This window comes from Streptomyces sp. NPDC056503 (assembly GCF_042794995.1).
GTDB lineage: Bacteria > Actinomycetota > Actinomycetes > Streptomycetales > Streptomycetaceae > Streptomyces.
Map to the genome: position 1 here is coordinate 1 of NZ_JBHTST010000027.1, position 56,676 is coordinate 56,676.

Here is a 56,676-nt window from a genome sequence, read left to right on the forward strand (position 1 = left end):
CTTTCGGGGACCGCCCGGCCTCGTCGTACGCGGAGCCCCTCGCGCGGGGCGGGCTGTTATTCGAGCAGCTCCGCGTACGAGCCCATGGCCAGGGCGATGTCCGCCTGGGCCCAGAACCGGTGGTAGGTGAAGACGGGGGCGGCGCCGCCCGCCAGGTAGGCCTCGATCTTCGGCCAGGCCGGGTCGTCCTGGTAGAAGGAGCGGATCGAGGCGAAGGTGGAGGTGTTGTTCACCGTGTCGCCGTTCGGCATCACGCCGGTCCAGCCGCTCGGCACGTAGACCGGGTCGTCGAAGCGGTTGTAGTCGGCGCGGGTCTCCTCGACGGCGATGCCCAGCGGGTCCTGGTGGTGGTCCCACATGCCGTCGAGCAGGGCCTTGGCGACCCGCTTGGCCTCCGCGTGGCCGGACTTGGCCGCGTAGTAGGTCAGGGTCTTGGCGTACGCGGCGGCGACGCCGACGTCGTTGGTGTAGTCGGCGACGGTGACGTGCAGGCCGGTGTTGGCGCCGGGGTTCGCCGCGTTCCAGGTGTCGGGCGCGCCGGACCACTGGAGGGTGGACGGGATGCGGAAGGTGCCGTCGGGGTTGATGGTCGTCTTGGACAGCGCCCAGGAGACCCACTTGTCGAGGACGGTCTTGGCCGCGGTGTCACCGGTCTGCTGGTAGTACTCGGCGACGCGCTCCATCGACCAGGCCTGGAAGCCGAACCACTGGTTCGACGCCGGGTCGTGGTAGACGGGCTTCTCGTCGTAGTACATGCCGTGGAAGGTGGGGGTGCCGGCCGGCGGGGTGGCGTAGCGGCCCTGCCAGCTGTTGGTGGCACCGCCCGCGATGGCGCCCTCGCTGGACTGGAGCCAGCGGTAGAACTCCAGCTGCCGGTCGAGGCTGGTGGCCCAGTCCGTCTGGCCGGTGGCCGACTTGGGCTTGAGCGGGGCGTACTCGCTGAGCGCGTAGGCGGCCAGCGGGTTCTGGTAGCCGCCGTGGGCGTGGCTGGAGCCGATCCGCCAGGACCAGCCGGCGGAGGTGTCGACGGCGCCGCCCCAGGCGTAGTACCAGGACATCAGGTAGTGGGAGCTGTCCTTGCCGGTGCCGGCCGGGCAGGCGGTCGGGCCGACGCAGTCGCCGACCTTCTTGAAGTACTTGTCGAACATCGCGTACCGCAGGTAGTCGCCCATCTTGGCGGCCTTGCCGACGGTGGTCGAGACCTGGGAGCCCTTGCCCTGCTGCTTGGCCCAGAGGTCGGCCCAGTAGGCGGCCTGGACGGCGCGGGCGTCGGCGTCGGGGGCGTTGGTGTACTTCCACTGCTTGGCGTAGGAGGCGTCCCCGGTGAAGAGGTCCAGGTAGCCGTTCTTCCCGCCGTAGGTGAAGTTGTCGCAGGTCGGGTGGGTGACGGTCTCCCAGACGGACTCCTGCGGGCCGCGCTGGAAGGTGTTGATGTACGAGGGTCCGGTCGCCGTCGGGCCGGCGGAGCACTTGCCGGGCTCGTTGCCGAAGCCGTAGACGTTGTCGACGTCCTGGATCCAGTGCATGCCGTAGATGTCGTCGGTGCCGTAGGCGCTCTTCAGCTCGGCCGCGATCGGGTCGGAGCCGGAGGTGACGCCGGAGTCCAGCTTCGCCGGGTACTGCGAGGGGAGGTCCCACTCGGGGGCGTAGGTGGCCGGCTTGGAGGCGTTGTACGTGGAGTTCGTCGGCTGGTCGGCGTGGGTCGGGATCATGAATTTCTCCATGGTGTCCCACGCGCCGTTGAACTTGGTCCAGTCGCCGGTGATCTTGCCGTACATGGCCTGGAGCCAGATCAGGTAGCTGTACGCCTCCGAGGTCGTCTCGTGCCCGTGGTCGGGGGCCTCGACGATCAGGGTCTCGACGGAGTGGTACGGGATGCCCTCGGGCGAGAAGTAGCCGTTGGCCGGGTTGGTGATCTTCCCGTACAGGTCGAGGAAGCGCGCGTCGTAGGTGGAGTCCGCGGCGAGCTGGGTGGCCTGGATCTCGGCCTTGGCGTGGCCGGGGGCGGTCGCGGTGAAGACGGCGACGCCGGTGCCGGTCGCGGCGGCGGTGACGGTCACCTTCTGGGCGGTGTTCCAGTTCGCCGGGGTGAAGGTGAGCGCGGCCGGGGTGGCGGTGAGGCCGGTGTTGCCGGAGGTACGGGCCACGGTGACGGTGACGTCGGACGCCGGGGCCTTCGACAGCTTGAGGTCGAAGGTGCCGGTGGAGCCCTGGCGGACGGCCAGCTGGGCCGGGGTGGCGACGAGCGCGGGACCCGCGGCGACCGTGATGCCGACGGGGGCGGACTCGGCGGAGGCGCCCTGGCTGTCGTACGCCTTGGCGTAGAGCGAGTGGGCGCCGGTCGTGAGGCCGGCGGCGCTGTGGGTGAAGGGCGCGGTGGTGTCGGTGCCGAGCAGGGTCGTGTCGCTGTAGAACTCGACCTTGTCGACGGTGGCGCCGTCGGCCGCGGCGGCGGTGGCCGCGAGCGGGACGGCGTCGCCCTGGGCGTAGACCGCGCCCGCGGCGGGGCTGGTGAGGACGGCAACCGGCGGCTGGTGGGCGCCGGCGCACAGGGTGCCGTTGACGGCGAAGTTCGTGGGGGCGGCGTTGGTGCCGCTGTACGTGAACTGGCCGCCGGCCGTGACGGCGGCGCCGGCGGCGACGGTGCCGTTCCAGCCGGCGTTGGTGACGGTCACGTTCTTGCCGGACTGGGACCAGACCCCGCTCCAGCCGTTGGTGAGTTTCTGGTCACCGGCGTAGGAGTAGGTGAGGGTCCAGCCGTTCAGGGCGGCAGAGCCCCGGTTGGTCAGGGTGAGTTCGGCGGTGAAGCCCGAACCCCAGTCGTTGGTCTTGTAGTCGACGCTGCACGCGATGGCCGCGGCCTGCGCGGTGCCGGCGCCGGCGCCGGCGGCCAGCAGGCCGAGGGGGAGCGAGAGCGCGGCGGTCAGAGCGGTCAGGTGCCTGCGTGGGCGGCGTGGTCTCAGGCGTTGCATGCGGGTGGATCTCCTCGCGGCTCGGGAGGTCGGGTGGTGCGAAGAGCGGGCCGTACGGAGCGCCGCGGGGTGCGGGGGGCGGGCCGTACGGGGGGTGCGTGAACAAGCCATGAACCAGTGGGAGCGCTCCCACTGTGCAAGCGTGACGCAACCACGTCAAGATGTGTGAAGAGTCGAAGGCAAACGACGAGGAATTTCCTCAACTCCTCTTTTGCTTGGCTTCCGTTGCCGCTACGGTCTGCCCGACCAGTGGGAGCGATTCCATCCAGTCGGCACGCCGTAGGAGGCGTGCCCTCGCTGCGAGGACTCGCTCATGCGACGACCCCCACGTCTCACCGCGCTGCTCGCAGGAGCAGCCGTCACGATGGCGAGCACGGCGCTCGCCCTCGTGGGTACGGCCTCAGGAGCCGCGGCCGCACCCGTCTGTACCGTGGAGTACTCGGTCACCAACCAGTGGACCGGGGGCTTCCAGGGTGCCGTCACCGTCACCAACAACAGCACCGCGCTGAACGGTTGGAGCCTCGGCTTCTCCTTCCCGGCGGGCCAGCAGGTCAGCCAGGGCTGGGGCGGCAAGTGGACCCAGTCCGGCGCCGCCGTGACCGTCGCCAACGAGAGCTGGAACGCCCAGCTCGGCTCCGGCGCGCAGGTGACGGCGGGCTTCATCGCCTCGTGGACGGGGGCCAACACGGCCCCCACCGCGTTCACGCTCGGCGGTGTGCCCTGCAACGTGGACGGACCGACCACTCCGCCCACCACCACGCCCCCGACCGATCCGCCCACGACTCCCCCGACCGATCCCCCGACCACCCCGCCCACCACTCCCCCGACCACCCCGCCCACCTCTCCGCCGCCGACTCCGGCCACCGGCGCACCCGAACTCACCGTCACCGGCAACAAGTTCACCGATCAGAACGGCGCGGTCCGCCGTCTCCTCGGCGTCAACCGCTCCGGCGGCGAGTTCATGTGCGTCCAGGGCTACGGCATCTGGGACGGTCCGGCCGACGACGCCTCCGTCAAGGCGATCGCCGACTGGAAGGCCAACACGGTCCGCATCCCCCTCAACGAGGAGTGCTGGCTCGGCCTGGACAACGTCAAGCCCGAGTACCGGGGCGCCAACTACGTCAACGCCGTCAAGGACCTGGTGACCAAGGTCCTGGCCCACGGCATGACCCCGGTCGTCGAGCTGCACTGGACGCACGGCCAGTACACCGGCAACTCCTCGGGCTGCGCCGACGTGCACGCCACCTGCCAGAAGCCGATGCCGAACGCCCAGTACACCCCGGCGTTCTGGACCTCGGTCGCCGACACCTTCAAGAACGACAAGCGGGTCGTCTTCGACCTCTTCAACGAGCCCTATCCGGACCGGGCCACCTCCACCGCGACCCAGGCATGGACCTGCTGGCGCGACGGCGGCACCTGCCCGGGCATCGGGTACGAGGTCGCCGGCATGCAGGACCTGTTGGACGCCGTCCGCGGCACCGGAGCGAAGAACCTGGTTCTCGTCCCGGGCCTCGCGTACTCCAACGACCTCAGCCAGTGGCTGACGTACCGCCCCACCGACCCGGCGGCGAATCTGGCCGCCGCCTGGCACGTCTACAACTTCAACACCTGCTCCACCGAGACGTGCTGGAACGACACCCTCGCCCCCGTGGCCGCGCAGGTTCCCCTGCTGGCGGGCGAGATCGGTGAGAACACCTGCGGACACGCGTTCATCGACCGCGTCATGAAGTGGTTCGACGACCGCGGCCTCTCGTACCTGGGCTGGACCTGGAACACCTGGAACTGCAACTCCGGTCCCGCGCTGATCAGTTCGTACGACGGCACACCCACCGCGTTCGGGATCGGGCTGCGCGATCACCTGCGCGCACTCGTCCCGTGACCTCCGCCAGTCCCGTACCTCGGAACAATCCCCCGAAAGGAACCACCACCCCCATGAGCCGCACCAGCCGTACCGCCCTTCTGGCGGCCCTCGGCCTCATCACCGCGACCGGAGCGACCGCCACGGTCTTCGGCGCCACCGCCGGCGCAGCCACCCCGGGCTGCAAGGTCGACTACACCATCACCAACCAGTGGAACACCGGCTTCGGCGCCAACGTCGCCATCACCAACACCGGTGACCCGACGTCCTCGTGGACCCTGGAGTGGTCCTACGCCGGCAACCAGCAGGTGACCCAGGGCTGGAACGCCACCATCACCCAGTCCGGCGCCGCCGTCACCGCCAAGAGCCTGTCCTACAACGGCACGCTCGCGACCGGTGCCTCGACCTCCTTCGGCTTCAACGGCTCCTACAGCGGCACCAACGCGGTGCCCGCCACCTTCAAGCTGAACGGCGTCACCTGCAACACCACCACCCAGCCGACGGACCCGCCGACCACGCCGCCGACCACCCCGCCCACGACGCCGCCGACCACCCCGCCGCCGGCCGGCCAGAAGGCGGACAACCCGTACGCGGGCGCCAAGGTGTACGTCAACCCCGAGTGGCGTGCGAAGGCCGCGGCCGAGCCGGGCGGCAGCCGGATCTCGAACCAGCCCACCGGTGTGTGGCTGGACCGCACCGCCGCCATCGCCGGCGTCAACGGCGGCATGGGCCTGCGCGACCACCTCGACGAGGCCCTGGTGCAGAAGGGTTCCGGCGAGCTGGTCGTCCAGCTGGTCATCTACAACCTGCCCGGCCGTGACTGTGCCGCGCTCGCCTCCAACGGCGAGCTGGGCCCGACGGAGATCGACAAGTACAAGTCGCAGTACATCGACCCGATCGCGACGATCCTGGCCGACCCGAAGTACGCGGGCCTGCGGATCGTCACCACGGTCGAGATCGACTCGCTGCCGAACCTCGTCACCAACGTCGCCGGCCGTCCCACCGAGACCGCCAACTGCAACGTGATGAAGGAGAACGGCAACTACATCAAGGGCGTCGGCTACGCGCTCAACAAGCTCGGCGCGATCGGCAACGTCTACAACTACGTCGACGCGGGCCACCACGGCTGGCTGGGCTGGGACTCCAACTTCGGCCCCTCCGCCGAGCTGTTCAAGCAGGCCGCGACCGCCGAGGGCTCCACGGTCTCCAACGTCCACGGCTTCATCGTGAACACGGCCAACTACAGCGCGCTGAAGGAGGACCACTTCAAGATCTCCGACAGCGTCAACGGCACCTCGGTCCGCACCTCGAAGTGGGTGGACTGGAACTGGTACACCGACGAGCTGTCCTACGCCCAGGCGATGCGCGACAAGCTCGTCTCCCTCGGCTTCGACAGCAAGCTCGGCATGCTGATCGACACCTCCCGCAACGGCTGGGGCGGCACCGCCCGGCCCACCGGCCCGGGCGCCCTGACCAGCGTCGACACCTACGTGAACGGCGGCCGCTACGACCGTCGCATCCACCTCGGCAACTGGTGCAACCAGTCCGGCGCCGGCCTCGGCGAGCGTCCCCAGGCGGCCCCCGCCGCGGGCATCGACGCGTACGTCTGGATGAAGCCCCCGGGCGAGTCCGACGGTGCGTCGAAGGAGATCCCGAACAACGAGGGCAAGGGCTTCGACCGCATGTGCGACCCGACGTACACGGGCAACGCCCGTAACGGCAACAGCATGTCCGGTTCCCTCCCCGACGCCCCGATCTCGGGCCAGTGGTTCTCGGCCCAGTTCCAGGAGCTCATGAAGAACGCGTACCCGGCGCTGTAGCCCCTCGCGGGGGGCGCCACTCCCGGCCCGGCGGGACCGGGACGGCGCCCCCGTGAGGAAACGACCAAGGCCGGACGGGCCCGGGAACCCCGTCCGGCCTCTCGCATGCCGTCCTACGCCCGCGTACCGGTTCCCGCCCGCGTACCGGTTTCGGCTCACACGCCGTTCTCGGCCCGTATGCCGTTTTCGGCCCATGTACCGGTTCTCGCCCGCATGCCGTTCTCAGCCCACGTACCGGTTCCCGCCCGCACGCCGTTCTCGGCCCGCGTGCCGGTTTCGGCTCGCGGGCCGTTCTCAGCAGGACGCGCGGACCACCAGCTCCGTCGGGAGGACGCGCCTCGGGGAGTCCTCCCCGGTGCCCGACGCGTCGGCGAGGAGCATGCGGGCCATGGTGCGGCCCATCTCCTCGATGGGCTGGCGGACGCTGGTGAGCGGGGGGTCCATGAGGCGGGCCACCGGGGAGTCGTCGACGCCGACGAGGGCCACGTCGTCCGGGACCCGGCGGCCCGCCTCGCGGAGCGCGGCCCGGGCTCCGGCGGCCATGACGTCGGAGGCGGCGAAGACCGCGTCCAGGTCGGGGCGGCGCTCCAGGAGGCCGCGCATGGCCGCGTGGCCGCCGTCCTCGGTGAAGTCCCCGGCCGCGACCAGGCCCTCGTCGGGGGCGTGTCCCGCCTCCGCCAGGCCGGCCCGGTAGCCGCCGAGGCGGGCCCTGGCCACGTACATGTCCAGGGGGCCGGTGACGGTCGCGATCCGCTGCCGGCCGCGGCCGACGAGGTGGGCCACGGCGGCGCGGCCCGCGCCGATGTTGTCGGAGTCGACGTAGGGGACGGATTCGGCCTCGGAGCGGCGGCCGTTCATGACGACCGGGATGCCGAGCTCGCGGACGCGGTCGGGGAGCGGGTCGTCGCCGTGGACGGAGGAGAGCAGGACGCCGTCGACGCGCTGGGCGGCGAGGTACTGCTCGAAGCGCTGGCGCTCCTGTTCGCTGCGCACCAGGGTGAGCAGCAGCTGCTTGTCGGCCTCCGCCAGTTCGGCGCTGACGCCGCGGATGAGGTCGAGGAAGTAGGGCTCGGCGAAGAGCCGGGCCTCGGCCTCGGGGATGACGAGGGCGACGGCGTCCGTGCGGCTGCCGGCGAGCGCGCGGGCGGCCTGGTTCGGTACGTAGCCGAGTTCGGCGACGGCCCGGGCCACGGCGGCGCGGGTCTGCTCGCTGACGCGCGGGGAACCGTTGATGACCCGCGAGACGGTGCCCCGGCCGACCCCGGCGCGGGCCGCGACCTGCTCCAGGGTGGGTCTGCTGTTCTGCCGTCCGTTCACCGTCGCCGTACTCCCCTCGTCGGACCTCGTGCGGCTCGCCAGGGCCTCGGTGGGGCGGGCCCTCCGCGGGGCGGAGCGGCCGCGCCGGAGAAGGGCCCAGGGGGCACACCGGGATGGGAGCGCTCCCACCCTAGAGTACGGCGACGCGAATCCGCCACGCGTGCGTTCAGGAGATGACGCGAAGACCGGCGCCGGTGCCTCCGGAAACCCGCCGAACACCTTCCGGTAACGAATCCGCGTTCATCTCTTGACACCCCCACCCACCCGGCGGCAACCTTCCGGCAACGACGTGGGAGCGCTCCCATCAGGGGGCGGCGCAGCCTGCATCAGGTCCCGGCAGGGCCCGCCGAGCCGCGAGCAGCCGGCCGGACCTCTTGGCGCACAACGAGCACCACCTTGGACGAGGAGAGTGGAATGGGCACTTCCAGCAGCAGACGCGGACGCCGCACGGCCACCGCGGCGGTCGCCGCAGTGGTGACCGGCACGGTCCTGCTCACCGGTTGCGGAAGCGACAAGGACGACGAGGCCGGGAAGGACGGCGGGAAGATCACCCTGCGCGTCGGCACCTTCGGCTCGTTCGGCTACGACAACAAGACCGGCGCGAAGCTCTACGCCGAGTACGAGCGGCTCCACCCGAACATCAAGATCGAGGAGTCGAACGTCTCCGACGGTCAGAAGTACTGGGACACCCTGAAGCTGCGCCTCTCCCAGAACAGCGGCGTCGCCGACGTCCAGGCGATCGAGGTCGGCTACATCGCCGAGGCGACCGGCCCCACCCTGGCCGGCAAGTGGCTGGACGTCGTCAAGGAGGGCGGCGCCGACACCTCCAAGTTCCTCGACTGGAAGGTCAAGCAGGCCACCACCGCCGACGGCAAGGTCATCGGCCTCGGCACCGACATCGGCCCCATGGCGGTCTGCTACAACAAGGACCTCTTCGCCAAGGCCGGACTGCCCACCGAGCGCGACGAGGTCGCCAAGCTGTGGAGCGGCGACTGGGCGAAGTTCCTCACGGTCGGCGAGACGTACAAGAAGAAGGCCCCCGCCGGCACCGCCTTCCACGACTCCGCCAGCGGCCTCTTCAACGCGGTGCTCTCCAGCGACCCCGTCCAGTACGCCGACTCCAGCGGCAAGCTCGACTGGGAGAACAGCCCCGGCGTGAAGAAGGCCTGGGAGCTCGGCGTCAAGGCCGCCGAGGGCGGACTCACCGCCAAGCTGCGCCAGTTCGACGAGGCGGGCACCTGGAACGCGGCCTTCAAGAACTCGAAGTTCGCCACCGTCGCCTGCCCGTCCTGGATGACCGGCATCATCAAGGACCAGGCCGGTCCCGCCAACCAGGGCAAGTGGGACATCGCCGCGCCGCCCGTCGCCGGCAACTGGGGCGGCGCCTTCCTGGGCGTCCCCAAGGCGAGCAAGCACCCGAAGGAGGCCGCCGAGCTCGCGGCCTGGCTGACCGCCCCCGAGCAGCACGCCAAGGTCTTCGCGGTGAACGGCAACATCCCGTCCTCCAAGGACACCCTCCTCTCCCCCGCGGTGCAGAACGCCAAGCTGCCGTACTTCGGTGACACCCCGGTCGGCAAGATCTTCTCCTCGGCGGCGGCCGGCATCACCCCCGCCGTCATCAGCCGCTACGACGGCCAGGTGAAGACCTTCCTCACCGACAACGGCATCCTCGACATCGAGCAGCGGGGCACCGACCCGGCCAAGGCCTGGGAGAACGTCAAGAAGCTGGTCGACGACAAGATCGCCCAGTAGCGGGGACCGCGTGCCGGCCCGCCGCCACCTGTCGGCGGCGGGCCGGCACCGTCCGCACCACCGCACGCATCGACCTGGAAGGACGCCACCCGTGGCCACCTCCGTAAGGGCGACGCAGGGCGGCACCCCGCCGCCCGCCGCACCGCCCTCCCCGCCCGCCCCGCGCGGCCGGCGACGCCGCCCCGCCCCGGGCGGCTGGCGCAGCACTCTGTACCGCTGGGACGTCAAGGCGATCCCGTACGTCTTCATCACCCCCTTCTTCCTCACCTTCGCCGCCTTCGGCCTCTTCCCGCTGATCTACACGGGCTGGCTCTCGCTCAACCGGGTCGAGCTCGGCGGCACCCCCGAGTGGAAGGGCCTGGAGAACTACACCGACCTCGCCACCAGCGAGTTCTTCTGGAACGCGCTCTTCAACACCTTCACCATCGGTGTCATCTCCACCGTCCCGCAGCTGCTGATGGCCCTCGGCCTCGCCCACCTGCTGAACTACAAGCTCCGCGGCCGCGGCTTCTTCCGGGTCGCCATCCTCGCCCCGTACGCCACCTCGATCGCGGCGGCGACCCTGGTCTTCGCCCAGCTCTTCAACACCGACTACGGGATGATCAACGGCGTCCTGGACTGGGTCGGGATCGGGCCGATCGACTGGAAGAACTCCCAGTGGCCGGCGCAGATCGCGATCTCCGTCATCGTCACCTGGCGCTGGACCGGCTACAACGCGCTGATCTACCTGGCCGCCATGCAGGCCGTGCCGCAGGACCTCTACGAGGCCGCCTCGCTGGACGGCGCGTCCCGCTGGCGCCAGTTCATCAGCGTCACCATCCCCTCCATCCGGCCGACGATCTTCTTCACGATCATCGTCTCCACCATCGGCGCCACCCAGCTCTTCGGCGAGCCCATGCTCTTCGGCGGCAGCGTCGGCATCAGCGGCGGCAGCGGCCACCAGTTCCAGACGCTGAGCCTCCTGATGTACGAGAAGGGCTGGATCACCGGCGCGCTGGGTTCCGCCTCGGCGATCGCCTGGGTCATGCTGGCGCTCCTGCTGCTCGTCGGCGGCATCCAGGCCCTCGTCTCCCGCCGCAACCGCACGAAGCTGGGGGACTGAACCATGGCCCGCACCCTCGACACCACGCCCGCCGTCGAGCCCAAGACCGCCGGGGGCCGCCCGCCGCGCCGCCGCTTCCGCCAGACGGCGGGCCGACAGCACCACGCCGGACCCCTCACCTACGTGCTCCTGATCGTCGCCACGGTGGTCTCGCTCTTCCCGCTGTACTGGAACGTGGTCGCCGCCTCGCACACCGGCGACCGCGTGGTCCAGGCCCCGGCGCCGCTGCTGCCCGGCTCCCGTCTGCTCGACAACCTCAGCTTCGCCTGGGACCAGGTCGACATGGGCGAGGCACTGGTCAACACGACGATCGTGGCGAGCCTGGTGGCCGCCTCCACCGTCCTCTTCTCCACGCTCGCCGGCTTCGCCTTCGCCAAGCTGCCCTTCAAGGGGCGCGGCATGCTGCTCTCCCTGGTGGTCGCCACGATGACGATCCCGCCGCAGCTCAGCGTCATCCCGCTCTACCAGATCATCACCGACCTCGGCTGGTTCGACCAGCTCCAGTCGGTCGTCCTGCCCTCGCTCGTCGCGGCCTTCGGCGTCTTCTTCATGCGCCAGTTCCTCGTCGAGGCGCTCCCCGTCGAGCTGGTCGAGGCGGCCCGCATGGACGGGGCGCACAGCCTGCGGATCATCTGGCACGTGGTCTTCCCGGTGGCCCGCCCGGCCATGGCGGTGCTCGGCATGCTCGTCTTCGTGCAGGCCTGGAACGACTTCTTCTGGCCGTTCATCGCGCTCACCCCGGACGGCAGTCCGACCCTCCAGGTCGCGCTCGCCGGCCTCGGCGCGGGCAACCACACCGTCGACCACGCGATCGTCCTGACCGGCGCGCTGATATCGACCGTGCCGCTGCTCCTCGTCTTCGCCTTCCTGGGCAAGCACATCGTGGGCGGCATCACCGCCGGCGCGGTCAAGAGCTGACCCGCCCCACCCCTCTCCGTACCGCATTCCCGTCGGCCGTACGGGTCCGCCGCAGTCGCCGGACCCGAACGGACCGACCCGTACCCCGCGTTGGGAGCGCCCTCCTATGACCGCGTCCGAGACCCGGCCGCTCACCGCCACCCGCTCGTTCCCCTCCGACTTCCTCTGGGGCGCGGCGACCGCCGCCTACCAGATCGAGGGGGCGGCCCGTGAGGACGGCCGCACCCCGTCCATCTGGGACACCTTCTCCCACACCCCCGGCAAGGTCTTCGAGGGCCACACCGGAGACGTGGCCGTCGACCACTACCACCGGTTCCGCGAGGACGTCGCGCTCATGGCCGAACTCGGCCTGAACGCCTACCGGTTCTCCGTCTCCTGGTCCCGCGTCCAGCCCACCGGCCGGGGTCCCGCCGTCCAGAAGGGCCTGGACTTCTACCGGTCGCTGGTGGACGAGCTGCTCGCCGCCGGCATCGAGCCGGCGCTGACGCTCTACCACTGGGACCTGCCGCAGGAGCTGGAGGACGCGGGCGGCTGGCCCGAGCGCGCCACGGCCGAGCGCTTCGCGGAGTACGCGGGGATCGTCGCCGACGCCGTCGGCGACCGCGTCAAGCGGTGGACCACGCTCAACGAGCCCTGGTGCAGCGCCTTCCTCGGCTACGGCTCCGGGGTGCACGCCCCCGGCCGCACCGACCCGGTCGCCTCGCTGCGCGCCGCCCACCACCTCAACCTCGGGCACGGCCTCGCCGTCCAGGCGCTGCGCGCCTCGCTGCCGGCGGACCGGCAGATCTCCGTCTCGCTCAACCTGCACGAGGTCCGCCCGCGCAGCACCTCCGCCGAGGACGTGGAGGCGGCCCGCCGCATCGACGCCGTCGGCAACCGCGTCTGGCTCGGCCCGATGCTGGAGGGCGCCTACCCCGAGGACCTGATCGCCGACACCCGGCACCTCACCGACTGGTCCTTCGTCCACGAGGGCGACACGGCGACGGCCAACCAGCCGCTCGACTTCCTCGCCATCAACTACTACTCCCCCACCCTGGTGGCGCACGTCGCCGAGGGCGAGGAGAAGCCGCAGGACGACGGGCACGGCGACAGCGCCCACTCGCCGTGGCCGGGCGCCGACTCGGTCGCCTTCCACCGCGCGCCCGGCGAGCGGACCGCGATGGGGTGGCCGGTCGACCCGAGCGGCCTGTACGACCTGCTGCGCCGGACCTCCGCGGCGTACCCGGGGCTGCCGCTGGTGATCAGCGAGAACGGCGCCGCGTACGAGGACGTGGTCGGCGACGAGGGCGGGGTCCACGACCCCGAGCGCACCGCCTTCGTCCACGCGCACCTGGAGGCGGTGCACCGGGCGATGGCCGACGGCGTCGACGTCCGCGGCTACTTCCTCTGGTCGCTGCTCGACAACTTCGAGTGGGCGTACGGCTACGCGAAGCGGTTCGGGATGGTCCGGGTGGACTACGACACCCTGGAGCGCACTCCGAAGACCAGCGCCCGCTGGTACGCGCGGGTGGCGCGCTCGGGCGAGCTGCACGCGCCCGACGCGGTCTGATCCACGACCCGAGGGCCGTACCGGAGTTCACCGGTACGGCCCTCGGGCGTGTGTGACCACCTGTCAGATGTCGACGACGCGGTAGCCGATGACGTACACGCCGCCGGAGCCCTCGACGCTGCGCCACTGGGTCTCGGCGCCGACCTCGCTGCCGGTGACGAGGGTGGCGCCGAGCTTGTCGTCGCCGCTGGTGGAGTCGTAGTCCCACAGGGTCAGGGTGCGGGCCTGCTCCTTGCCGAGGATGAGGGCGGCGCTGCTGTTGCCGTCGGCCATGGAGCGCACGTAACCGGTGCCCATGGTCTGGTACTTGACGCCGTTGCCCGGCCAGACCTTGACGGCGTTGCCGTTGGCGTCGGTGATCTTCAGATAGGCCTCGTCGTGGTCGCCCTCGCTGTTCTTCTGGCAGTGCAGCTCGACGAGTTCGATCCGCACGTAGTCGATCGGCTCGGCGTGGGCGGTGCCGGCGAAGGCGCCGAGGCTGCCGAGTCCGAGGAGGGTGGTGGCGGCGATGCGTGCGGCCCGGTTCTTGCGCATGGTGTGGTCTCCCCCGAAGGTGTTCGTTCGCTTCTCTTCCGTGCCGTTCCCCCGGCACGTCCCCTACTGTGCCGCTCCTCCCCCGCCCCGTTCTACGCGCGTTCCGCTCAACGGAACGCCGTCGCGGGAGAGCCGGTCGGGCTACGGGGCGAGTGCGGCCGGCGGGACCGCGCGGTGCGGTACGCCCCGGGCCAGGGCACGGCCGAGGGCGGCCCCGGCGTCGGCGACGGCCCCGGCGAGCGCGTCGAGCCGCCGTCCGGCCGGCACCATGGCGGCCAGCGCGGCGACGGTCCGCCCGTCCCGGCCGCGTACGGGGAAGGCGGCGCAGCACACCCCGTCCATCACGTCCTCCCGGTCGAGGACCGGCCCGCCGGCGAGCGGGCCGCGCAGGGCGGTGCCCGCGGCGGTGTCGAGGCGGAACGCGGTGCCGTTCCGTACCGGGACCAGCGGCTCCAGCTCGCCCGGGGCCGAGGCGACGACGAGGGCCCGGTCCTCGCGCAGCACGGCGAGGACGACGCTGGCGCCGGTCGCGGCGCGCAGCCGCTGCACGGGCAGCCGGGCGGCGAGCCGCAGCCCCGGATGCGGCTCCCAGGCCTGGCCCAGCCGGTAGAGCTGCGGGCCGACGCGGTAGCGCGAGCCGCGCCGCTCGACCGCGCCGACGACGACCAGCTGGTCGAGCAGCCGGTGGGCGCTGCCCTTCGGCACCCCGCAGGCGAGGGCCAGTTCGGTGACGCCGGCCTCGTCGCCGCATCGGTGCAGGGCGTCGAGCAGGGCGAAGGCCCCTTCGAGCACGCCCCGGCCGCGCCCCGGCCGCTCCTGTTCCGCGGTCGCGCGCGGGGTGCCGGGTCTCGGACTCGTCCCGTGGTCCATGGTCGTGTTCCCCCTGTCTGCTCCGCCCGGCCGTGGTCCCCCGATGGCTCGGCTCCGGGCGTGCTCCCACGGTGCCGCAGACCCGGACGAATCACCTAGGGGTTCGGCTCCGGTGCGTCGCGGCCCGGGCGCCGCGGGCGGCGGTAGGCTCGCCGGCCGTGACTCCCGTACGACTCCGCCACCGCACCGCGGTCGCCTGCGCCGCGCTCGCCGCCGCCCTCCTGGGGGCGGCCTCCGTGCCGGCTCCCGCCGTCCCCGCGGCCGGCCCCGTCGCCGGCCTGACGGTGATCGCCCACCGGGGCGCCTCCTCGGCGGCGCCCGAGAACACGCTGGTCGCGGGCGAGGTGGCCCGCCGGGGCGGGGCGGAGTGGATCGAGAACGACGTCCGGCCGAGCCTGGACGGGGTGCCGTACGTGATGCACGACGCGACGGTGGACCGGACGACCGACGGCACGGGCCGGGTGGGTTCGCTCTCCTCCGCGCGGCTGGACGCGCTGGACGCGGGTTCCTGGTTCGCCCCGGCCTTCGCGGGCGCCCGGGTCCCGACGCTCGCCGCGCAGCTGGCGGACCTGCGGGAGCGGGGCGGCCGGCTGCTCTTGGAGGTCAAGGGGCCGCACTCGGAGGCGGAGGTGGCCCGGATCGTCCGCGAGGTGCGCGGGGAGCGGATGGCGGACCGGGTGGTGGTGCAGAGCTTCGACGTGGCGTCGCTGCGGCACGTGCGGAAGCTGGCGCCGGAGCTGCCGCGGGCGCTGCTGCGCGACCGGCTCGACGCGGATCCGGTCGCGGTGGCGGAGGAGCTGGGCCTGAGCGCGTACAACGTGTCGGACGGGGGCCTGTCCGCCCGGCCGGGCGTGGTGGCGGAGCTGCACGGGGCCGGGGTGTCGGTGAACGTGTGGACGGTGGACGACCCGGCGCGCTGGCGGGCGCTGGCCGCCCTCGGCGTGGACGGAGTGATCACCGACCGCCCGGCGGAACTGGCCGGGTGGAACGCGGCGCGGGCGGCGGACGGCGGAGGGCCGGGCCCGTCGCGGTGGACGGGCCCGGCCCGGTGACCGGCCGCGCGGGGATCAGACGCGGTCGGCGGCGATCAGCACGTACTGGAAGGAGCCGTCCTTGTACGACTCGATGAACGCCTCCTCGATGCCGGTGACCAGCGACGAGGTGGCGCGCAGCTCCCAGTAGGGCAGCGTGTCGGGGGTCAGGTCGATGACGGCCTGGGGCACCAGGCGGTTGTCGGCCATCGCCTTCAGGTACTCGCGGCGCGAGTGGATGTTGCACTCGAAGTGGGCGTTGATCTGGGAGACCCACTTGGAGGGCTGGCCGTACTTCGGGTTCCAGCAGCCGGTGATGGTGACGTACCGGCCGCCGACCTTGAGGAAGCGGGAGTGCTCGGCCATCAGGTCGTCGAGGTCGACGTACATGCTGGACTCGTTGTTCCAGGAGGCGGTGACGGAGCCCTTCTCGAACGGGGTGTCGAGCATGTTGCAGACGTGGGCGCTGACGTGGTCGTCGATGCCCAGCTCGCGGGCCCGGTTGTTGCCGAACTCGGCCTGGGTGGAGGAGAGGGTGACGCCGCGGACGTGGCAGCCGAAGCGCTGGTGCGCCATGACGCTCGATCCGCCGCGGCCGCAGCCGGCGTCGACGAGGGTGTCGGCGGGGGTGACGGTGCCGAGGTGGTCGAGGAGGACCTCGGCCTGGGCGGACTCCAGCCGGTGCAGCTCGGCGATGAGCTTCTTCTCGTACTCGCTGTCCTCGGGGGTGCCGAGGGAGGCGTGGTCGACGGCGCCGATGCCGTAGTGGTGGTGGTAGAGGCCGTCCACGTCACCGAGGCGCAGGTTCACGGGCCGCGCCTCGGCGTTCCAGTAGCGGGCGATGTCGCCCTGGTACGGCGTCGCCGGGCCGGGAATGGTCGCGGTGGCGTCGGTGGAGGTCAGCTCGGTGGTCACAGAGGAATCCATTTCGGAAGTCGGGCCTACCAGAAGTCGGGCAGGCTGTAGCGGAACGTGTTGGTCTGGTGCCAGTAGTGGTTGCCGTCGACCCAGGTGGCGACGCCCTTCAGGAAGCGCAGCGCGGTGGGGACGGGGAAGGTGACGGCCGCCTCGGCGGCGGCGGCCTCGAAGGCGTGCATGAGGTCGTTGTGGACCTCGACCGCCTTGAGGTAGGCGTCGCGCTCGGAGAGCTTCTCTCGCTCCGCGAGCACCACCGGCAGGTTGAGGTGGACGCCGGGGCTGGAGAGCTCCTTGGTGTAGGAGTACAGGTCGTTGACGATGGTCGTCGCGTTGCCCGCGAGGGCGATGACCCGCTGGATCTCCGGCCGGGCTTGCAGGTCCGCCGGCAGTTCGTAGCCGCCGACGGTGTCGGTGATGGTGGGACAGGGGCGGAAGTTGTTGAACTGGCGCATCGCCAGGTACTCCCACACCTCGGGCACGTGGTCGGTCTCGGCCCAGGCCGCCTCGGCGAGGTAGCCCATGTGGAGCCGGGCCATGTCGTGCCGGAAGCGGTCGGACTGGGAGGGCGAGGCCGCGCGGACGAAGTAGTCCATGGCGGAGCGGTAGGCGCGGCGCGGGGCGTCCGAACCGAGCGAGTCCGCCCACGCCGGCGCGTACTCCGGGGTGGTGTGGAGGGGGTCGAGCGCGGTGTGCGCCATCAGGAGGCGTCCGCCGAGACCGATGGGCGAGCCGCCGTGGTCCTCGCAGTAGCAGTCGTCGACGGCGTTCTCCGCGACCATGAGCCGGGTGGCGAGCATGAGGTGGTCGACGGTCGGGGCGTCCGGGTGGCAGGCCACCATGTAGCGCCCGACGGAGAAGCCGTCGAACTGCCCCTCCCATTCGTCCGGGTAGAGCTGGACCTCGTCCAGGGCCCAGTCCTTGATCCGGCGGCTGACCTCGTCCACCCGGACGGGGTCGGGGTCGGGGACCGGGTGGAAGTAGAGGCCCGGGATGGGCCGCCCCTCCGCCGCCGAGGGGGCGGCGGACGGCGGTCCGGAGAGGTCCGGGAGGACGTCCGGCACCGCTCCCGGCGCCGGGCGGGCGAACGAGACGCTCGCCGTGCCGAGCCCGCTGGGCCCGCCGGGGATCCAGCGGGGCGCGGCCGGCGGCACGGGCGCCTCGGTGGCCGGGCCGGCGAGGGCACGGGCGAGGACGTCGGCCCCGAGGCGGGCCGCCGCCGCGGGCAGGTGCGCCGGCAGGGGGGAGAGCCCGGGGTCGGGCATCCGTCAGCTCCTTGCTGGGTGGGGTGGTCCGTCCCGGATCCGGGACGGACAGGGGGTGTCAGTCGCGGCGGCGGGCGATCTGCACGTTCTCCATCACGCCGAGGGCGTCGGGGACGAGGACGGCGGCGGAGTAGTACGTGGTGACGAGGTAGGACATGATCGCCTGCTCGCTGATGCCCATGAAGCGGACGGAGAGGCCGGGCTCGAACTCCTCCGGGATGCCGGTCTGGCGGAGGCCGATGACGCCCTGGTTCTCCTCGCCGGTACGCATGGCGATGATGGAGCTGGTCTGCTCCTTGGTGATCGGGATCTTGTTGCAGGGCAGGATCGGGACGCCGCGCCAGGCGGGGACGGACTGTCCGCCGAGGTCGACGTGGTCCGGGTAGAGCCCGCGGGCGTTGAACTCGCGTCCGATGGCGGCGATGGTGCGCGGGTGGGCGAGGAAGAGCTTGGTGCCCCGGCGGCGGCTGAGCAGCTCGTCCATGTCGTCCGGGGTGGGCGGGCCGGAGTGGGTCTGGATGCGCTGCTTGAAGTCGGCGTTGTGCAGGAGGCCGAACTCGCGGTTGTTGACGAGCTCGTGCTCCTGGCGCTCGCGCAGGGCCTCGATGGTCAGACGGAGCTGCTCCTCCGTCTGGTTCATCGGGCCGTTGTAGAGGTCGGCGACGCGGGTGTGGACCTTGAGGATGGTCTGCGCGACGGAGAGCTCGTACTCGCGCGGCTTGAGCTCGTAGTCCACGAAGGCGCCGGGGAGCACGGCCTCGCCGATGTGCCCGGAGGACATGGCGATCTCGGCCTCGCCGTGCTTGTTCTGCGCCTGGTCGGGGAGGCTGGAGAACGCCTCGATGTGGGCCTGGAGGGCCGGGGAGTTCGCCATGACCGCGGCGAAGTCGGCGCGGGAGAGGGAGAGGAGGGTGCCGGCGGTCTCGGCGGTGGCCGTGTAGTCCCAGGTGGCGTCGGCGTCGAGCAGCGCGTTCTCACCGAAGCGGTCGCCGTCGCCGAGCACCGCGACGGCGACGTCGTCGCCGTAGGGGCCCTCGGAGGTCTGGCTGACGCGGCCGTGGGCGAGGAGGTGGATCTCGCCGGCCGCGTTGCCCCGGGTGACGATGATGTCGCCGGCGGAGAAGTCGCGCTGGACGCAGCGGTCGGCGAGCGCGGTGAGCACGTCGACGTCTTCGAAGCCGCGGAGCAGGGCGAGTTCGCCGAGCTCGCGGGGGATCACGCGGACGGTGGCGCCGTCCTGGACGAACTCCACCCGGCCGTCGCCGACGGTGTAGCTGAGCCGCCGGTTGACCCGGTAGGCGCCGCCCTTGGTCTCCACCCAGGGGAGCGTCCGCAGCAGCCAGCGGGAGGTGATCTCCTGCATCTGGGGGGCGGACTTGGTGGTGGTGGCGAGGTTCCGCGCGGCGTGGGTGCTGAGGGACTGCTGCGGGGGCGCCGCCTGGGCTTCCGGGCTGGTGTCGACGGTCATCGGACCGGTCTCTCCTTAGCGAGGGTGGTGACCGGGCACGGCGGCACGCCGGACCGGTCGAAGGGGAGGAATGGAGGGAGGTGGTCTGGTCATCCGTCCAGACCCGGGGAACAGTAACGGCCCGTCAGCACGGTCCGCCCGGCGAGCCGAGGGGCATTACCTCGATGCAGTGATCTTGTTTGGAGTGTGGTTTACCGCCTGCTCGGGCGGCTTTCCGCCACCTGCCGGGGAGGCGGGGCGACAAGCGGGCCGGTGGGGGGTGGTGGGGCACGACGGCGCCCCGATCGGACGGCACGCGTTCCGGCCATGCCGACCTCGTCCGCCCCCTCTTGACAACCCGCCCCCGCCGTCACCCACGTCAACAGCGGGCGTCAACGCGGGCTCCGCTTCCTCGACCGGGAGTTCACGGGCGGCGTGGCGGGGCCGGTGGCCGTCGGCGGGCCGTACGCGCCGCCGGCCCCTCGGGGAGGGCGCGCACCGGCCGGCGGCCGGCGTCGTCGGTCTGGGCAGATGCACAGACGGGCCCGCGCAGGACTGGGCCCGCGCGCACAGACACGCGGGCCGGGCCGCTCCACGATGTCCCTGGCCACGGTCGCGAGGACGCGCGACCTCACGGAACCACGGAGGAGTTCCCATGCCAGGGAGAACGAGCCGCCTGCTGGGCGGTCTGCTGCTGGGCGTGCTGCTGATGCTCGGCACGACACCCGCCGCGACGGCGGAGTCCGCCGCCCCGGCGACGGCCGGCGGGATCCCGTCGGTCGGCACCGCGTGGGACCAGCCCGGTCCCTACGAGGTGGACGTCGACATCGAGGCGGTGCACACCTTCTACCACCCGCGCACGATGGGGGCGTCGGGCGAACGGCACCCGGTGGTGATCTGGGGGAACGGTACGGGGGCCGTGCCCGGGATCTACAGCTCGCTGCTGCGGCACTGGGCGAGCCACGGCTTCATCGTCGCCGCGGCCAACACCCCCACCTCGAACTTCGCGATCAGCATGCGGGCCGGCATCGACGTGCTGGAGCGGCGGAACGCCGACCCGGGCAGCGAGTACTTCGGCAGGGTCGACCTGGCGCACATCGGTTCGGCCGGGCACTCGCAGGGCGGGGCGGCGGCCGTGAACGCGGCGGTCGACGCGCGCGTGGACACCGCCGTCCCGATCCAGCCGGGGCCGCTGACGGACCCCGACCTCACCGACGTACCGGTCTTCTACCTCGCCGGGCAGCGTGACCTCACGGTGTGGCCGGCGCTGGTGAAGGCGCTGTACCGCGACTCGGGCCACCTGCCCGCCGTGTACGGGGAGGTGCGGGGCGCCGGTCATCTGTCGTCCATCGGGGACGGGGGCGCCTTCCGCGCACCGACCACCGCGTGGCTGCGGTTCTGGCTGATGGGCGACGAGAACGCGCGCGGCTTCTTCTTCGGCCCGGGCTGCGGCTACTGCGAGGACGACGCGCTGTGGTCCGGCTGGGACCGCAACGAGCGCGCCCGGCTGGTCCCGGGGCCGGGCGGCGTCTGAACACCGCCCGGCGACACGGTGGTCGGGGGGGGATCGTCGAGGACACCGGCGACGACCGTCCCGGCCACGCCTGGACCACCCGGGCGGGCGGGTCCGGGACGCGCGGGGAACCGGGGCGGCGGAGAGGACGGGGACGGGCGCGTCGCCCCGGGGAACCGGCGGCCCGCCGGAGGGGGCTAACGCCCCAGGCGCGCGTCCAGCCACTGGAGGACCTCGGGGGTGACCGCGTCGGTGATGTCCGCGAACTCCTCGTGCTTCTTGAGGAACTTGGCGACGTACGGGCAGACGGGCACGATCCGCATCCCGGAGGCGCGCACGTCCTCCAGCGCCTCCTTGACGAGAATGCCGGCGAGGCCCTGGCCCGCGTAGGCCTCGTCGACCTCGGTGTGGAAGAACACCCTGCGGTCGTCGCGGTCCCGGTACGCGGTCAGTCCGGCCCGCGCCCCGTCGACGAGGATCTCGTACCGGTGCCGCTCGTCGACACGGCGGACGACGGGGGCGGCGGTCTGCTCGCTCATGGGCGGCCTTTCGGGGGCGGGGCGGTCGGACACGCTTCACCCTACTCCCCGGTATCCGCAGGTGGGCGGGGTGGCCGGGCGGGACCGGCCGTCGCGCGGCCGAAACCGCCGTGCACGTCGAGGGGGGCGGCTCGTTGAACCCGGCGAATCCCTCTCCCCTTCTCCGGAGGCCGACATGCACCCCCTGCCCGCGCCCGCCCCCGCCGCCCCGCCGACCGCGGCGGAGTACCGGGCGATGCTCCCGGTCGACGAGTTCGTCGCGACGCTGCCGAAGGCGACCCTCTTCGGCGCCGTGTACCTCACCGACATGGACGACCGGCCCGTGCAGCTCCACGCGGTCTACAGCGCCGAGCACCCCTGGCAGTTGCCGGGCGGCACCGCCGAGGCGGGGGAACGGCCGTGGCGCACCGCCGTGCGGGAGACGGAGGAGGAGACCGGGCTCGTGGTGGGCGGACCGCCCCGGCTGCTGGCCGCGGTCTTCGGGCTGCCGGGGGCCGCGTGGCCGCTGGCGACGGCCGGGTACGTCTTCGACGGCGGACGGCTCACCGACCGGCAGATCGCCGGGCTCGTCCTCGATCCGGAGGAGCACGACGAGGTGCGCGTGCTGCCGCTCGCAAAGTGGCGGCCCCTGATGCCCCCGCGCGACTTCGCGCGCCTCACCGCCTTCGCGGAGGCCCGGCGCACCGGCACGGCCGCGTACGTCGGCGCGTGGGACTGGGACGAGCCCCCGGCCGGGGAGGAGTAGGCGCCTCCCCCGACGCCGGGTGCCCGGGCGCTCGGGTGCCCGGATCTCCGGATCTCCCCTGCGCGGTCGACCGGTCGACCGGGGCCCGGGCCCCGTCCTCAGGTGCTCGGGGCGCGGCGGAGGGTGCGGATCGCCGGGACGGCCAGCAGGGCGACGCTCGCCGCCACGCAGGTGGCCGCCGACAGGAGCAGGAAGTGGTGGGGGGTGGCGAGGGTGGTGGCGGGGCCCGCGAGGAGCTGGCCCGCGGAGATGCCGGAGACCGAACCGGCGAGCTCGTAGGCGCTGACGCGGTTGAGGACCTCGGGCGGGGTGTGGGTCTGCACGCTGGTGGCCCACATCACCGACCAGAAGGCGAGCGCGCCGCCGGCCAGGGCGTGGGCGGTGAGGAGCACGGGCAGGCCGGCGTCCAGGGCGACGGAGAGCGGCAGCGCGGTGTAGAGGAGCATCGCGGTCGCGCCGGCGGCGAGGGGGCGGGCGGGGCGCAGCCGGAGCGCCAGGAGCCCGCCCAGTACCGTCCCCGCGCCGAGGAAGGAGACGGCCAGGCCGTACGCGTTCGGGCCGAGGCGGTCGCCGATCAGGGCGGAGGCGAGCGGCACCAGGGGGCCGAAGACGAGCACGCCGTGGACGACCCAGATGAGGACGACCGCCCACATCCAGGTGCGGGCGCGGAACTCCCGCCAGCCACGGCGCAGGTCGCGGCGGAGCGAACTCCCCGTGCGGGGCGCGGAGTCGGCGGTCTTCGGGGCGAGGCGCAGCAGGGCCAGGCAGAGGGCGCTGACGAGGAAGGTGGCGGCGTCGATCGCGTAGACCGTGCCGGGGTCGGTGACGGCGATCAGCAGGCCCGCGAGGGCGGGGCCGAGGAGGTGGGCGAGCGCGTCGGCGACCTTGAGGGTGGCGTTCGCCCGGTGCGGGTCGCGGGCGACGAGCGGGACCATCCCGTTCACCCCGGGCAGGAACATGGCGACGGCCGCGCCGGCGGCGGCCGCCATGGAGACGAGGAGCCAGAACGGCGGCCGTCCGGCGAAGAACGCCGCGGCCAGCACCCCCTGGGTGGCCACCCGCACGAGGTCGGCGCCGACCATCATCCGGCGGGCGCCGAACCGGTCGGAGAGGACGCCGCCGAAGAGGACCAGCAGCACGAAGGTGCCGGTCCAGGCGCCGAGGACGAGGCCGACGCCGGTCACGCCGTACAGCGCGCCGACGGCGAGCGCGGCGGCCACGGGCATCATCGCGTCGCCGAGGAGGGAGATCGCGCGGGCGGTGAAGTAGAGGCCGAATCGGCGGTCCCACAGGGGAGTCGGGGAGGTCGGCGGCCCGGCGGGGACGGCCCGCGCCCGGAGTTCTGGCTGCTTGGTGGTCACGTACCGATGCTGGTCCGGACCATCGACGGTCCCCAGTGTCCCGAACGACACGATGGGGTACTTTCACGCCATGACCCCGCCGCCCCCGCCGACCCCGCCAACCCGGCCCGAACCCCCGGCCCCGCACCGGGTCGTGGCGCTCCTGCTGCCGCCACAGGCCGCGTTCCCGCTCTCGTGCGCCTCCGAGGTCTTCGGCGACCACGGGCCCCTGGTCCCGGCGCGGTACGCCTTCGAGGTCTGCGCCGAGCGACCGGGGGCGGTGCGGACCGAGGCCGGCTACGAGCTGCTGGTCGCCGCCGGGCTCGACGCGCTGGAGCGGGCGGACACCGTGGTGGTGCCCGGCTGGGGGCCCGCGGCCGGGAGCGAGGTGCCGCCCGCCGTGGTGGCGGCGGTGCGGCGGGCGCACACCCGCGGGGCGCGGGTCGTCGGACTCTGCGCGGGCGCGTTCGTGCTCGCCGCCGCCGGGCTCCTGGACGGGCGGCGGGCCGCGACCCACTGGTCGCGCGCCGCCGAACTGGCCTCCCGTTTCCCCCGGGTGCGGGTCGACCCCGCGGTGCTGTACGTGGACCACGGCGACGTCGCGACCAGCGCCGGCGGCGCGGCCGGCGTGGATCTGTGCCTGCACCTGGTGAGCGCCGACCAGGGCGCCGCGTACGCGACGCGGATCGCCCGGCGGATGGTCATGCCGCCGCACCGGGAGGGCTGTCAGCTCCAGTACGCCGAGCTGCCGGCCGCCGGGCCGGTGGCCGACTCCCTGGCGCCGCTCCTGGAGTGGCTGGGCGAGCGGCTGGAGCGGCCGGTGTCCGTGGCCGAGATGGCGGCCCGCGCGCGGGTCTCGCCTCGGACGCTGACCCGGCGCTTCACCGAGCAGCTGGGCATCAGCCCGGGGCGCTGGCTGCTCGACCGGCGGATCGCCGCGACCCGGGCCCTCCTGGAGGAGACGGACCTGCCCGTGGAGACCATCGCCCACCGGGTGGGCCTCTCCTCGGCCGTCAACCTCCGCCGCCGCTTCCACGAGGCCCTGCGCACCACCCCCGCCGCCTACCGGCGCGCCTTCCGCGCGGAGAAGGCGGGGGCCGCCCGGGGTTAGGCCGTCTCCTCCGGATCAGGCCGGGTGAGGGAGCGGCGTCCGGGGCGTGCGGTCGCGGGGCGGAGGAGGGAGCCCCGCGCACGGTCTAGCCCTGGTCGGCCACGAAGGACGCCATCCAGGTCAGGGCGGAGTTCCAGTTGATGGTCAGTTCGTTGGTGGACCAGGACTGGATGTCGTCGATGTAGCAGAACTGGCCGGTGCAGCCCTGGAGTCTGGACTGGGCGAGCGGGTCCTGGATGCTGGAGTTGGGGCCGCCGGAGAGCGAACCGGCGGGCGGGTGGGGGAGCGTGGGGTCGAGCTGGTGGGCGTACCAGCGGCTGTGCTGGTTCAGGGCGCTGACCTCGCCGTAGCCGGTGACGTAGGAGAGGTTCAGGGCGTTGCGGCCGAGGACGTAGTCCATGCTCTGGACGGCTCCGTCGCGGTACGCGGCGGCGCCGGTGAGGTCGTACGCGGTGGCGAGGACGACGGCGTTGTTGAGGATCTGGTGGGTGGAGCCCCAGTCGTACTTCTGTCCCTCGGGGGCGTACGGCATGCCGTAGGGGTGGGCCTTCAGGGTGGCCAGGTAGCGGTCGGCTCCGGCGCGGACGGAGTGGCGGACCTTGTCGCGGCCGGGGAGGCGGTTGGGGACGGTGGCGAGGTCGAGGCGGGCGGGGACGGCCGTCCTCGCCCAGTCGAAGCCGACGGGGCCGAAGACGTCGGCGGTGTGGACGGGCGAGGAGAGGACGTGGTCCCTGAACCCGCTTTCCCCGGTGGTGAGGTAGAGCTCGGCGGCGGCCCAGTAGAACTCGTCGGAGACGTCGGGGTCGGCGTAGGTGCCGCCGCCGATGCCGTCGCTCTCGGAGGCGAGGACGTCGGGGTGGGCGAGGGCGGCGGCCCACGCCTTGCGGGCGGCGGCGAGCGCGGTGGCGGCGAACCGGGGGTCGTACTCCTCGTAGACGCGGGCCGCCTGGGCGGCGGTGGCGGCGAGGTTGAGGGTGGCGGCGGTGGTCGGCGGGTGCAGTTCGCGCTTCTGCGGGTCGGCGGAGGGCAGGAGCGGCAGTCCGGTCCACTGCTCGTCGTGGATCTTGTGGTGGGCCATGCCGGCGAGGGGTTCGCCGTCGGGGACCTGCATCTTCAGGAGGAAGTCCAGCTCCCAGCGGGCCTCGTCGAGGAGGTCGGGGACGCCGTTGCCGCTCTCGGGGATGGCGAGGGTGCCGTCGCCGAGCGCCTCGGCGTGGCCGGTGCGGGCGTGCCGGGCGCGTTCGTGGGTGGAGAGGAGCTGCCAGACGGAGATGCCGCCGTTGACGACGTACTTGCCGTGGTCGCCGGCGTCGTACCAGCCGCCGGTGACGTCGAGCGTGTAGTCGCAGACGCCCGGCTGGCAGGGGACCTGGGAGTCGCCCTGGTTGGGGGCGGTGCCCACGTGTCCGGCCGCGCGGCCGTAGCCCGGCCGCAGGTCGTCCCGGATGGCGGTGCCGCTGCGCTGGGTGTAGTAGAACTTCGCGGCGTCCAGGCGCAGTCGGTCGTAGGCGGCGGTGCCGATGTCGAAGGGGCGGCTGGTCTCGCCGTCGACGGTGAGGGTGAGGCCGGTGCCGGGCTTGCGGTGTCGGCCGAAGTCGATGGAGTGGACGTTCTGTCCGGAGGAGGCGTCGACCCCGCGCGGGACGGTCCAGCCGCGCGCGACGGCGGTGCCGTCCGCGTCGTCGAGCCGCCAGGGGAGCCGGGTGGTCGCCTCGGTGACGAGGGTGGCGTTCTTGGGGCCGCGGGGCAGATAGGCGACCTGGTTGACCCGGACGCGGGGGCCGGTGTCGGGCTCGTACTTCTCCGGTGGCACCCCGCCCAGGAGGGAGACGTCGTCGAGGCAGAACCGCCAGGCTTCGGCGGCGCCGCCGAGCTGGAAGGCGACCTGTCCCTGGGTGGTGTCGACCGGGGAGGTGAAGGTGTACGCGTAGGTGTCGCCGGAGACGCTGAGCTGCGGCACGACCTCGTGGTACGCGTCGTACGGGGCGACCTGGAGGCCGACGACGGCGCGGACCGAGTGGCCGGCCGGGGTGCCGGTCGCGCGGAAGGCGATGCGGTACGTCTCGCCCGCGGAGAGGGCGAGGTCGTTCTGGCCGACGCCCGCGTCCCAGCGGTTCACGGTGCCGCCGGGCACGTCGGCGCAGAGTCCGCCGTCGGCCGGGCCCGCGGTGACGCCGCTCGTCCACCAGGACGCGGCGCCGTCGTCGAAGGCGCCGTTCACGATCCGCTCCACCTCGTCCGCTCCGGCCGGTGCGGCGGGCACCGCGGTCAGGCCCGCCGCCAGCAGGGCCGTCAGGGACATCAGGGCGGTTCTCCGTCGGTTCACGTCCGGGCTCCTCATGGGGGGTCGGTGGAGCACGCCCTCGGTACGAGCATGACGTGGGAGCGCTCCCAAGTGAGTGGTGGACATCCTCGCGACCGGAACGCGGGGTCGTCAACGGCACGGACGGGACCGGGCTTTCGCGGCTCGGAAACGGCCAATCGGAGAGGGGCGCTCCGGTCGCGGCACCGCGGACACCGGAAAAGCCCGCGCCGACCGGGTTTCCGGGGTGTCACCCGAGGCCGCCGTCGCACAGGAATCGCACGGGTGTCACACCCTCGTCACACCCCTGTCGCCGCCCCATCGAACTCGCGCCCTCCGCCGTGGCCGGAATCCCGTCGCTCCCACCCCGCTCGCCCGGACCGCCGTTGATCACACCCCGGTGAGCTCACATACTGCGCTGACCGACGGCGGGCGCCTCTCGCGCCGCCGGCCGGAACCGACCACTCGACCTCATCCCAAGCTCCTGGGGGAGACTTGCGCGCACACGTGCGGAGAGCACGCGCCCTGACGATCACGGCGGCCACCTCGGTGGCCCTGCTGGCGGGCATGACCGGCCCGTCCCCGGCGATCGCAGCGAACGTCACGTACAACACCACTGAAAACGACGGGACTTACCGTTCCGATCCGTCAACGAACCCCGGCGCGCGGCGCGTCGGCGGCGACCAGCGGATCCCGCTCGTCACCGGCGACCACGTCGTGGTGGACGCCGGAGGCCGGATGGTCCGCTTCGAGGCCGCGGCCGGCCGCGAGCGCATACCCGTCGAGATCCGGCGCACCGGGGACCGCACCCTGGTGGTGCCGGGCGACGCGCAGCGCCTGATCGCCGAAGGCCGCCTGGACCAGCGGCTCTTCGACCTCGACGTTCTCACCGATCCGAGGCTGCGCGCCCATCACGGGGCGGGGCTCAGACTGATCGTGCGGTACGAGGGCGGGGTCGCCGCGGCGCGGGACCGGGTCCGCGCGGACGGCGGCGCCGAGGTGCTGCGGACCCTGCCGGCGCTCGGCGCGGACGCGCTCCAGGCCTCCCGGGACGACCTCGCCCGGGTGTGGGAGGCGCTCACCGACCGGGAGCGGAGCGGCGCGCGGACCACCGCCGCCGGCATCGGGAAGGTGTGGCTCGACGGGGTGCGCCAGGCGCGCCTCGACCGGAGCGTCCGGCAGATCGGCGCCGACAAGGCCTGGGAGTCCGGTTACGACGGCACGGGGGTGAAGATCGCCGTCCTGGACACCGGTGTCGACCGGACCCACGAGGATCTGCGGACCCGGGTCGTCGCGGAGCGGAACTTCTCCTCCTCCCCCGACGCGGTGGACCGCGTCGGGCACGGCACACACGTCGCCTCCATCGCCGCCGGCACCGGCGCCGCCTCCGGCGGCCGGTACAAGGGCGTGGCACCCGGCGCCGAGGTGATCAGCGGGAAGGTCCTCGACGACGAGGGGTACGGCGACGACTCCGCCGTGCTCGCGGGCATGGAGTGGGCGGCGGCCGAGGGCGCCGACATCGTCAACCTCAGCCTCGGCGGCCCGGACAGCCCCGGCGTCGACCCGCTGGAGGCGGCGGTCGACCGGCTCTCCGCCGAGAAGGGCATCCTCTTCGCGGTCGCCGCCGGAAACGACGGCGAGGCCGGTGCGTCGACGGTCGGCTCGCCCGGCAGCGCGGACGCCGCGCTGACCGTCGGCGCCGTCGACCACGAGGACCGGCTCGCGCCCTTCTCCGGCACCGGCCCGCGGCTCGGTGACGGCGCGGTGAAGCCGGACGTGACCGCGCCCGGCGTCGCCGTCACGGCCGCCGCCGCCCCCGGCAGCGTCCTCGACACCCGCCCCGGCACCCCGCATCCGGCGCCGGGCTACCTCCAGCTCGACGGCACCTCCATGGCCACCCCGCACGTGGCGGGCGCGGCGGCGATCCTGAAGCAGCGGCACCCGCAGTGGCGGGCCGCCGAGCTCAAGGGCGCGCTGACCGGGTCGGCGAAGGGCGGCGAGGGCCTCACCGCCTTCCAGCAGGGCGCGGGCCGTGTCGAGGTCGACCGGGCGCTGACCCAGACGGTCATCGCCGAGCCGGGGTCGCTGAACTTCGGCACCGCGCTGTGGCCGCACGGCGACGACCGGCCGGTCACCCGGCAGCTCGTCTACCGCAACCTCGGGACGGCCGACGTCACCCTCGACCTGTCGGTGGCCACCCTGGACCCGGCCGGCAAGCCGGCCCCGGAGGGCTTCCTCACGCTCGGGGCCCCGAAGGTGACGGTGCCGGCCGGCGGGACGGCGACGGTCGACCTCGTCGCCGACACCAGCGTCGGCGAGGCCGACGGCACCTACTCCGGTCACGTCACCGCCACCGGCGCGGGCGGGACGGTACGCACCGCCGCCGTGGCCGTGCGGGAGGCGGAGTCGTACGACCTCACGGTCAGGACGCTCGGCCGGGACGGCGCCGACGCGCGGAACTTCGCCAACACGCTGACCGGCGTCGGCGGAGCGGCGGCCGGATTCCAGGCGCGCGTCGACAACGAGCCGGGCAGCCACACCCTGCGGGTGCCGAAGGGCGCGTACACGCTCAACACCGCGGTCTACGAGGACCCTTCGGACTACACGAAGGGCACGGACTGGATCGCCCAGCCGAAGCTGGACGTCACCGCGGACACCACCGTCACCGTCGACGCGCGCACGACGCGGCCGGTGGACCTGACCGTGCCGGGGATCGACCGGGCGGACTACGCGGGCACGTACTACGAGCGCGACACCGAGATCGGCCGGGTCGGCAACGGCTGGGTCCTGCGGGGCTTCGCCGGCTTCCGCACCGCCCACCAGGGTCCGGCCGTCACCGACGGCTCGCTGCTGCAGACCTGGGACGCGCACTTCCTCAAGGACCCCGCCACCCAGTACGCGGTGGCCTTCGGCGGCCCCGCGGACACGGTCGCGACCGGCTACACCCGCCACGTGAAGGACGGCGAGCTGGCCACCCTGAAGGTCGGCCTCGGCTCCTCCGCGGCCGACCGGACCGCGCTGGCCTCCCCCTACGCGCACCTGCCGGGAGCGCCGGAGGGCAACGGCTTCTCCGCGCCGCAGCCGACGCCGGGCACCCGCACCTTCCGCGTGTCGACGGCCGACGGCGTCTCCTGGCTGACGCGCTTCAACCAGCTCGGCGCGCCCGACGAGTGGGGCTACCCGGCCTTCGAGGGCAGCTACGAGATGCTCCGGCCGAAGCGGTACGAGGCCGGCCGGACGTACCGGGAGCGGTTCAACGCCGGCGTCTTCGGGCCGCTGCTGGACGAGGGCATGGGCGTCTTCCGCACCGCGCCCGACCCGGTGACGGGCGAACAGGGGCTCGTGGGCGCCGTGCCGCTGCTCGCCGACGGCGAGGGCCACGCGGGCTCCTCGCTGTTCGCGTCGGCGACGTCGACGCTGTACCGCGACGGCGTGCGGGTGGCGTCGAACGACGATCCGCTGAGCGGTGGACGGCCCTTCGCGGTCGACGGCACCGAGGCCGCGTACCGCCTGGTCACCTCGGCCGAGCGGCCGGCGGGCGTCGCCGGGGTGTCGACCCGGATCGACACCTCCTTCGCGTTCCGTTCGAAGGAGGTCGCGCGGACCACGGCGCTGCCGGTGTCCACGGTCCGCTTCGCGGCCCCCGTCGACCTCGCCTCCCGCGCCCCGGCGCACGCGTGGGTCTCGGTCCCGGTCACGGTGCAGGGCTCGGCGGCCGGCGGGAACCTCGGGTCGCTGACCGTGAAGGTCAGCTACGACGAGGGGAAGAGCTGGCGGTCGGTGCCGGTGGTCGGCGGCCGGATGGCCGTGCGGAACCCGGCGAAGGACGGCGGGATCTCCCTCTCCGCCGAGGTCACGGACCGGCAGGGGAACACCTCGACGGTGTCGATCCGCAACGCGTGGCTCGGAAGGTGACCTGACCCGCGGGGCGTGGCACTCCCTCCCCTCCTCCGCCACGGGCCCGCGCCCGCGCGGGCGCGACGCCGACGGGATCCGCTCCCGGCGGCCGCCGCGCCGGCGAGGACGCCGGGGCGGCCGGGAGAGACGTGTCACGCCTCGCGGCGGCGGACCATCTCGGCGATCCAGACGGGGGCGTAGGGAGAGGTGCAGCCCCTGGGGGTCGGGTAGTCCTTGAGGACCCCCAGGCGCTCGCCGACGGCGAGGGCGCGCTCGCGGAGGGCGGGGTGCTCGATGCCGATCCGGGCGAGGCAGTGGTTCATCGCCCACTGGAGCCGGTCGGGGGCGTCCCTCATCCCGGCCTCGACGGTGTCGAGGAGACCGTCGAGGTCGAGGCCGTCGGGACGCTTCGCGACCCGCTCGGCGGTGAGCTCCCAGCCGGCGCTCGCGACGACGGGGTCGGGGTCCGCGAGCCAGGCCCGGCGCAGCTCCTCGGCGTGCGGGCCCTTCTTCACCACGTAGTTCACGAGCCAGTCGTGGACCTTGGGCGCGCGGGCCCCGCGGAGCATGGCGTCGAGTTCCTCGCGCCCGAACCCACCGGGGCGGCAGACGAGGGTGGCGAGGAGCCTGGCGGCGGTGTCGCCGCTCGCCCACAGCGCGCGGGCGAGCTCGTGCCGGGTCCCGAGCCGCTTCGCGATCGCGCGCAGTTTCGCGAGGTTCACGCCGTGGTCGTCGCCGTGCCGTTCGTTGACCTCCCGCATCCGGGGGTCCTCCAGTGCGGCCAGCTCGGCCAGCAGCCCGTCCACCGTCTCCCCGGTCTCCGTACCGGCCATCCCGCCCTCCCTCGTCTCGTCGTACGGCCTCCACCCTACGGTCCGCCGTTCCGGCCGCCCCCGGACGGCTGTTCGGGCGCGTGGCGGGTAGGCGCCGTGGACACGGAGACGCACGAGAAGGACGGCAGGCGGCGAGGACGATGCGCGGACACACCGGGGAAAGGACGGCCGACGGGGAGACCGGCTGCCGGCACCGGCTCACGGACGAGGAGTTCAGGACGCTGATACGGGAGGCCAGGGCCGAGACACGACGCGGCTTCCTGGGCCGGCCACCGCCCGGCGAGACGGATTTCTCGCTCCGCACGCAGCACGCCGAGTTCGGCGCGTCGGCCCACTGAGGCCGCTGTGGGCGGAGCGGCTCGACCGGGTGAAGCCGGTGTCGTACACCGGGTGAAGCCGGTGCCGTGCGCGGCCCCGCGTCGCGGGCCGTCCCTCCGTCACCGACAGGGTGAGCCCCTGACGGCACGGGGAACACGGACGTGGAGGGCCCGAGGCGCGGCCTGCGCACTGCCGGCCGCGCTTCTGCTGTGCGGCTGGACTTCTGCCGTGCGGCCGCGGGGCGTCCGCCGCGCGCGAGGACGGCGCGACCGACGCCGGTCAGCGGTTGCCGTAGCGGGCCGTGGTGGTGTCCGCGTGCGCCGCGGAGCCGTCGAGGGGCAGGCGGTAGAGGGCGTAGGCGTGGTCGATGACGGGCTGCGCGACGTTCCTCACCCGGACCCCGCCGGCCGTCATGCCGTGCTCGGTGCCCAGGTGGGCGTGGCCGTGCACGGCGAGGTCGGCGCCCTGGGCGTCGATCGCCTCGGCGAGGAGGTAGCTGCCGAGGAAGGGGTAGATCTCCGGCGGTTCGCCCGCGAGGGTGTCGGGCACCGGGGAGAAGTGCGTGAGCGCGACGCGGACGGCGCAGCCGTGCTCGGCCAGCTCGCCGAGCGCGCGGGCCAGGCCCTCGGCGCTGCGCCGGGTCGCCCGGACGAAGGCCTTCATCTCGGGCTCGCCGAACTCGCCCGCGCTGCGCCCCACGAACCCGCCGCAGAAGCCCTTCACGCCGGCGACGCCGACCTTGTGCCCGGCGACGGGCAGGACGGTGCTCTCGCCCTCCAGCACGAGCACGCCGGCATCGCGCAGGACCCCGCCGACCTCGTCCGGTGTGCCCGCGTGGTGGTCGTGGTTGCCGAGGACGGCGACGACGGGGACGCCGAGCGACGCGACCTCGCCCGCCACCACCTCGGCCTCGGCGACGCTGCCGTGCCGGGTCAGGTCGCCGGCCAGCAGCAGCAGGTCGGCGCAGTCGGGGAGGGCCTCGAAGGCGGGGCGGAGCAGGCCCGCGCAGTCCTCGCCGAGGTGGATGTCGCCGACCGCGGCGATGCGGACGACGGGCTCGGGGGCGGCGCGTTCCGGGCCGAGGAGGGTCATCGCAGCTCCTCCCCGTGGTCCGGGGCGTCGCGACCGGCCACGGCGACCTCGGTGCGGACCGTGAGTCCGGAGAGGGTGGCCCGGGCGAGGGCCAGGATCTCGTCGCGCCGGGTGGAGTTCGGGACGGTGCCGGTGAGCAGCACGACGCCGCCGCGCCGCTCCACCCGCACGCCGAGCTCGGCCGGACCGTCCCCGGCGAGCCGCTCGCGCAGCCGGGCGACGCGGTACTCGTCCTCGTACGGCTCGGGTCGTTCAGTCACGGGGATCGGCCTCGTCTCGTGTCGGCGCGGGGTGCGGGAGGACGTCGAGCAGGTGGAGCAGGTGGAGGAAGGCGGCGGCCATGGGGCGGTCGCCGGTCTCCTCGCGGACCCGGTCCCAGTCGACGCGTTCGCGCAGGCCCCGCGCGACCGGCAGCAGGGGGCCGTAGTCGCAGTGGTGCTCGGAGAGCGCGGCGAGCCGGCCGACCATCAGGTCGGTCGGGTCGAGCACCGGCAGGTGCACGGAGTCGACGGGAAGGATCCGGGCCCGGTCGAGGAGCTCGGTGGTGACGGCCCGTCCGGCGAGGGAGAAGATCAGGTCGATGTGCTCCCCGCCGCTGCGGGCCTTCACCAGCCAGTCCTCGGGCGGGTCCACGATCCGGATGCCGCGTCCGCGCAGCAGCCGGACGACGGTCTCGGAGTCCTCCGCGCGCAGCGCGAAGTCGGTGTCGTGCTGGAGCCGGACCGGGATGCCGTACGCGTAGGCGGCCACGCTCCCGACGAGGGCGAACGGGCAGCCGGAGCCCTTCAGGACGGCGCCGACCTCCTTGGTGACCTCCAGGATGGCCTGGGTGTGGTCGGGCGGCAGCGTCTCCGTCGGGCCCGCGCCGTCCTCGTCCCGGATGTGGGTCATGAGGTTCATGCCTCCTCCTCGGCGGGGGCGGGCGCCCCGACGACCGGCGGGTCGGGCGCCCGGGCACCGGCGGTGCGCGGGACGGTCGTCGTCATGGCGGGCCTCCTCGGGGTGCGGGCCGGCCCCTCAGGCGGGCGGCTCGGGCGCGGACCCGCCGGACCGGGTCCGGCGGCGGTGGCCGGTGTCGCGGAACGGGTCCGGCAGACCGCGCCCGCACCCGCACCGGCACCGGCACCGGCACCGGGCGACGACGGGCCGCTCGCCGCGGCGCACGATCCCGGTCCCGTCCGCGGCCACGACCTCCACCGGCCCGTCGACCGGCAGGGGCCCCTCCGCGACGGAGGTGCCGCGGACGGCGGGGCGGGGTGCGCGGATGGGTTTCACGGGGTGCCTCCGGAGGAGGAGGGGGCGGGCGGTGCCGCTGCGGCCGCCGCGCTCCCGGAGTGGACGGTGTGGCGCCTGCCCCCTCCCGGGTCGGGCATGCCCGACCGCGCTCAGCGGGGCGGACGGGAGAGGGGGCCGGTGTCCAGGTGGCGGAGGAGGGTGGCGGCGTCGTCGTAGACGAGGACCGCGCCGGCGTCCTCCAGTTCGCGGCGGGTGGTGCCGCCGGTGAGGAGCCCGATGCAGGGCACACCGGCGCGGCCCGCGGCCTCGACGTCCCACACCGTGTCGCCGACGAGCACGGCGTCCTCCGGTTCCGCGCCCGCCCTGTCCAGCGCGGCCCGCACCAGGTCGGGGGCGGGTTTGGTGGCGGACACGTCGGAGCCCGAGGTGGCCGCGTCGATGACGTCGTCGGCGCCGAGCCTGGCGCGTACGGCGGCCACCTCCTCGTCCGACGCGGAGCTGGCGAGCACGATCCGCCAGCCGCGGGCGGCGGTGGCGCGCAGCAGCTCCGCGGCGCCCTCGAAGGGGGCGAGGGTGTCGAACCAGGTGGCGTAGAGCGTGCCGTGGGCGTTCGCGATCGCGTCGTCCTCCTCGGCCCGCCGGTCCGCGCCGAGCACGGCGTCGAGGAGCCGGTCCGCGCCCATGCCGACGGCGTGGTGGATGCGGGACATCGGCACGACGTGGCCGTGCTGGCGCAGGGCCAGCCACCAGGTGAGGGTGTGGAGGTAGGTGGTGTCGACGAGGGTGCCGTCGAGGTCGAACAGGGCGGCGCCGCGGGTCTGCGGCGCGGGGTGCGGGGTCATCGCGTCTCCCGGGGACGGAGGGGTGCCGCTGCGGCGGCGCCTTCCTCGGGCGCCGGCACCGTGCGCCTGCCCTGGTCGGGACGGCCCATGCGGGCGCCGTCGCCGTGGACGGCGGTGGCGGGGGTGACGGGGGCGGGGATGACGGGGGCGGCGGCAGCGGTGGTCCTGGCACCCCGGCGGGCCGCCGCGAGGGCGAGGACGCCGGTGCCGGTGCCGGTGCGCAGGTCGAGGGTGCGGGCGCTCCGTGCCGGAGCTCGGGGCCTTGTCCGCACGGCGGCGTCCCCTGGGGGCGTACCCCCACCGGGCGGTCCGACCGTCCTCACGGGCTGCCTCCGCTCGGCTTCGTCCGGCGCGGCTGCCCGTCCCGGACCGCCGCACGCGCGCGTGCGGCGGTTACGGCCTGCCGGGGCGGGTAGCCGCGCGCCGACAGTGCCATGCCGACGGCAGGGAGATGAAAGAGATGGTGTACGACACGATCGAGGTGGAGGCTCCGCTGCGCGAGGTCTACGACCAGTGGACGCAGTTCGAGGAGTTTCCGCGCTTCATGGACGGGGTCGAGGAGGTCCGGCAGCTCGACGACCGGCTCTGCCACTGGCGGACCAGGATCGCCGGCGCGACCCGCGAGTTCGACACCGAGATCGTCGACCAGCTCCCCGACGAGCGCATCGCGTGGCGGACGGTCGGCGGCGACGTGAAGCAGAAGGGCGTCGTCACCTTCGAGCGGGTGGACGACGCGCACACGCGTGTGCGCCTCGCCATGGAGGTGGAGGCCACGGGCATGGCCGAGAAGGCGGCGAAGGCGATGGGGATCGTGGAGAACCGCATCGAGGGCGACCTGCACCGGTTCAAGGACTTCATCGAGGACCGCGACCGGGCGACCGGCGGCTGGCGCGGCCGGCTCCGCCCCGCGGACAGCTCGGGCGGCGGTACGCCCACCGACCCGGCGACGGCGACCGACGACGTACCCCCGTACGGCATGGCCACGCCCCCGTCCGAGGACAGGCCCCTGCGGCACGGCCCTCCGTACACCGGCCCCATGTAGCCATGGATCTCCCCCGCTCCGCCTTCCGCCTCCTGGACGTGTCCCTGCACACGGAGGAGAGGGGCCGCCTCCCGGTGGCCCTGGGCAGCGGGTCCGGCCGGGCCGCGCCGCTGGTCCTCCCGGAGGGCTCGGTGGTGAGTGTCGGGCTGACCTTCCGGCTGGACCGGGAGGTCGACGGGCTGACCTTCGAGGCGGAGCGCGCCCGGGACGGCCTGGTCCTCGCCACCACCCGGACGCTGCTCGGCGGCTTCCGCAGCGGCGGGCCGTACGAGGTGCGGCTCCCGCCGGAGCGGATGCCCGTGGGCCGGTCGCACTGCGGCCTGTACGAGGTGACCGGGCGGCTGACCGACGGGCGCGGCCGCGAGCTGGCACGCGAGGCCCATCACGTCCGGCTGGTGCATCTGGAAGGGGCGCCCGCCGTGCCCTCCTGAGCCCGCCGGAAGGACCGGGGACCGCTCCTGGCGCCTCGGGCGCGGCGCGGCCCGCCCGGCCCGCCGGCCCGCCCGGATGGCGGGCGGGGGCGCCGGGGTGGACGATCGACGGGACGCCGGCGGTCCGGGGCGTGCTCCGCACGCGTCACCGTCGCCGTAGCCGTCGCTCCCTCCGCGTGAAGGGACCTTCGCCCATGGAACCGCGCGATCAGGACCCGGCCGCCGGAGTGGCGCCGGCACGTCCCCGGTACGGCGAGGCCGTGTTCCGGCCCGAGCAGGCCGGGGAGGGCGAGCGGATCGACTTCGGTGCGCTCGCCTACGACGACGTCACGATGGCGCGGCTGAGGGCGCTCGGCGTCGGGCCGGGGTGGCGGTGCCTGGACGTGGGGGCCGGCACGGGGACGGTGTCCCGCCGGCTCCTTCAGGAGGCCGGGGTGGCGGGGGTGCTCGCGGTCGACCGGGACGTGCGGTTCCTCGCCGGGCGGCCCGTGCCGGGTCTCGAACTGCTGGAGGCCGACGTCACCGACCCCGGCTTCGCCCCGGGCCGGTTCCGGCTGGTGCACGCGCGGTTCGTGCTGATGCACCTCCCGGAGCGGGAGCGCGTGGTGGCCCGGCTGGCCGGGCTGGTCGAGCCCGGCGGGGTGCTGGTGCTGAGCGACGCCGTCGACCTGACGAGCGAGGGGGCGCCCGGGACGCCGTACGCGGTGGCGATGCGGGCGATGTGGCGGGGGCTCGGGGACACCATCGGCACGGACGTCTCCTGGGTGCCGTCGTACCCGGCCCTGCTGCGCGCGGCCGGGCTGCGGCGGGTGGGGGCCGAGATCCACGTGCCGCCACTGGTGCCGGGCAGTCCGATCAGCCGTTTCTGGGCGGACACCTGGGAGCGCAGCCGGGCGGCGATGGTCGCCACGGGGCTGGTGGACGACGCCGCCCTGGACGGGGCGGTGCGCTATCTGGAGTCGGAGGAGTGCGCGGCGCTGTCGGCCGGGATGCTCACGGTGTGGGGCCGGCGCTAGGCGATGCTCACGGTGTGGGGCCGACGCCAGGCCGTCCCTTCCGGATCCCGCCGCGAGCGGATCCTGCCGCGGGCCGGGCGGGATCCGGGGGGGACGGTCTAGGCCGCCGCGCGGGCGCGCCGCAGCAGGTACGCGGCGGCGGAAGCGACCAGGACCAGCATGCAGGCGATGAAGACCAGGCCCGCGCCCTCCAGGCCGAGGGGGTCGGCGAGCAGGCCGACGCCGATCACCGGGATGGAGATGCCGGTGTACGCGACGACGAAGAGGGACGAGATGACGGCGGCCCGCTGGTCCGGGGGCGAGGCCTCGGCGACGGCCGAGAGCGAGGCCCGGAAGGCGAGGCCCTGACCGATGCCGCCGACGAGGGCGGCGAGGACGATGAAGAGCAGGTGGTCGGTGGCGAGGGCGCAGGCGAGCAGGACGAGACCGGCGAAGAGGACGGCGCACCCCAGCGGCAGGGAGCGGGTGGCGCCGACGCGGCCGGCGGCGACCTGGCCGGCGGTGGAGGCGAAGAAGGCGAGGGCGACGACGAGGCCGCTGACGGCGTGGTCGTCGACGTGGAGGTAGCGGGCGAGGAAGGCGGGGCTGACGGAGGTGAAGACGCCGAAGAGGGCGAAGCCCGCGAAGGAGGCGACGGCGGCCGGTACGAACACCCCGCGCACCCGGGCCGGCAGGGCGGGCTTCCGGGGGCGCACGGCGCTGAGGGGCCGGCGGTCCTCCACCGTCTCGGGCAGCCACTGGAGGACCAGGGCCGAGAGCCCGACGAGGACGAGGTGGACGGCGAAGGGCAGCAGCAGCGGCTCGGGGGCGTACTCCGCGAGGAGGCCGGCGAGGAGGGGGCCGCAGCCGAGGCCGCCCATGTTGGCGGCGGTCGCGACGAGGGTGGCACGGGCGGCGCCGCCGGGCGGCGCCAGCTCCATGACGTACGCGGTGGCGGCGCCGGTGAAGAGACCCGCCGAGAGGCCCGAGAGCAGCCGGCCCGCGTACAGCCAGCCCAGGGCGTCGGCGCAGAGGAAGCAGACGGCGCTCGCCGCCGCGAAGCCGAGGCCCCAGCGGAGGGTGGGGCGCCTGCCGATGGTGTCGGAGGCGTTGCCCGCGAGGAGGAGCACACCGATGACGCCGAAGGCGTACACGGCGTACACCACGGTGACGGTCAGTTCGGAGAAGCCGAACTCCTCCTGGTAGAGGGGGTAGAGCGGGGTCGGGAGCGTGGTGCCGGCCATGCACACCACGAACACCGCTCCGCCGAGCAGACACCGCAGCCATCCGCGTCGATCACCGGCCATACCGGCGACCGTAACCCGCTCGCCCCTTCCGGCCCCGGCAGCGCGGCGGTCCGGCCACACCGCCGGCCGCACCGGAGGTGGTCAGGCGCCGGGCACCCAGTGTTTGTAGACGGGGACGACGCGGGGCGCCGGGCCCTCCGGCCAGCCGAGGCCGATCGCGACGGGCAGCATCTTGTCCGCGAACGCCTTCATCTGCGCTTCGCTCGCCCAGAGGTCGAAGACCTCCAGGCCGCTGTCGGTCGACACGCACGCGTGCGCGATGCACCCTTCGAAGATCTCGGGGGTGGACTGGAGCTTGGCGTTGAGCGTGTCGTACTGGTCCGTGGTGACTCCGTCGAGGACGGCGTGGACGAGGATCGCCATGACCCTTCCTCCTCGTGAGGCGACGCTCCACCCCCTCACCCACCAGCACACCACGCCGGGGCGGGCACGGCACCCGCTCCGGCGGCCGCGGGCCGGGGCTCCGGGCCGAGACTCCAGAGGCCGGAGCCCCTCGGGCCAGAGTCCTCCCGGCCTGGAACCCCTGGCCGGGGGCTCGCGAACCGGAGCCCCGGCCGGGGGCTCGCGAATCCGGAGCCCCGGACCGGAGCCCTACAGGTCGGAGCGCTACAGGCCGAACCCCAGGAGGGCGACCTCCATCGGGAGCGCGGGCCGCTCGGGGAGGGCGGGCGGCTCCTCGCCGCGGCCGGTGTGGGTGGGGCGTACGGGGCGCAGCGCGGCGAGGCCGTCGGCGGCCCAGCCGGCGTTCGTGGCGGGCAGGGAGAGCGTCATCCGCCGGCCGTCGGCCAGGGTCGTCTCCAGGGTGTCCTGGCTGTTCGGGTCGTTCGTCCGCATGGCACCTCACTCGGGTCGCACACGATGGATCACGGCTTCCGGAAAGGAAGACGGCGGGGCGGGGAGAAAGGTTCCCTCCGGGAAGGGGGACCGGCCGGCCCAAGGGGGACCGGCAGGCCTCCCGCGCCCGCTCAGCCCTTCTCCGGGGCCGACCCCGACGTGGCCGGCTGTGGTTCGGCCGCCTGCGTCGCCTTCACGCGGCGGGTGAGGCGGGTGCCGATGCCCAGCTGCGCGGCGGCCGCGGCGACGGCGACGACGAGGCAGCCGACCCAGAGCGGGGCGGCGCCCCAGGTGTGGATCACCCAGCCGCCGACCAGCGGCGCCACGACCGCGGATCCGGTCCAGGCGACCTGGTAGAGGCCCTGGTAGCGGCCGCGCAGATGCTCCGGGGAGATGCGTGCCACGAGCGCGAAGCTGGTGGGGGTGTTGCCGATCTCGCCGAGGGTCCACACCACGATGGACGCTCCGTAGAACCAGGCGGAGTCGCCGAAGAGGAGGACCGAGTAGCCGACGCCGATCAGCGCCGACGACCCGGCCAGCACCCAGGATTCGGGGAAGCGCTTGTAGAGCCGGGTGAGGGGCAGTTGCACGGCGACGATCACGATGCCGTTGAGCGCGGCCACCTGCCCGTAGGTGCTCGGCGAGAAGCCGTCCTGGCCCATCGCGATGGGCAGTCCGCTCTCCGACTGGAGGAGGACGGTGAGGACGAGGAACTGCGCGGCGACGAAGGCCACGAAGCTCCGGTCGCGCAGGACGGCGCCGAACCCCTCGCCGGCCTCCTGGGCGTCGGAGGGCGCGGCGGCCGGGGCGCGGCCCGGCACGCGGAGGGCGATCATCACGGCGCCGACCAGGGTGGTGGCGCCGTTGAGCCAGAAGAGCGCGGTGTAGCCGGTGAGCGAGACGAGGCCGACGGAGAGCATCGCGATGGAGTAACCGACGTTGATGGCCCAGAAGTTGAGCGAGTAGGCGCGGACCTGGTCCTTGCCGGGGATGACGTCGGCGATGAGCGCGTTGTGGGCGGGCCGGGTCGCGTTGTTCACCACGCCGACCACGAAGGCGCCGACGAGCAGGGCCCAGGGCGAGCGGGCGTAGGAGAGGGCGATCATGCCGGCCGCGGTGGCGGCGAGCGCGCCGACGAGGGTGGGCTTGTGGCCGAAGCGGTCGCCCAGGGCGCCGCCGAACGGGCCCGCCAGGAGCGATCCGACGCCGATGCCGGCGACGACGGTGCCGGCGAAGGCGGCGCTGCGGTCCAGCTCCTCAGTGATGTAGAAGGCGAGCAGCGGCATCACGAACCCGCAGGCGCGGTTGACGAGTTGCGCGGTCCAGAGCCACCAGAAGCCGGAGGGGAGCCCGCCGAAGGTCGCGACGAGGGAGGAACGCGCCCTCGTCACCGGCTGGAATCGCATGTGCTCCCCTTCGTCGCGGAACGGCTCCGAACACCGAATGAATACCCGCCGGAGCCGCCGCGCGAAAGGGGTGAACACGCCACGCGACTCTCGGACATCCGACTGGACAACAAGGGCCACGACCCTCGGGAAGTGACGAGGTGTCACACAAACGACGAGGTCAGGGGGGGCTTTCGCGGCGACCTCCCAAACTCTATGATCGCATCGCACACAGGCCCCATGCAGGGATGTACCGTCCCATATGAGGATCCGTCGAAGCCCTTCGTGCCCTGACCAGGCACGAGTCACGGCATATGCGGATCGCATGCTTTCCCAGGCTGTTCAAGGCACGTTCCGTACGGATGACCACGACGGTTCGGAGGCGATGAGCACGTGATGGACATGGCGCAGGCACGACGGGCGGGGACCGCCGTCCGATGAATCCTCTGACGTACTCACCGCGTCTGGTGAAGGCGCTGCCGCCGGTGCACGCGCACGGCCGGGCCCTGAAGGCGTACGTGATGTTCGCGGACCCGGAGCGTGCGGGCGACCTGCCGAAGCCGGAGTGGCTGGAGCGGCACGCGGCCTCGGTCCTGGGCGGGCCGCCGGTCGAGGGGGACCACCCGGCCGGCTTCCTGATCCTGCACCATGGAGCCGAAGGAACGTATCTTCTGGTGAGCCAGTGGTACGACGCCGACATGCTCAAGCACTGGGTGCGCGGCGCGGCGGTCGCCGCCGACGGGACCACCGACTTCGTCCCGCTCGCCGAGCGGGACCTCATCGCCTGCGTCTGGGAGCTGGAGATCGTGAAGTTCGAGCGCGACGCATGGGTCAACACCGTGCTCGCGCGGGGCGACACGGGTCAGGACTCGCTCGACGCGTACATGGAAACGACATTCTCGGGGTGGGTGTGAAGCACGACATCGAGGTCAGGCCGATCGAGCCGGACCAGCTGGACGCACTGCTGGCGCTGTGCGTGGAGCACGCGGCGTACGAGAAGTCGGAGTTCGCCGACGACGGCCAGGTGGAGCGGTGGCGCTCGGCGTTCTTCGCGGAGCGTCCGGCGCTGTACGGCTGGGTCGCCCTCGACGACGGCAGGCCCTGCGGCTTCATGACCGTCACGATCGACTACTCCACCTGGAGCGCGGAGCGGTTCGCCTACATGGACTGCCTGTACCTCCAGGAGGCGTACCGGGGCCGGGGGCTCGGCCGCGTCTTCCTGGAGCGGCTGCGGGAGTTCGCGGTCGCCGAGGAGTGCGGCTGGGCGGAGTGGCAGACGCCGACCCACAACGAGCTGGGCATCGGCTTCTACCGGCGCATGGGCGCCGCCACCAAGAGCAAGGTCCGCTTCACCTACGACGTCGGGGCGGGTGGCGGATCATGACGGAGCGTTCCGCGCCGACGGCGCCGTTAGCCCCGCTGCCGCCCTGGTCGGTCGACCCGGCCGACCAGGCGGGCCCCGTGCCGGAGCTCGGGGACCTCGTCCGGACGGCGGCGGCCAACTGGCCCGACCGCCCGGCGCTCCACGACGGACGCCTCGGACTGACCTTCGCCGAGCTGGAGCAGCGGGCCACGACGCTCGCGGCCTGGCTGGCGGAGCAGGGCGTCGGTCCGGGCGACCGGGTGGCGATCCTGGCCGAGAAGAGCGCGCTCATGCCGGTCCTGGCCATCGGGATCTGGAAGTGCGGCGCCGTCTACGTCCCGCTCGACGGTACGGCTCCGGCGCCGCGGCTGCGCGGGCTGCTCGACCGGCTGGACGCGCGGGTGGTGCTCGCGCCGGCCGACCGGGAGCCGGTGGCCGAGGGGGCGCGCTGGGTGGGCCGGGCGGAGCTGGAGGCGGTGCTCGCGGGCCCGGCCCGGGAGTGGCCGACCGTGCCGCACCACCCGGACTCCACGGCGTACATCATCTTCACCTCGGGCTCCACGGGCGAGCCCAAGGGCGTGGAGATCACCGTCGCGAACCTGGTCGCGTACTTCGGGAACCACAACGAGGTGTTGCGGTTCACCCCCCGGTCGCGGGTGTTCAGCCTCTCTCCCTTCCACTTCGACGTGTCGATCGAGGACACGCTGCTGCCGCTGTCGCTCGGCGCCTACGTCCACCAGTTCCGCGGGATGCACGCGGGCGCGGTGATGCGGACGGTCATCACACGCGAGCGGATCACCCATCTCATCGCGGTCTCCACGCTGTTGACGATGATCACCGAGGGCGGGCGGCACGTCACCCGGGAGAACTTCCCCGACCTGGAGATGGTGATGACGGGCGCGGAGGTCTGCGACCCCGGCGTCATCAACGTCTGGAAGGACGGCCTGCCCGAGGTGCGGGTGATCAACGTCTACGGGCCGACCGAGGCGACGATCGTCTGCGTCGCCCATGAGATCGAGCACGTCGACCCGGACCGCGTGAGCGCCTACCCGATCGGCCGGCCCCTGCGCGGGGTGACGGCACGGATCATGGACGACGGCACCGAGGTCGGCGTCCACGAGGTGGACCGTGTCGGCGAGTTGTGGATCGGCGGGGAGCAGGTGATGCGCGGCTACCACGGCCGGCCGGAGGAGACGGCCCGGCGCGTGGTGGAGGTGGACGGCGTCCGCCACTACCGCACCGGCGACCTGTGCGCCTACGACGAGAACGGCGACATCGTCTTCCGCGGCCGGAACGACGACGAGGTGAAGCTGGCGGGCCGCCGCATCCATCTGGGCGAGATCCGGCAGACCGTGCTGAGCTGCCCCGGCGTCGAGCGGGCGGCCGTCGCCCTGGTCGAGCGCCTCGGACACGACGTGATCGCCCTGGTGGTGATGGCGCCGGACCGGGCCGTGGTGGCGGACGTGGAGAAGCGGCTGGCGGAGCTGTTACCGGCGTACATGCTGCCGGCGGTGATCGCCTGGTCGCCCGAGCTCAGCGTCTCCTCCACGGGCAAGACGGACGAGAAGCTGCTGATGGGGAGGCTCGCCGACGCGGTCCGCGAGTCGAGCGCGAGCCGCTTCGCGTTCACGCCGGACGGCGACGTCGCGTCCGACGCGAAGGACGGGGACCGAGGTGCCGTCTGATCCCGGAACGGCCTCCCTCCACCCCGAGTTCGGGAGGCTGGCCGCCGCGAGGAAGATCATGGGGGTGCGGGGGTCCACCGGGTCGCTGACGGAGGACCGGGTCAACGCCGAACGCTGGGTCGCCCGTTTCGGGGGCGCGGCCGACCCGGACGACGGAGCCGTGGTCCGGACCGGGGCGCACTCGGTCACCATCCGGCCGGCGGACGAGGCGGCGGACGCCCCGTGGGTGGTCTACGTCCACGGGGGCGGGATGGTCTACTACTCGACCTCCGTCTTCCAGCCCTTCTTACGCAGGCTGGCGCGCGAACTCCGCGCGCCCGTCGAGGCCTTCGACTACCCGAAGGCGCCGGAGCACACCGTCGAGGAGTCGGTGGAACGGCTGGCGGAGCGGATCTCCTTACGCTGCCGGACCCTGACGGACCGTCCGCTCGTCCTGGCCGGCGACAGCGTCGGCGGGCTCCTCTCCCTCTATCTCGCCCTGCGGGTGCTGCCCGGGGTGTTCTCCCGGATCGTGCTCCTCTATCCGGTCCTCGATCTGCGGACCGAGCGCGACTCCTACCGGGCCTTCGGCGAGGGTCTCTTCCTCGACCGTGACGCCATGCGGCTCTTCACCTCCTTCCTCGCCCCCTTCTTCGCGGCCCGGGCCTTCGATCCGATGGACCTGCCGGAGAGCGATCTCGACCGGCTGCCGGAGTGCTCGATCGTGACCGCCGGCTGCGACGTGCTCCGCGACGAGGGGCTCGACTGGGCGAGGGCCGTGGCCGCCCGCTCGCCGGGGCTGCGCCACCGCCACTTCCCCGACCTCCCGCACGACTTCTGCCTGTACGCCGGGCGACTGGCGTCGGCCGGCAGCGCCGTCGCGGAGATCGCCAGGACCGCCTTCCCTCTCGAAGAACGGGGTCGATCGTGGTAGCCCGAGCCCAACCGCCGGCCCTGCCGCCGTGGTCGGCCGACCCGGCCGTCGCGGCCGGTCCGCCGCCCGCCCTGGGCGATCTGCTGACGGCCCCGGCCCGCAAGTGGCCGGACCGGACCGCGATCGACGACGGGGCGGTGACCCACACCTTCGCCGAGCTGGAGCAGGGCGCGCTGGCGGTGGCGGGGTGGCTGGCCGCGCAGGGTGTCGGCGCGGGTGACCGGGTGGTGGTCCTCGCCGAGAAACGCGCTGTCATGCCCATGATCATCCTGGGCGTCTGGAAGCGCGGGGCCGTCCACGTCCCCCTCGACGCCACGGAGCCGGAGGCCCGGCTTCGGGGCCTGCTCGCCCGGCTGCGGCCCGCCGCCGTCATCGCCCTCGGCGACCGGCGACCGCCGGCCCCCGGCACCCCCCTGCTCGGCGGGGAGCGGCTCGCCGAGGTCCTCGCCGGGCCCGCCGCCCCGCACCCCACCGTGGCGCACGGACCCGAGGACGTCGCGTACGTCGTCTTCGCCTCCGGGGCGACGGGTGAACCGCAGGGTGCGGAGATCACCGTCGACGGCCTGTACGCGCACTTCACCGGCCACAACGAGGTGCTGCGGTGCACCCCGGACTCCCGCGTCCTCAGCCTCTCCCCCTTCCACTTCGACGTGTCGCTCCTGGACACCCTGCTGCCCCTCTCGGTGGGCGCCTACGTCCACCAGTTCCGCGGCCTCCCGGCCGGCGCGGTCATCCGGTCCGTACTCGCCCGCCGGCGCGTCACCCACCTCCTCGCCGTGACCGTGATGCTCGGCCTGGTCACCGGCGACGGGCGGCAGATCACCCGGGCCAAACTGCCCGACCTGGAGCTGGTCATGACCGGCGCCCAGGTCTGCCACCCCGACGTCCTGCGGGCCTGGACCGACGGACTGCCGGAGACCAGGGTCGTGCAGGCCTTCGGTCCGCCCGAGGCCACGATCTTCGCCTTCACCCACACGGTCGGCCCCGAGGACACCGCCCGGACCACGCCCTGCCCGGTCGGCGGGCCGCTCGGCGGCGTGCGGGCACGGCTGGTGCGCGACGGTGCCGAGGTGCACGGGACCGACGCCGAGGGAGAGCTCTGGATCGGCGGGCCGCAGGTCATGCGCGGCTACTTCGACCAGCCCGAGGAGACCGCCCGGCTCGTCGTCGAGGCCGACGGGACGCGCTGGTTCAGGACCGGGGACGTCTGCGTCCGCGACGCCGCCGGCGCCCTCGTGCTGCGCCGGCACGACGACGAGCGGATCACCTGGCTGGCGGGCCGCCGTACCCATCTGGACGAGATCACCCGGGCCGCCCTCGGCTGTCCCGGCGTCGACCGGGCGGTCGCCGCCCCGGTCCGGCGCGACGGGCGCGACACGGTGGCCCTCGCCGTCGCGTCGAAGGACCGGCGGACGCTCGCCGAGGTCACCGAGCACCTGCGCGGTCTCCTGCCCGAACCCCTGCGCCCGGCGCTCCTCGCCTGGACGCCGGCCGAACCCGCCCCGGAGCCCGGGGACGACGGCGCGGCGCGGGAACTGGCCGGGCGGCTCGCGCAGGCAGCCCGAACATCGCACTCCCCGTACGTCGCGCTGTCGGCCGACGGCGCCGTCGAGCCTATTGATGAGGTGGAGATATGCCCGTAGCGGTGAACGACACGGTCAGGGAGAAGGTCGCCGCGTACCTGGAGGCGGCACTGGGCAAGCCGGTGGACCTCGGCCCGCTGCCCGACACCACCCCGCTCAACTCCCTCGGCCTGGACTCCCTCCTGACCATCAGCGTCCTCGTCACCCTCCTGGAGGACGCCGGCGTCGACCTCGGCGAGCACGCGGACTCGCTGGTCACGCCGAGCACCCTGGGCGACCTGTACGCCATCGCCGACCGGTTCCTGGGCGAGCCCGAGGCGCCGGCCCCGGTGGCCGAGGCCGCCGCGGAGCCGCGCGAGCAGAGCGCCCAACTCGCCTACTACCAGGCCAAGCTGGCGTACGAGATCGACTCCGCCGACCTGCGGGACGCACTCGCGGCCGGCCAGGACCTCGTCGTCGTCGACGGACGCGGCAGCGAGTCGTACGCCGCGGAGCACATCCCCGGCGCGCTGAGCATCCCGCACCGCTCGATCTCCCGGGAGTCGCTGGCCGGGCTCTCCAGGGCGCCGCTGTACGTCACGTACTGCGACGGCATCGGCTGCAACGCCTCGACCAAGACCGCGATCAAGCTGGCCACGGAGGGCTTCCGGGTCAAGGAGCTGATCGGCGGCCTCGACTGGTGGAAGCGGGACGGCCACCCCACCGAGGGGAACGCCGCCCCGGACCACGCCCACCACGCCGCCTGCGGGTGCTAGCCGGCTCCGTCCCGGAGCCCGGCGGAATCGACGGAAGACCGTCCGACCGAAGAGTGGGGAGCAGATCCGTGAGCACCGAGGAGTTCGACGACGCGCCGCTGGACGTGGCGGTGGTGGGCGGCAGTCTGGCCGGCTGCGCCGCCGCCGTCCACTTCGGCACGATGGGGTACCGGGTGGCGGTCTTCGAGCGGAAGGCCACCCCCGAGGCGTACCACAAGCAGCTCTGCACCCACTTCGTGCAGCCGCACACCGTACCGCTGCTGGCCCCCCTCGGGCTCGCCCATCTCCGGGAGCCCGCCTGGTCGGTGGCGACCAAGGCCGTCTTCGTCACGCCCGGCGGCGTGGTGGAGACGCCCGGCACCGGCTACGACCCGGAGCTGCCGGACTCGTACGCCCTCAACCTGGAGCGCCGGGTGCTCGACCCGGCGATCCGGGAGTCCGCGCGGCGGCACGGCGTCCGGTTCCTGGAGGCCACCTCCGTGGAGAGCCTCGAAGGGGACGCGTCCGGCTGGACCCTGGAGACGCGCGGCGAGTCCGGCACCCGGCGCTACCGGGCCCGGCTGGTGGTGGCGGCCGACGGGCGGCGCTCCCGCCTCGCGGGGCTGCTCGGCAACGAGGCCGAGAGCCGTCCCAACGAACGGGCCGCGCTCTTCGGCTACTTCAGGGGGATCCCGGCCCCCGAGGACAGGCGCTCGGTCTTCGTGATGAACGACCGCGACCTCGCGTGCAGCTACCCCCTCGTCGACGGCAGGACCGAGCTCGTGCTCTTCGCCGAGAAGTCGCGGGTGGAGGGGTGGCGGGGCGCGGACGGCCGGATGCAGGAGTTCCTCAAGTACTTCGACGGGCTGGAGGCCGCGCCCCCGGTGGCGGACGCCGTCCCGGAGGGGCCCCTGCTGGGCTACGGCGACTATCCGAGCCTGATCCGCCGGCCGGTCGCGGGCTCCGTGCCGTTCGTCGGCGACGCGGCCCTGTCGCTGGACGCCATGAGCGGCGTCGGCTGCGGCTTCGCGCTGCTCTCGGCCCAGCTCCTCGCCCAGGCCTTCGCCGGCCGCGCCCTGGACGCCGAGGGCGTCGGGGCCGGACTGGAGGACTACCGGCAGCGGTTCGAGAAGACCGTCCTGCCGCACGCCGAGGGCATCTGCGGCGACTCCCTCGTCGACAAGGACGAGACGACCCGGCAGCGCATGTTCGAGACCATCTGCGGGAGCCCTGAACTGAGCGGGAAGTACCTGGCGTTGACCGGCCGGATGATCCAGCCCGCCGAATTCCAGCGCGCGTTCATGCGGGGTCTGATGGCGCGCGGTTCGGGCGCCGCGCGCGCGTAGGCGCACCCCCTCCCCCTCCCCCATCGGGACGACTCCAGGAAAGGAAAAGGCCGATGTCGCGTGTCGCCTTCACGACGTTCGCGATCCTGAGGAAGCCGTACGGAAACCCCGAGGTCCAGGAGTTCGACGACCTGACCCCGCCGACCTTCGAGGAGGCCGAGCGCAGTCCCGGGTTCCTCGCCCGGGCGAAGGAGGACCCCGGCCAGAGCCACCTCACCAACTTCCAGCGGGACTGGGGCGACTGGGGCAAGTTCGAGGTGCCCCGGTTCTACACGGGCGGCCGGACCGACGACACCGACAGCCGGGCCTCGACCCTCTCCCTCTGGGCCGATCTGGACTCCGTCTTCGCGTTCGTCTACGCCGGGCTGCACCGCTCCACCCTGAGCCGGCGCCACGAGTGGTTCCTCAAGCCGGAGTGGCCCACCTACGCGGCCTGGTGGGTCTCCGACGACACCACCCCCACCTGGGCGGACGCCTGCGCCCGCCTGGAGCACCTGCACGACCACGGGCCCTCCCCGTTCGCGTTCTCCTTCCGCCGGCCCTTCGACGCCGACGGCGACCCCACGCGGCTGCACGGCCCGGCCGAACGGCCCGGCACCGGCGACTGACACCGGCACCGGCCACCGGTGGCCACCGCTCCGGCGCCGGCCACCGACACGGCCCCCGCACCGGCCACCGAACCCGACACCGACACCGACACCTGCGGCGTTCCCGGCACCGGCACCGACACCGGTGGCCGGCGCCGCGCCGCGCCGTCCCTTCCTCCACTCCACCTAGGGGTTTCCTTGATCACGCGCGCCTTCGACCGTTCGGCGATGAGCTGGTCGTACGAGATGCACCTGCAACCCATGCTGTCCGCCACCGACATCGAAGGGCTGCCGTTCGGCTCCGTCTTCGGCAGCGTCCCCGGGCACACCGTCTCGAAGCGCCACGCCCACCAGGACGGCGAGATGTTCATCGTCCTGGCCGGCAAGGCGGTCGTCGTGCTCGGCGACGAGGAGCGCGAGCTGGGCCCCGGCCAGGTCTGCTACCTGTCGCCGTTCGGCTTCCACGAGATCCGCAACGACCACGACGATCCCTTCGACATCGTCTCGGTGTACTGGGAGCACATCCCGAGCGCCGTCGCCGTCCTGGAGAAGGCCCCGCCGCGCGACCGGCTCGCCGAGCGGACCCTGGTGTTCTGCCCGCCGCCCACGCCCAACGGCGGCCTCCACCTCGGACACCTCGCCGGCCCCTACGTCCGCGCGGACATGCTGGTGCGCGCCCTGCGCAGCATGGGCCGCGACGCCCGGTACGTCACCGGCACCGACGACCACCAGTCGTACGTGGCCGCCGCCGCGCGCCTGCGCGGCACGACCCCGGCGGCGGTGGCCACCGGCGAGGGCGACGCCATCGTGGCGACCCTGCGGGCGGCCGGGGTCGGCGTCGACCGGCTCACCCGCCCGGCCCTGGACCCGGAGCACGCCGGCCGGATCCGGGAGCTGCTCGACCGGGTGGCCGCCTCGCCCGCGGTGCGGGAGGAGGAGCGGGAGACGGCGTACTGCCCGAGCTGCGAGCTGTCGCTGCACCAGGCCTTCGCACGCGGGGCGTGCGCGCACTGCGAGGCGGCCAGCGACGGGGAGATCTGCGAGGCGTGCGGCCGGCCGGGCGAGGCCCGGGAGCTCACCGGCGTCCAGTGCCGGATCTGCGGCACCGCGGCCGTCACGCGCCCGGAGCGGGCGCTCTGGCTGGATCTGAACGCCCACGCGGACGAGGTGCGGGAGTACCTGCGGGTGTCGTCCGCCTCGCCGGACCTGCGGACGCTGGTCGAGCGGCTCCTCGACGAGGGACTGCCGCCCTACCGCCTCGCCCGGACCGCCGACTGGGGCGTCGACCTGGGCGAGGGCCGTGCCCTCGACGCCTGGGCGGACCTCGCGCTCACCTTCCTGGACGCCGCCAGGAGCGAGTCCGAGGAGAACGGCCCGGCGCGGATCGCGCTCTTCCTCGGCTACGACAACAGCTTCTACTACGCGGTGCTGCTGCCGGTCCTGGCCTTCGCCGCCGGTCTCGCCGAGCACCTGCCGGCCGCGTTCGTCACCAACCAGTTCCTGCACCTGGGCGAGGACAAGTTCTCCACCAGCCGGGGCCACGCCGTCTGGGCCGACGACGCCCTCGCCGCGGCGGGGCCGGACGCCGTCCGCCTCGCGCTGCTGCGCGACGCCCCGGAGGGCCGGGTCACCCGGATCACCGAGGAGCGCGCCGGCCGGCTGACCGAGGACCCGCTGTACCTCGCCGCGCACGCGTGGCTGGGCGGCTTCGCGGCCCTGGACGTGAAGGGCGACGGCGCGGTGCCCGGCACCGGAGCCTGGACGGACGCGCACCGCGAGTTCTACCGCTACCTGAACCTGACCACACGTCAACTCGACGGTGTCGTCCTGCCGGAGGCGTTCAGCGCGCGCGGTTACGTCGACCTCCTGGAATCCTTCGTGCGGCGCTGCGCCGAGTTCCGGGCGACCGAGGAAGTGGCCCGCCGGGTGCCGTCGCAGGCGGAGGAGGCCAGGACCAGCCTGGCCCTGGAGTACCTGGCGGCCAAGGTGTTCGCCGCGCTGGCCTGGCCGGTCACGCCCGCCCTCGCCGAGCGGGTCTGGGAGTGGCTGGGGCTGCCGGGCGAGCCGGTCCGCGAGGCCGACTGGTCCTTCCTTCCCTCCGGGACCCGGTGCGCGGCGCCCGCGCCCGTACCGGCCGTTCCCGTCCCCGCGAGCGGACGGCCGTGAGCGACCCCGAGGGGGCGGCCCCGGCCGGCTCCCCCCGTGGCGGGGGACTCCCCGCCACGGCGGACGTCGTGGTGGTGGGCGCCGGGATCACCGGCGCCGCCGTCGCGCACCACCTGGCACGCCGGGGCGCGTCCGTCGTCGTCCTGGAGCAGGCGCCCCGCCCGGGCGCCGGGGCGACCGGGTACTCCGGCGGCATGGTGCGCGCCTACGACCCCGACCCGGCGACGGCCGGGCTGGCCCTGGCCGGCCTGGCCGCCTACCGGGACCCCGCGCGCTGGGCCTCGGGCCGGGCCCCGCTCCGCGTGGTCGGCGCGGTGACGGTCGCGGACCCGGCCGAGGAGGGCGCCTTACGGGCGGCCGCCCGACGGATCCGGCAGACCCTGGGCACCCCGGCCGAGGTGGTCGCGGGGCCCGCCGAGGCGGCGGGCGTCCGGCTGGCCGGCGGGATCGCCCTGGTCGAGCCGGAGGCCGGCTGGGTGGACCCGGCGGAGGTCACGGCCGACTGGCTGGAACAGGCGCGCGCCGACGGCTCCGTCGTCCGCTGCGGGGTGCGCGTCCGGGCCGTGGAGGCACGCGGCGGACGCCCGGCGGTGGTCACCGACGCGGGCACGATCCGGGCGGGGGCCGTCGTGTCGGCGGTCGGCGCCTGGGCGGCCGACCCGGCGCCCGGGCTGCGGCCCGCCACGCCGGTCCGCTCCCGCTCGATCCAGGTCAGCATCGTCGGCCGCGGTCCGGAGGCACCGTCCCACGCGACCTTCGTCGACCTGCGGACCGGTCTGTACGCCAAGCCGGTCGGCGCGGACCGGACGCTGATCGGGATGCCCCACCTGGTCTGGGGCTCGCCGGTCGACGCCCGCCCCGACCCGGCCCACGCGCGGGCCACCCTCGCCGCGCTCGCCGCCCACTTCCCGTGGCTCGCCACGGCGCCCCACCTCGACACGATCCGCGCCGCCGACGCGTACGGCCCGGCCGGCGACGCGTACGGCCCGCCCGGCGACGGTCCGGCGGCCGGGCTGCTCACCAGTACCGGCGTACCGCACGTGTGGGCGGTACGCGGCTGGAACGGCGGCGGCGTCAAGACGGCCCCGGAGGCCGGCCGCCGCATCGCCGAGTCCCTCCTGTCCGGTTCCGGCACGGACTTCGCCTCCCGTACGAACACCGGCGCCGGATCCGGCACCGACTCCGACTCCGGCACCGACTCCGGTTCCGTCTGACGGCACCGCCCGGCCCGACCAGCCGCGGCATCCGCCCGGCGGCGCCGTCGGGCCCGCACCACCACCTTCTGTCCGCATTCCATCAAGGGGGAACAGTGACGCGCTGCCACGACGTGCTCGGCATAGGCTTCGGTCCGGCCAACCTGGCTCTCGCCATCGCCCTGGAAGAAGAGGGCCACGACCTCGACATCCGGTTCCTGGAGGCCCGGCCGGGCCCGTCCTGGCAGAGCGCGATGATGCTCGACGGCTCGGACATCCAGAACCACCCCGTGCGCGACCTGGTGTCCCTGCGCAATCCGCGCAGCCGCTACAGCTTCATCAACTACCTCTTCGAGAACGGGAGGCTGCTGGACCACCTCAACCTCCCGATGGAGTTCCCGCTGCGCAAGGAGTACGCGCAGTACGTCACCTGGGCCGCCGGCCACTTCGGGCAACTGGTCGACTACGGGGTGCACGTCACCGGCGTCTCCCTGGGCCGTGACGCCGAGGGCCGGCCGCTCCACACCGTCACCACCTCGACGGGCGAGACGCTCCAGGCGCGCGTCCTCGTGATCGGCACCGGCCGCGCGCCCTTCGTCCCCGAGCCGTTCGACGCCGTGGACTCCCCCCGGGTCTTCCACCTGACGCGCTACCTGCCGGCCCTGCGGGAGCTGGAGGAGCGGGGCGGAGCCCCGCGCAGGGTGACGGTCGTCGGCGGCAGCCAGAGCGCCGTCGAGCTCACCCTGGACCTCGCCAGGCGCTATCCCGAGGCCGAAGTCACCACTCTCGTACGGTCGCTGACACTCCGTGAGAAGGACACGAGTCCCTTCAGCGAGGAGGGGTACTTCCCCGGCTTCACGGACTACTACTACGCGGCCTCCCGTGAACGGAAGGACGCCATCGACCAGTTCATGCGGCTGACGAACTACTCGTCGGCCGACGGCGACGTGCTGCGCGAGCTGTACCGGCTGATCTACGAGCAGCGGCTCGACGGCGAGCAGCGGGTGTTCGTCAGCGGCAGCCGCCAGGTCCGCGCCCTCGACGTGGACGAGGACCGCGTGCGGATGACCGTCGACGAGCTGAACACCGGCGAGTCGGAGGAGCACGAGGCCGACTTCGTCGTCCTGGCCACCGGTTTCCGCGACCTCGGTCCCGCCGCCCACCAGGAGCGCGTCCCGGCGCTGATGCGCGGGGTCGCCGAGGACTTCGCGTTCGACGCCCACGGCCATCTCTCCGTCGGCCCCGACTACGAGGTCCGGCCGGTGGCGCCCGACACCCCGGCCCTCTTCCTCAACGGACTGTGCGAGTCCAGCCACGGCATCGGCGACGCCGGCTCCTTCAGCCTGCTCTCGCTCCGGGCCAAGGTCATCGCCGAAAGCCTCCGGAAGCGCCTCCCGTGAGGGAGGATCCTCCGGAAGCCCCCGGGCCGGGGTCCGCTCGCGGGCCCCGGCGCGCGATCGCGGGCCAGGTGGCACGGGGGGTCCTCGGCGCCGGGATGCCGGTCATGCCGCCGGTCGTCGCGGCCCTGGCGGGCGCGGACGGACTCCTCGTCTGGACGGCGCACGTCCTGCTGGGCGGCTCGGTCGCCCTGGTGCTGGCCGCGCTGGTCCGCACCCGGGTCGGCCCGACGTCCCTGGCCGGGGCGGTCGGGGCGCTGCTCGGCACGGGGGCGGAGCGGGTGGTGGACGGTGTCTTCGCCGTCGCCTTCACCGCCGGCCAGGCGGCGATCGCCTGGTTCGCCGCCACCCTGCTGCTGACGGCCGCCGACGGCGCGCCGCCCCGGGCGGGCACGGCCGGCCTGCCGCTCGCGCTCGCCGTGCTGGTGGCGGCCGGAGCGGCGGCGCTCGGCCCGTGGACGCCCCCGGCGGCGGTGCTCCGGTGGCGTCTGTGGCTCACCGGCGCGCTGGCCCTGGCGTGCGCCGTGTGGGTCTGGCCCGGCGACCTCGCCGCGGGGGCGGCCGGAACACCGCTGGCGCCCGCGGCCCCCTCGGGACTCCCGGGGATCCCGGGACTCCCGGGGCTCTCGGGGAACGGCGCGCTCTGGCTGGCCCTCGCGGCGCTGTTCTTCGCCGGTGTCGGCTGGGAGAGCGTCACCGGCGCCGTGCCCGCGGCCGCCGCGGGGCCGCGGCGGACCGCCGCCGGGGTGCTCCTGGGGACGGCCGTCGTGGCCGCCGTCTACCTCGGCCTGGCGGCCGTCCAGGGGCGGGGCCCCCACCCCCTGGCGCCGGCGCCGCTGCGCTGGGCGCTCGCCGGGGCGACCGCGGCCGTCCTCACCTCCTACGTCTTCACCAACATCCGCACGGCCGCCCGGATCGCGGCGCGGCTCCACCCCGCCGGACGGCGCCCCTCCGGGCATCTCCCGGCCAGGGCCCTGGTCGTGGCCGTCGCCGCGGCCTGCTGCGCCTTCGCGTGGGCGGGGGCCCGGGACGGCGGCGTACCCCTGCTGCTGCTCGGTCCCGCCGCCGCGGCGCTCGTCGGCTACGCGCTGGGCGCCGCCGCGGCGGTGCGCCACGGCGGGCCGGCGCTGCGGAGCGCCGGGGCCCTGCTCCTGCTCGTGCTCACGGGGCTCGCGGGGCTCGGCGTACCGGCCCTGTCCGGCGGGTGAACCCCGCCCCCGGCCCCGGGCCGGCACCCCCGTGCGCCCGCTCCCTTCCCCACCGCTCCCTTGCCACCCCCCTTCACCGAGGAGACCCCTCATGAACGCCTTCGCCCTCGAATCCGAGGTCCGCAGCTACAGCCGGAACTGGCCGGTGGTCTTCGACCGGGCCCGCGGCAGCCGGCTCTCCGACCAGGACGGCCGCGCCCACCTGGACTTCTTCACCGGCGCCGGCGCCCTCAACTACGGGCACAACCACCCGGTCCTGAAGCGGGCGCTGCTCGACTACCTGGAGCGGGACGGCGTCACCCACAGCCTGGACATGCTGACGGCGGCGAAGAAGGACTTCCTCGACGAGTTCGGGGCGCGGGTGCTCGGCCCGCGCCGACTGGACTACCGGGTGCAGTTCCCCGGCCCGACGGGCACCAACAGCGTGGAGGCCGCGCTGAAGCTGGCCCGCAAGGTGACCGGGCGCCAGACCGTGGTCGCCTTCACCGGCGCCTTCCACGGCATGTCGCTGGGCTCGCTCGCCGTCACCGGGAACGCCGGCAAGCGGGCGGGCGCCGGAGTGCCGCTCGGGCACACCTGGCGGATCCCGTACGACGGCTTCGCCGGGGGCCAGGTGTCCGGTCTGAAGCTGCTCGACAGCATGCTCGCCGACAGCAGCAGCGGCCTCGACCTGCCCGCCGCCGTCATCGTGGAGACGGTGCAGGGCGAGGGCGGCGTGAACCCGGCGGGCCCGACGTGGCTCGCCGACCTCGCGGAGCTGTGCGAGCGCCGGGGCATCCTGCTGATCGTGGACGACGTCCAGATGGGCTGCGGGCGCACCGGGCCGTTCTTCAGCTTCGAGGTCGCCGGGATCACCCCGGACATCGTCTGCCTCTCCAAGTCCCTGAGCGGGTACGGGCTTCCGATGGCCCTCACCCTCTTCCGCACCGAGCTCGACGTCTGGCGGCCGGGCGAGCACAACGGCACCTTCCGCGGCAACAACCCGGCCTTCGTGACGGCCGCCGCGGCCCTGCGGGAGTTCTGGGCGGACAGCGCCCTGGAGAAGCAGACCGAGGCGCGCGGCGCGCTCTTCGACGAGCGCCTCGGCGAACTCGCCGCCCGGCACTCGGCGCACGTCTCCGGCCGGCGCGGCCGGGGCCTGGCGTGGGGCCTGGCGTTCCGGGACGCGCCGGTGGCCCGGCGGGTCGCCGACGCGGCCTTCGCCCGCGGCCTCCTGGTGGAGACCTCGGGCTCCGAGGACGAGGTGGTGAAGCTCCTGCCGGCGCTCACCGCCACGGACGACGAACTGGCCGAGGGCCTCGACCTCCTGGGCCGGGCGGTCGAGGCGACCCTGGGCGGCTGAGCCTCGGACGTGACCGGTACGGCACCGAGCCTGGCCGGTACGGGGCC

The 56,676-nt window shown here is 73.8% G+C and carries 48 protein-coding genes; 28 read left to right on the plus strand and 20 right to left on the minus strand.

Going from position 1 to position 56,676, the window contains the following annotated elements; genetic code table 11:
- Positions 1-56: 56 nt before the first annotated feature.
- Positions 57-2,972 carry a glycoside hydrolase family 48 protein gene (locus ACFQ8C_RS11145; RefSeq protein WP_383454809.1) on the minus strand — a complete coding sequence of 972 codons (2,916 nt, stop codon included), beginning with the start codon at positions 2,970-2,972 and terminating at the stop codon, positions 57-59.
- A 313-nt stretch (positions 2,973-3,285) separates the two neighbouring features.
- On the opposite strand from ACFQ8C_RS11145, the gene ACFQ8C_RS11150 reads away from it, so the two are divergent.
- Both ACFQ8C_RS11150 and ACFQ8C_RS11155 read left to right on the plus strand, forming a co-directional pair.
- Positions 3,286-4,851 carry a cellulase family glycosylhydrolase gene (locus ACFQ8C_RS11150; RefSeq protein WP_383454812.1) on the plus strand — a complete coding sequence of 522 codons (1,566 nt, stop codon included), beginning with the start codon at positions 3,286-3,288 and terminating at the stop codon, positions 4,849-4,851.
- A 53-nt stretch (positions 4,852-4,904) separates the two neighbouring features.
- On the plus strand, positions 4,905-6,650 hold the full coding sequence (locus tag ACFQ8C_RS11155; protein ID WP_383454815.1) for a glycoside hydrolase family 6 protein: 1,746 nt from the start codon (positions 4,905-4,907) through the stop codon (positions 6,648-6,650).
- Between the two features lie 294 nt (positions 6,651-6,944).
- Here the strand turns inward: ACFQ8C_RS11155 and ACFQ8C_RS11160 are convergent, their stop codons facing one another.
- A complete protein-coding gene (locus tag ACFQ8C_RS11160) occupies positions 6,945-7,967 on the minus strand; it encodes a LacI family DNA-binding transcriptional regulator (RefSeq protein WP_383454817.1) in 1,023 nt (340 codons plus the stop codon).
- Between the two features lie 414 nt (positions 7,968-8,381).
- On the opposite strand from ACFQ8C_RS11160, the gene ACFQ8C_RS11165 reads away from it, so the two are divergent.
- The 4 genes from ACFQ8C_RS11165 (at position 8,382) to ACFQ8C_RS11180 (ending at position 13,288) form a co-directional block, all read left to right on the plus strand.
- Complete coding sequence (locus ACFQ8C_RS11165; RefSeq protein ID WP_383454819.1) at positions 8,382-9,719, plus strand: ABC transporter substrate-binding protein; 1,338 nt, start codon at positions 8,382-8,384, stop codon at positions 9,717-9,719.
- Positions 9,720-9,810: 91 nt separating this feature from the next.
- Positions 9,811-10,821 (plus strand): carbohydrate ABC transporter permease, encoded by a 1,011-nt coding sequence (locus ACFQ8C_RS11170; RefSeq protein WP_383454822.1) that lies wholly within the window; start codon positions 9,811-9,813, stop codon positions 10,819-10,821.
- A 3-nt stretch (positions 10,822-10,824) separates the two neighbouring features.
- On the plus strand, positions 10,825-11,739 hold the full coding sequence (locus ACFQ8C_RS11175; RefSeq protein ID WP_383454824.1) for a carbohydrate ABC transporter permease: 915 nt from the start codon (positions 10,825-10,827) through the stop codon (positions 11,737-11,739).
- A 106-nt stretch (positions 11,740-11,845) separates the two neighbouring features.
- Positions 11,846-13,288, plus strand: a complete 1,443-nt coding sequence (locus tag ACFQ8C_RS11180) for a GH1 family beta-glucosidase (RefSeq protein WP_383454827.1) — start codon at positions 11,846-11,848, stop codon at positions 13,286-13,288.
- 63 nt (positions 13,289-13,351) lie between these two features.
- Here the strand turns inward: ACFQ8C_RS11180 and ACFQ8C_RS11185 are convergent, their stop codons facing one another.
- Positions 13,352-13,822, minus strand: a complete 471-nt coding sequence (locus ACFQ8C_RS11185; RefSeq protein WP_383454829.1) for a hypothetical protein — start codon at positions 13,820-13,822, stop codon at positions 13,352-13,354.
- 141 nt (positions 13,823-13,963) lie between these two features.
- Positions 13,964-14,692 carry an IclR family transcriptional regulator gene (locus ACFQ8C_RS11190; RefSeq protein WP_383454831.1) on the minus strand — a complete coding sequence of 243 codons (729 nt, stop codon included), beginning with the start codon at positions 14,690-14,692 and terminating at the stop codon, positions 13,964-13,966.
- Between the two features lie 158 nt (positions 14,693-14,850).
- On the opposite strand from ACFQ8C_RS11190, the gene ACFQ8C_RS11195 reads away from it, so the two are divergent.
- Positions 14,851-15,744, plus strand: a complete 894-nt coding sequence (locus tag ACFQ8C_RS11195) for a glycerophosphodiester phosphodiesterase (RefSeq protein WP_383454834.1) — start codon at positions 14,851-14,853, stop codon at positions 15,742-15,744.
- A gap of 15 nt (positions 15,745-15,759) precedes the next feature.
- Here the strand turns inward: ACFQ8C_RS11195 and ACFQ8C_RS11200 are convergent, their stop codons facing one another.
- The 3 genes from ACFQ8C_RS11200 to ACFQ8C_RS11210 are packed head-to-tail and all read right to left on the minus strand — an operon-like array spanning position 15,760 to position 19,371.
- Positions 15,760-16,638 (minus strand): geranyl diphosphate 2-C-methyltransferase, encoded by an 879-nt coding sequence (locus ACFQ8C_RS11200; protein WP_383454835.1) that lies wholly within the window; start codon positions 16,636-16,638, stop codon positions 15,760-15,762.
- A gap of 26 nt (positions 16,639-16,664) precedes the next feature.
- Positions 16,665-17,903, minus strand: coding sequence for a family 2 encapsulin nanocompartment cargo protein terpene cyclase (locus ACFQ8C_RS11205; protein WP_383454837.1), 1,239 nt, complete (start codon positions 17,901-17,903; stop codon positions 16,665-16,667).
- 58 nt (positions 17,904-17,961) lie between these two features.
- Positions 17,962-19,371, minus strand: coding sequence for a family 2B encapsulin nanocompartment shell protein (locus tag ACFQ8C_RS11210; RefSeq protein ID WP_383454839.1), 1,410 nt, complete (start codon positions 19,369-19,371; stop codon positions 17,962-17,964).
- Positions 19,372-20,005: 634 nt separating this feature from the next.
- On the opposite strand from ACFQ8C_RS11210, the gene ACFQ8C_RS11215 reads away from it, so the two are divergent.
- Positions 20,006-20,884, plus strand: a complete 879-nt coding sequence (locus tag ACFQ8C_RS11215) for an acetylxylan esterase (protein WP_383454841.1) — start codon at positions 20,006-20,008, stop codon at positions 20,882-20,884.
- 176 nt (positions 20,885-21,060) lie between these two features.
- On the opposite strand, the gene ACFQ8C_RS11220 is transcribed toward ACFQ8C_RS11215, so the two are convergent.
- Positions 21,061-21,402, minus strand: a complete 342-nt coding sequence (locus ACFQ8C_RS11220; RefSeq protein WP_383454843.1) for a GNAT family N-acetyltransferase — start codon at positions 21,400-21,402, stop codon at positions 21,061-21,063.
- A 175-nt stretch (positions 21,403-21,577) separates the two neighbouring features.
- Here ACFQ8C_RS11220 and ACFQ8C_RS11225 point away from each other — a divergent pair, with 175 nt between their 5' ends.
- Entirely contained in the window at positions 21,578-22,147 is a 570-nt protein-coding gene (locus tag ACFQ8C_RS11225; protein WP_383454846.1) for an NUDIX domain-containing protein, read from the plus strand.
- Between the two features lie 98 nt (positions 22,148-22,245).
- On the opposite strand, the gene ACFQ8C_RS11230 is transcribed toward ACFQ8C_RS11225, so the two are convergent.
- Positions 22,246-23,508 carry an MFS transporter gene (locus ACFQ8C_RS11230; protein ID WP_383454849.1) on the minus strand — a complete coding sequence of 421 codons (1,263 nt, stop codon included), beginning with the start codon at positions 23,506-23,508 and terminating at the stop codon, positions 22,246-22,248.
- 70 nt (positions 23,509-23,578) lie between these two features.
- On the opposite strand from ACFQ8C_RS11230, the gene ACFQ8C_RS11235 reads away from it, so the two are divergent.
- The gene (locus tag ACFQ8C_RS11235) at positions 23,579-24,598 is read left to right on the plus strand and encodes a GlxA family transcriptional regulator (RefSeq protein ID WP_383454852.1); all 1,020 of its coding nucleotides are present in this window, start codon (positions 23,579-23,581) and stop codon (positions 24,596-24,598) included.
- A gap of 85 nt (positions 24,599-24,683) precedes the next feature.
- On the opposite strand, the gene ACFQ8C_RS11240 is transcribed toward ACFQ8C_RS11235, so the two are convergent.
- On the minus strand, positions 24,684-26,924 hold the full coding sequence (locus tag ACFQ8C_RS11240) for a glycoside hydrolase family 9 protein (RefSeq protein WP_383454855.1): 2,241 nt from the start codon (positions 26,922-26,924) through the stop codon (positions 24,684-24,686).
- A gap of 483 nt (positions 26,925-27,407) precedes the next feature.
- Here ACFQ8C_RS11240 and ACFQ8C_RS11245 point away from each other — a divergent pair, with 483 nt between their 5' ends.
- Positions 27,408-30,815 carry a S8 family serine peptidase gene (locus tag ACFQ8C_RS11245; RefSeq protein ID WP_383454858.1) on the plus strand — a complete coding sequence of 1,136 codons (3,408 nt, stop codon included), beginning with the start codon at positions 27,408-27,410 and terminating at the stop codon, positions 30,813-30,815.
- A gap of 134 nt (positions 30,816-30,949) precedes the next feature.
- On the opposite strand, the gene ACFQ8C_RS11250 is transcribed toward ACFQ8C_RS11245, so the two are convergent.
- Positions 30,950-31,630: a DNA alkylation repair protein gene (locus ACFQ8C_RS11250; RefSeq protein WP_383454861.1), complete on the minus strand. Its 681-nt coding sequence runs from the start codon at positions 31,628-31,630 to the stop codon at positions 30,950-30,952.
- A gap of 140 nt (positions 31,631-31,770) precedes the next feature.
- On the opposite strand from ACFQ8C_RS11250, the gene ACFQ8C_RS11255 reads away from it, so the two are divergent.
- Entirely contained in the window at positions 31,771-31,968 is a 198-nt protein-coding gene (locus tag ACFQ8C_RS11255) for a hypothetical protein (RefSeq protein WP_383454863.1), read from the plus strand.
- Between the two features lie 259 nt (positions 31,969-32,227).
- Here the strand turns inward: ACFQ8C_RS11255 and ACFQ8C_RS11260 are convergent, their stop codons facing one another.
- The 5 genes from ACFQ8C_RS11260 to ACFQ8C_RS11280 all read right to left on the minus strand — a co-directional run bounded on the left by ACFQ8C_RS11260 (position 32,228) and on the right by ACFQ8C_RS11280 (position 35,390).
- A complete protein-coding gene (locus tag ACFQ8C_RS11260; protein WP_383454865.1) occupies positions 32,228-33,040 on the minus strand; it encodes a metallophosphoesterase in 813 nt (270 codons plus the stop codon).
- A complete protein-coding gene (locus ACFQ8C_RS11265) occupies positions 33,037-33,300 on the minus strand; it encodes a BON domain-containing protein (protein ID WP_383454868.1) in 264 nt (87 codons plus the stop codon). Before ACFQ8C_RS11265 ends, ACFQ8C_RS11260 begins: the two co-directional genes overlap by 4 nt.
- Positions 33,293-33,940 carry a nucleotidyltransferase family protein gene (locus ACFQ8C_RS11270; protein WP_383454871.1) on the minus strand — a complete coding sequence of 216 codons (648 nt, stop codon included), beginning with the start codon at positions 33,938-33,940 and terminating at the stop codon, positions 33,293-33,295. Before ACFQ8C_RS11270 ends, ACFQ8C_RS11265 begins: the two co-directional genes overlap by 8 nt.
- Before the next feature lie 485 nt (positions 33,941-34,425).
- Positions 34,426-35,118: an HAD family hydrolase gene (locus ACFQ8C_RS11275; protein ID WP_383454874.1), complete on the minus strand. Its 693-nt coding sequence runs from the start codon at positions 35,116-35,118 to the stop codon at positions 34,426-34,428.
- The gene (locus tag ACFQ8C_RS11280; protein WP_383454877.1) at positions 35,115-35,390 is read right to left on the minus strand and encodes a hypothetical protein; all 276 of its coding nucleotides are present in this window, start codon (positions 35,388-35,390) and stop codon (positions 35,115-35,117) included. Before ACFQ8C_RS11280 ends, ACFQ8C_RS11275 begins: the two co-directional genes overlap by 4 nt.
- A gap of 188 nt (positions 35,391-35,578) precedes the next feature.
- On the opposite strand from ACFQ8C_RS11280, the gene ACFQ8C_RS11285 reads away from it, so the two are divergent.
- From ACFQ8C_RS11285 to ACFQ8C_RS11295, 3 genes are all read left to right on the plus strand, one after another.
- Positions 35,579-36,160, plus strand: a complete 582-nt coding sequence (locus ACFQ8C_RS11285) for an SRPBCC family protein (RefSeq protein ID WP_383454879.1) — start codon at positions 35,579-35,581, stop codon at positions 36,158-36,160.
- A 2-nt stretch (positions 36,161-36,162) separates the two neighbouring features.
- Positions 36,163-36,591, plus strand: coding sequence for a hypothetical protein (locus ACFQ8C_RS11290; protein ID WP_383454881.1), 429 nt, complete (start codon positions 36,163-36,165; stop codon positions 36,589-36,591).
- A gap of 194 nt (positions 36,592-36,785) precedes the next feature.
- Entirely contained in the window at positions 36,786-37,607 is an 822-nt protein-coding gene (locus ACFQ8C_RS11295; RefSeq protein ID WP_383454883.1) for a class I SAM-dependent methyltransferase, read from the plus strand.
- A 98-nt stretch (positions 37,608-37,705) separates the two neighbouring features.
- Here the strand turns inward: ACFQ8C_RS11295 and ACFQ8C_RS11300 are convergent, their stop codons facing one another.
- The 4 genes from ACFQ8C_RS11300 to ACFQ8C_RS11315 form a co-directional block, all read right to left on the minus strand.
- A complete protein-coding gene (locus ACFQ8C_RS11300) occupies positions 37,706-38,893 on the minus strand; it encodes an MFS transporter (RefSeq protein WP_383454886.1) in 1,188 nt (395 codons plus the stop codon).
- Between the two features lie 81 nt (positions 38,894-38,974).
- The gene (locus ACFQ8C_RS11305) at positions 38,975-39,256 is read right to left on the minus strand and encodes a hypothetical protein (protein ID WP_383454889.1); all 282 of its coding nucleotides are present in this window, start codon (positions 39,254-39,256) and stop codon (positions 38,975-38,977) included.
- Positions 39,257-39,499: 243 nt separating this feature from the next.
- Positions 39,500-39,727: a hypothetical protein gene (locus ACFQ8C_RS11310; protein ID WP_383454892.1), complete on the minus strand. Its 228-nt coding sequence runs from the start codon at positions 39,725-39,727 to the stop codon at positions 39,500-39,502.
- 131 nt (positions 39,728-39,858) lie between these two features.
- Positions 39,859-41,133 carry an MDR family MFS transporter gene (locus ACFQ8C_RS11315; RefSeq protein WP_383454895.1) on the minus strand — a complete coding sequence of 425 codons (1,275 nt, stop codon included), beginning with the start codon at positions 41,131-41,133 and terminating at the stop codon, positions 39,859-39,861.
- A gap of 416 nt (positions 41,134-41,549) precedes the next feature.
- Here ACFQ8C_RS11315 and ACFQ8C_RS11320 point away from each other — a divergent pair, with 416 nt between their 5' ends.
- From ACFQ8C_RS11320 to ectB, 13 genes are all read left to right on the plus strand, one after another.
- Positions 41,550-42,026, plus strand: coding sequence for a hypothetical protein (locus ACFQ8C_RS11320; protein ID WP_383454897.1), 477 nt, complete (start codon positions 41,550-41,552; stop codon positions 42,024-42,026).
- Entirely contained in the window at positions 42,017-42,496 is a 480-nt protein-coding gene (locus ACFQ8C_RS11325; protein WP_383454900.1) for a GNAT family N-acetyltransferase, read from the plus strand. The genes ACFQ8C_RS11320 and ACFQ8C_RS11325 overlap by 10 nt, the downstream gene beginning before the upstream one ends.
- Complete coding sequence (locus ACFQ8C_RS11330) at positions 42,493-44,160, plus strand: amino acid adenylation domain-containing protein (protein WP_383454903.1); 1,668 nt, start codon at positions 42,493-42,495, stop codon at positions 44,158-44,160. Before ACFQ8C_RS11325 ends, ACFQ8C_RS11330 begins: the two co-directional genes overlap by 4 nt.
- Positions 44,150-45,073: an alpha/beta hydrolase fold domain-containing protein gene (locus ACFQ8C_RS11335; protein WP_383454906.1), complete on the plus strand. Its 924-nt coding sequence runs from the start codon at positions 44,150-44,152 to the stop codon at positions 45,071-45,073. The genes ACFQ8C_RS11330 and ACFQ8C_RS11335 overlap by 11 nt, the downstream gene beginning before the upstream one ends.
- Entirely contained in the window at positions 45,067-46,716 is a 1,650-nt protein-coding gene (locus ACFQ8C_RS11340) for an AMP-binding protein (RefSeq protein ID WP_383454909.1), read from the plus strand. Before ACFQ8C_RS11335 ends, ACFQ8C_RS11340 begins: the two co-directional genes overlap by 7 nt.
- A complete protein-coding gene (locus ACFQ8C_RS11345) occupies positions 46,707-47,411 on the plus strand; it encodes a rhodanese-like domain-containing protein (protein WP_383454911.1) in 705 nt (234 codons plus the stop codon). The genes ACFQ8C_RS11340 and ACFQ8C_RS11345 overlap by 10 nt, the downstream gene beginning before the upstream one ends.
- A gap of 68 nt (positions 47,412-47,479) precedes the next feature.
- A complete protein-coding gene (locus ACFQ8C_RS11350; protein ID WP_383454913.1) occupies positions 47,480-48,736 on the plus strand; it encodes an NAD(P)/FAD-dependent oxidoreductase in 1,257 nt (418 codons plus the stop codon).
- Between the two features lie 53 nt (positions 48,737-48,789).
- Entirely contained in the window at positions 48,790-49,344 is a 555-nt protein-coding gene (locus tag ACFQ8C_RS11355) for a DUF3291 domain-containing protein (protein ID WP_383454915.1), read from the plus strand.
- Between the two features lie 177 nt (positions 49,345-49,521).
- Positions 49,522-51,489 carry a class I tRNA ligase family protein gene (locus ACFQ8C_RS11360; RefSeq protein ID WP_383454918.1) on the plus strand — a complete coding sequence of 656 codons (1,968 nt, stop codon included), beginning with the start codon at positions 49,522-49,524 and terminating at the stop codon, positions 51,487-51,489.
- Positions 51,486-52,703, plus strand: coding sequence for an NAD(P)/FAD-dependent oxidoreductase (locus ACFQ8C_RS11365; RefSeq protein ID WP_383454920.1), 1,218 nt, complete (start codon positions 51,486-51,488; stop codon positions 52,701-52,703). Before ACFQ8C_RS11360 ends, ACFQ8C_RS11365 begins: the two co-directional genes overlap by 4 nt.
- Positions 52,704-52,798: 95 nt before the next feature.
- Positions 52,799-54,082 carry a lysine N(6)-hydroxylase/L-ornithine N(5)-oxygenase family protein gene (locus ACFQ8C_RS11370; RefSeq protein WP_383454923.1) on the plus strand — a complete coding sequence of 428 codons (1,284 nt, stop codon included), beginning with the start codon at positions 52,799-52,801 and terminating at the stop codon, positions 54,080-54,082.
- A gap of 68 nt (positions 54,083-54,150) precedes the next feature.
- Positions 54,151-55,287 carry an amino acid:polyamine antiporter gene (locus ACFQ8C_RS11375; protein WP_383454926.1) on the plus strand — a complete coding sequence of 379 codons (1,137 nt, stop codon included), beginning with the start codon at positions 54,151-54,153 and terminating at the stop codon, positions 55,285-55,287.
- Between the two features lie 91 nt (positions 55,288-55,378).
- Positions 55,379-56,629: a diaminobutyrate--2-oxoglutarate transaminase gene (gene ectB / locus ACFQ8C_RS11380; protein WP_383454928.1), complete on the plus strand. Its 1,251-nt coding sequence runs from the start codon at positions 55,379-55,381 to the stop codon at positions 56,627-56,629.
- The last annotated feature ends 47 nt before the right edge of the window (positions 56,630-56,676 follow it).

What these genes read in the sequence shown, in the direction of transcription:
- ACFQ8C_RS11145 (WP_383454809.1), bottom strand. Translation starts at nt 2,972, where the DNA reads ATGCAACGCCTGAGACCACGCCGCCCACGCAGGCACCTGACCGCTCTG.
- ACFQ8C_RS11150 (WP_383454812.1), top strand. Translation starts at nt 3,286, where the DNA reads ATGCGACGACCCCCACGTCTCACCGCGCTGCTCGCAGGAGCAGCCGTC.
- ACFQ8C_RS11155 (WP_383454815.1), top strand. Translation starts at nt 4,905, where the DNA reads ATGAGCCGCACCAGCCGTACCGCCCTTCTGGCGGCCCTCGGCCTCATC.
- ACFQ8C_RS11165 (WP_383454819.1), top strand. Translation starts at nt 8,382, where the DNA reads ATGGGCACTTCCAGCAGCAGACGCGGACGCCGCACGGCCACCGCGGCG.
- ACFQ8C_RS11175 (WP_383454824.1), top strand. Translation starts at nt 10,825, where the DNA reads ATGGCCCGCACCCTCGACACCACGCCCGCCGTCGAGCCCAAGACCGCC.
- ACFQ8C_RS11180 (WP_383454827.1), top strand. Translation starts at nt 11,846, where the DNA reads ATGACCGCGTCCGAGACCCGGCCGCTCACCGCCACCCGCTCGTTCCCC.
- ACFQ8C_RS11185 (WP_383454829.1), bottom strand. Translation starts at nt 13,822, where the DNA reads ATGCGCAAGAACCGGGCCGCACGCATCGCCGCCACCACCCTCCTCGGA.
- ACFQ8C_RS11190 (WP_383454831.1), bottom strand. Translation starts at nt 14,692, where the DNA reads ATGGACCACGGGACGAGTCCGAGACCCGGCACCCCGCGCGCGACCGCG.
- ACFQ8C_RS11205 (WP_383454837.1), bottom strand. Translation starts at nt 17,903, where the DNA reads ATGCCCGACCCCGGGCTCTCCCCCCTGCCGGCGCACCTGCCCGCGGCG.
- ACFQ8C_RS11210 (WP_383454839.1), bottom strand. Translation starts at nt 19,371, where the DNA reads ATGACCGTCGACACCAGCCCGGAAGCCCAGGCGGCGCCCCCGCAGCAG.
- ACFQ8C_RS11215 (WP_383454841.1), top strand. Translation starts at nt 20,006, where the DNA reads ATGCCAGGGAGAACGAGCCGCCTGCTGGGCGGTCTGCTGCTGGGCGTG.
- ACFQ8C_RS11220 (WP_383454843.1), bottom strand. Translation starts at nt 21,402, where the DNA reads ATGAGCGAGCAGACCGCCGCCCCCGTCGTCCGCCGTGTCGACGAGCGG.
- ACFQ8C_RS11225 (WP_383454846.1), top strand. Translation starts at nt 21,578, where the DNA reads ATGCACCCCCTGCCCGCGCCCGCCCCCGCCGCCCCGCCGACCGCGGCG.
- ACFQ8C_RS11235 (WP_383454852.1), top strand. Translation starts at nt 23,579, where the DNA reads ATGACCCCGCCGCCCCCGCCGACCCCGCCAACCCGGCCCGAACCCCCG.
- ACFQ8C_RS11250 (WP_383454861.1), bottom strand. Translation starts at nt 31,630, where the DNA reads ATGGCCGGTACGGAGACCGGGGAGACGGTGGACGGGCTGCTGGCCGAG.
- ACFQ8C_RS11255 (WP_383454863.1), top strand. Translation starts at nt 31,771, where the DNA reads ATGCGCGGACACACCGGGGAAAGGACGGCCGACGGGGAGACCGGCTGC.
- ACFQ8C_RS11260 (WP_383454865.1), bottom strand. Translation starts at nt 33,040, where the DNA reads ATGACCCTCCTCGGCCCGGAACGCGCCGCCCCCGAGCCCGTCGTCCGC.
- ACFQ8C_RS11270 (WP_383454871.1), bottom strand. Translation starts at nt 33,940, where the DNA reads ATGAACCTCATGACCCACATCCGGGACGAGGACGGCGCGGGCCCGACG.
- ACFQ8C_RS11275 (WP_383454874.1), bottom strand. Translation starts at nt 35,118, where the DNA reads ATGACCCCGCACCCCGCGCCGCAGACCCGCGGCGCCGCCCTGTTCGAC.
- ACFQ8C_RS11285 (WP_383454879.1), top strand. Translation starts at nt 35,579, where the DNA reads ATGGTGTACGACACGATCGAGGTGGAGGCTCCGCTGCGCGAGGTCTAC.
- ACFQ8C_RS11290 (WP_383454881.1), top strand. Translation starts at nt 36,163, where the DNA reads ATGGATCTCCCCCGCTCCGCCTTCCGCCTCCTGGACGTGTCCCTGCAC.
- ACFQ8C_RS11295 (WP_383454883.1), top strand. Translation starts at nt 36,786, where the DNA reads ATGGAACCGCGCGATCAGGACCCGGCCGCCGGAGTGGCGCCGGCACGT.
- ACFQ8C_RS11300 (WP_383454886.1), bottom strand. Translation starts at nt 38,893, where the DNA reads ATGGCCGGTGATCGACGCGGATGGCTGCGGTGTCTGCTCGGCGGAGCG.
- ACFQ8C_RS11305 (WP_383454889.1), bottom strand. Translation starts at nt 39,256, where the DNA reads ATGGCGATCCTCGTCCACGCCGTCCTCGACGGAGTCACCACGGACCAG.
- ACFQ8C_RS11310 (WP_383454892.1), bottom strand. Translation starts at nt 39,727, where the DNA reads ATGCGGACGAACGACCCGAACAGCCAGGACACCCTGGAGACGACCCTG.
- ACFQ8C_RS11315 (WP_383454895.1), bottom strand. Translation starts at nt 41,133, where the DNA reads ATGCGATTCCAGCCGGTGACGAGGGCGCGTTCCTCCCTCGTCGCGACC.
- ACFQ8C_RS11320 (WP_383454897.1), top strand. Translation starts at nt 41,550, where the DNA reads ATGAATCCTCTGACGTACTCACCGCGTCTGGTGAAGGCGCTGCCGCCG.
- ACFQ8C_RS11330 (WP_383454903.1), top strand. Translation starts at nt 42,493, where the DNA reads ATGACGGAGCGTTCCGCGCCGACGGCGCCGTTAGCCCCGCTGCCGCCC.
- ACFQ8C_RS11345 (WP_383454911.1), top strand. Translation starts at nt 46,707, where the DNA reads ATGCCCGTAGCGGTGAACGACACGGTCAGGGAGAAGGTCGCCGCGTAC.
- ACFQ8C_RS11355 (WP_383454915.1), top strand. Translation starts at nt 48,790, where the DNA reads ATGTCGCGTGTCGCCTTCACGACGTTCGCGATCCTGAGGAAGCCGTAC.
- ectB (WP_383454928.1), top strand. Translation starts at nt 55,379, where the DNA reads ATGAACGCCTTCGCCCTCGAATCCGAGGTCCGCAGCTACAGCCGGAAC.